This window comes from Nocardiopsis eucommiae, from assembly GCF_965344335.1.
Taxonomy (GTDB): Bacteria; Actinomycetota; Actinomycetes; order Streptosporangiales; family Streptosporangiaceae; genus Nocardiopsis; species Nocardiopsis eucommiae.
This window is the reverse complement of sequence record NZ_CBDRIY010000006.1, coordinates 1-57671: the sequence shown is the minus strand read 5'-3', so window position 1 is coordinate 57671 and position 57671 is coordinate 1. Positions and strand designations below refer to the sequence as shown.

Genomic DNA, 57671 nt, shown 5'->3' with positions numbered 1-57671 from the left:
CGTGGCGGCCCAGGAACACACTGATCGCTGGGGCGGTCTGGTCGACCTCCCCGATCCGGAGGACTCCCACAGCGGGGACGCGCTGGCCTCGGTCCTGAGCGGCCAGGCCGCCTTCGGCGAGGACCAACTCGCGGTGCACGGGTCCAGGGTGCTTGCCAGGAGGCTCGCGCGTGTGACCGTCGACACTGACGGCGCGCGCGAGTGGCGGCCCGCCGGCACCGTGCTGGTCACCGGGGGGACCGGTGGTCTCGGCGCGCACACCGCACGGTGGCTCGCCGAACAGGGCGCGAAGCACCTCCTGTTGCTCAGCCGCAGGGGTCCTGACGCTCCCGGGGCCGAGGAGCTCACCGCCGAACTGCGCGCGGCCGGCGCCGAGGTCACCCTGCTCGCCTGTGACGTCGGCGACCGCGCGCGGCTCGCCGAGGCGCTGGACGCCGTACCGGCGCACCTGCCCCTGACAGCGGTCTTCCATACGGCGGCGGAACTCGACGACGCCCCCGTGGCCGATCTCGATCCGGAGGGCATCGCCCGTGTCCTGCGCGCGAAGGCGGATGGAGCCGTGCATCTGCACGAGCTCTCGCAAGGGCATGATCTGTCCGCGTTCGTCATGTTCTCCTCGGTGGGAGCGGTCTTCGGCGTGAGCGGGCAGGGCAACTACGCGCCCGCGAACGTCTTCTGTGAGTCCCTCGCCCACCACCGCAGGTCCCTGGGTCTGCCCGCGACATCGATCGCGTGGGGAGCCTGGGAAGGTGCGGGGATGGCCGGTCGGGAGGCCGTGGCCGGGCTCCTGCGCAGGCACGGACTGCCCACCATGAAGCCCTCCCCGGCGGTGGAGGGGCTGCGCCGGGTCCTGGACCACGACCTCACGGCGTTGGCCGTCGCCGACATCGACTGGCCGCGCTTCCGACCGGCCTTCACCGCGAACCGTCCCAGCGCGTTGATCACCGGCGTCGCCCCGAGTGCCTCCGGTGGCACCGTCGCACCCGCCCGCGGACCGGGCGCCGGGTCCGCGTCCGAGCCGCTCGGGGATCTGAGGGCCCGACTGGCCGGGGCCGGGCGCGCCGACCGCGTACGTGCGCTCACCGATCAGGTGTGCCACCACGTCGCGGCCGTCCTCGGGTACGGCTCCGGCGACGTGGTTCCGGTGGACCGTGGACTGAAGGACCTGGGCATGGACTCGGTCACCGCCGTGGAGCTGCGCAACCGGCTCACCGCGCTGACCGGAGCCCGCCTCTCCCCGGCCGTCGCCTTCGACCACCCCACCTGTGACGCGCTCGGCCGTCACCTCGAGGAACGAGTGTTCGGCAGCGCGGAGCAGATCGTCCTGGAGCGCCTCGACGGCCTCGCGGCCGCGCTCGACGAGTACGAGGAGACCGACGGTTCACGTGTCGCGGAACGACTCCGCGCCCTGCTGGGGCGCCTGGAACCGGGGGCGGCGGAACGGGCGGGGCGGGACGCCGACGGCTCCGCGGTGGCGGCGACCTCGCGAGAGGAGCTCTTCGCGCTCATCGACGAGACCCTGGCCGACTGAGCCCGCCAGTTCCCGGCCACAGAGGACGGCCGATGACGGACCCCACCCACCACAGACCATTCCGGCACCAGCGCCGCGACGCGAATCGGCAAGGCCCCACCATGACTGACGACGCACAGGTTCTCGACTACCTCAAACGAGTCACGGCGGACCTTCGCCGCACCCGAGCGGAACTCGACCGACGCCGTGAGCGCGACTCCGAGCCCATCGCCGTGGTGGGCATGGGGTGCCGCCTGCCCGGAGGGGTGGACGGACCCGAGGGGCTCTGGGACCTGTTGGACCGGGAAGCCGACGCCATCGGCGATCTGCCCGAGGACCGGGGCTGGGACATCGAGGATCTGCGGGGGCGCCCCGGTATGTCCTCGGGAGGCGGATTCATCCGGGACGTGGCCGGGTTCGACGCCGCCTTCTTCGGTGTCTCCCCACGTGAGGCCGAGGCGATGGATCCGCAGCAGCGGCTCATGCTGGAGGTGACGTGGGAGTCCCTGGAACGTGCGGGGATCGATCCCCACTCTCTGGCCGAGTCCAGCACGGGTGTCTTCACGGGGATCAGCACCACCGACTACGCCCGGGTCACGACCTCGGGCCGGGTCCCCACCCCCGAGGGAGCCGAGGGCTACCTGATGACCGGCACCGCCGCGAGCGTGGCCTCGGGTCGGATCGCCTACACGCTGGGTCTTCGCGGCCCGGCGTTGACGGTGGACACGGCCTGTTCCTCCTCGTTGGCCTCCGTCCTGCTCGCCGTGCGCTCCCTGCGTCAGGGCGAGTGCACGCTGGCCCTGGCCGGAGGCGCGACCGTGATGTCCGGTCCTTCCCTCTTCCTGGAGTCCGCCAAGCAGGGAGTGCTCTCCCGTGACGGGCGGTGCAGGGCCTTCGGCGACGGGGCCGACGGAACCGGGTTCGCGGAGGGGGCCGCCTCGCTCGTACTGGAACGGCTCTCGGACGCCGAACGCCACGGTCACCCCGTCCTGGCGGTCATCCGGGGCGGCGCGGTCAACCAGGACGGCGCCTCCAGCGGACTGACCGCGCCGAGCGGCCCCGCGCAGAGCCGCGTGATCCGCGCGGCGCTCTCCGACGCCGGAGTGGGGCCCGACGACATCGACGCGGTGGAGGCCCACGGCACCGGGACCGAACTGGGCGACCCGATCGAGTCCGACGCCCTCCTGGAGGTGTTCGGTGCCCGGACCGGCGGCGAGCCCCTGTGGCTGGGGTCGGTCAAGTCGAACGTGGGACACACCCAGGGGGCCGCGGGGGCGGTCGGCGTCGTCAAGATGGTGCTGGCCCTGAACCGGGAACGGCTGCCGAGGACCCTCCACGCCGACCGGCCCACGTCTCTGGTCGACTGGGCCTCCGGCGGGGTCCGGCCGCTGGCCGAGGCACGGGATTGGCCGCGTGGGGAGCGCGTGCGCCGCGCGGGGGTGTCGGCCTTCGGTATCAGTGGGACCAACGTCCACCTCGTCCTGGAGGAGGCCCCGGCCCCCGTCTCCGGGACCGACGGCGCCGCCCCCCCTGAGCCGGAGGCCGCTCGGCCTCTGGTCGAAGGGAGGACCGCGTGGCTGCTGTCCGCGCGCGACGAGTCCGCGCTCCGGGACCAGGCCGCGCGCCTCGCCGCTCGGTTCACCGGCGTCGCCGGTGACGCCCCGTCACCGGAGAGCATCGCTCGCTCCCTGGCCACGACGCGCGCGCGGTTCGCCGAACGCGCGGTCGTCGTCGGCGGACCGGAGTCCCTCGAGCGGGGGCTGCGCGCCCTGGCCGACGGAGAGGTCGTGGAGGGCACGGTCACCGGTGTGGCTCGGCGGTCCGGTCGCGCGGCGCGACCGGTCTTCGTGTTTCCCGGCCAGGGAGGTCAGTGGGCGGGCATGGGCCGGGACCTCATGGCCGACTCACCGGTCTTCGCGGCCTCCGTGGCCGAGTGCGAGCGCGCCCTGGCCCCCCTGGTCGACTGGTCGTTGTCCGCCGTCCTGCGCGAGGAGCCCGGGGCGCCGACGTTCACGGGGAAGGGCGCCGCCGCCGACGTCCTGCAACCCGCCGTCTGGGCGTTCCTGGTCTCCCTGGCCCGGATGTGGCGCGCCGCCGGGGTCGAACCCGCCGCCGTGGTCGGCCACTCCCAGGGCGAGGTGGCGGCCGCGTGCGTGGCCGGGATCCTGTCGATCGAGGACGGCGCCCGGGTGGTCGTCGCTCGCAGCCGTGCGCTGGCGAAGGTCGCGGGTGAGGGCGGCATCGCGGTGGTGGGGCTGGCCCCGGACGTCGTCGCGAGCCTCTTCGACGGAAGGCAGGACCGACTGGTCCTCTCCGGGATCAACGGCCCCACGACGTGCACGGTCGCCGGTACCGCCGAGGCGGTGGACGCCTTCGTCGCGGCCCGGGAGGCGGAGGGGACCTTCGTCCGTCGGCTTCCGATCGACTACGCGTCCCATTCCTTCGCCATCGACCGTGTCGAGGAGGAGGTGCGGTCCGCACTGGCCGAGATCACGCCTCGGCGGGGTACCGTGCCCTTCCACTCCACCGTCGCCCCCGGACCGCTGTGGAGGGCGGGGGACGAGCCCCCGGCGTCACCCCTGGACGGAACCTCGCTCGACGCCGACTACTGGTACCGGAACCTTCGCCACGGAGTGCTCCTGGAACCGGTGGTGCGTCGTCTGGCCGAGGCCAGCGGGGCGTTCGTCGAGGTGGGGCCGCATCCGGTGCTGTCCGTGCCGATGCGCGAGACCCTGGAGGCCGTCGGAGCCGGAGTCCGCCCCCTCGTCCACACCCTGCAGAGGGACCAGGACCCCGGAGACCGGTTCCTCGCCGCCCTCGCCGAGGCCCACTGCCAGGGGGTGGAGGTCGACTGGGGGCGCGTTCTGGGCGGGGGCGGCGGCCACGTCGACCTGCCCACCTACCCCTTCCAGCGTCGCGGGTACTGGTTGAGGGAGTCCGCGCTCTCGGACGACCCCGCGGCGATGGGCCTCAGCTCCGTCGACCACCCCCTGATCGGTGCCTGGACCACGATCGGTACGACCGGACAGACCCTCTTCACCGGTCGGTTGGACAGCGGGCGCGTCCCCTGGCTGTCCGAGCACACGGTCTCCGGCCGAGCGATCCTGCCCGGAACCGCCACGGTGGAGCTGCTCCTCCGGGTCGGGCGGCTGTGCGACCGGCCCGAGATCGTCGAACTCACCCTCACCCATCCACTGGAACTGGACCCCGACGGGCCTGGTCTCCCGATCCAGGTCGTCGTCGAGCCGTCCGAACTGCGCGGCACCCGGGCGTTCCAACTCCTGTCCTCGGCTGACGGTCGGACGTGGACCTCGCACGCCGAGGGTCTCCTGGGCCCCGCGACCAGGACGCCCGCCCCCGTGCTGGTCCCCCCGGGCGCCGAGGCGAGCGAACTCGCGCTCTCCGCCGTCTACCCGCTCTTCGAAGCCCTGGGCCTCCAGTACGGCCCCTCCTTCCGGGGCCTGCGCGAGGTTCGAACCCTCGGTTCCCGTACCTGGGCGGAGGTCGGCCCGGACGCCCTGCCCGCCGACGCCGCCGCCCTGACCGGACCGCACCCGGTTCTGTTGGACTCCGGGCTCCAGTCACTGCTCCTGCAAGAGACGGGCTCGGACGCGTCCCGGCTGCTCATGCCCTTCGAGTGGGGCGGGGTCCGGCGCTACGGGGACCGCGCCCCCGAACGGGTGCGGGTACAGCTCACCCGGACCGGTGACGACACCTACGAGGTCCTGGTCGTCGACCCCGAGGGCGCCCCCGTCCTCAGCGTCGATTCCCTCACGGTCCGGGAAGCGGCGTCGGCGGTTCGCGCGGACCGGGACGCCCTCTTCCACCTGGAGTGGGAGGAGGTCAGCGCACCTGATGCGGCCGTGACCGCCGACCCCGGAACCTGGGCCGTGTCCGGCGGTGCCGCTCTGGGCATCGACCGTGGCCCCGAAGACGGGGACGAGGCGCCCGCCGTGGTGGTCGTCGACGAGGGGCGCACAGGGGGCGCCGCCCCCGAGAGGACACACGAGCGGTTGCTCGGGACGGCCTCCCTGCGCGGCTGGGTCGAGGACGAGCGCTACACGACCACGAGGTTCGTCGTGCTCACCCGCGGCGCCGTGCGCCTGCCCGGGGACACCGAGCCGTCGATGGATCCGTCCGGAGCGGCGCTGTGGGGACTCGTCGCCACCGCGGAGACCGAGAACCCGGGGCGTTTCCTGTTGTTGGACGCCGATCGGGCCGACGTCGATCTGGTCCGGGCCGCCCTGGCCACGGGAGAACCTCGTCTGGCGGCCCGGGACGGCCGCCTCCACGCACCGCGCCTGGCGCGTAGCCTCACCAAGGCCGACGAGGGTTCCCACCCGCCCGCCCGTAGTCCCGGCTGGCGTCTGGACGCCGACGGGCGGGGCGTCGTTGACGGGCTCACCTACGTTCCCGTGCCCGACCGCCCTCTGGCCCCTCACGAGGTGCGGGTGTCGGTCCGCGCCGCCGGACTGAACTTCCGTGACGTCCTGATGACCGTGGGCATGACCCCGGAGCCGGGTGACATCGGCAACGAGGGGTCCGGTGTGGTGCTGGAGACCGGATCCGGGGTCAGGGACCTGAGGCCGGGTGACCGCGTGATGGGGCTCTTCCCCGGGGCCTTCGGTCCCCTGGCGGTGGCCGACCACCGTTACCTGGCCAGGGTTCCGGAGAGTTGGGACCACGCGGAGGCGGCCGCCGTCCCCGCCGTCTACCTGACCGCCTACCTCGTGCTCGTCGACGAGGTGAAGCTCCGGGCGGGGGAGACCGTGCTCGTCCACTCCGCCGCCGGGGGCGTCGGCCAGGCGGCACTCGGCCTGGCCCGGCACCTGGGAGCTCGCGTGCTCGCGACGGCCAGCCCCGGGAAGTGGGACCTGCTCAGATCCTCGGGGCTGACCGACGACGAGATCGCCCACTCGCGCGAACCCGGTTTCGAGGAGCGCTTCCGCGCGGCCGCCGGAGGCGTGGACGTGGTCCTGAACTCGCTCACGGGTGACGCGATCACCGCCTCCCTCCGCCTGCTCTCGGAGGGCGGCCGGTTCGTGGAACTGGGGCACAACGAGCTGCTGGGCAGGGACGACGTTCCCGAGGACGTCACCTACCTGCACTTCAACGTCATGGAGGTGGGGCCGGAGCGCATCCAGCGGGCCTTCGCGGCACTCCTTCCCCTGTTGGTGGACGGCACCCTGACCCGTGGGCCCCTCACCCGGTACCCGATCGAGGAGGCACCGGAGGCGTTCCAGGTCATGCAACGCGGCCACAACGTCGGCAAGGCGGTATTGGAGCTGTCGACCCGCTTCCGGCCCGGGGGGACCGTCCTGGTCACCGGCGCCATGGGACGTCTCGGCGCCTTGGTCGCCCGGCACCTGGTGCTCCGGCACGGTGTCGAGAACCTGCTCCTCGTCAGCCGCCGGGGCCGGGAGGCCCCGGGCGCCGACGAACTCGTCGCCGAGCTCACCGGTCTCGGGGCGAACGTGCGGGTCGAGGCCTGTGACGTCACCGACGAGCAGCAACTGCGGCTGCTTCTCGACGACGCTCCGATCACCGCCGTCGTGCACACGGCGGCCGTGCTCGACGACTCCACCTTCACTGGTCTGACCGAGCAGGCCCTCGACCGGGTGCTGGCTCCCAAGGTCGCGGGCGCCTGGAACCTGCACCGTCTCACCGCCGACCTCGACCTGGACGCCTTCGTCCTGTTCTCCTCGGCGGCCGGAGTGCTGGGCAGCGCGGGCCAGGCCGCCTACTCGGCCGCCAACGCGTATCTGGACGCGCTCGCCGAGTACCGGAGGGAGCGGGGCCTGCCCGCGCAGTCCCTGGCGTGGGGGCGCTGGCTGGTGGAGACGCGGGAGTTCGCGGAGATGAACGAGGTCAGCGCGAACCGGATGGCCCGCACCTGGGGTGTCGAGGGGATCGGTGACCGGGAGGGGTGTGCCCTCCTCGACGCCGCCATGGCGACGAACCGTCCCCACCTGGTGCCCTCACCCCTCGACCTGGTCGGACTCCGTGCCCGGGCGGTCACCCAGGGGCCCGTTCCGGCCCTGATGCGCGGGCTGGTCCGCACACCCGACCGAACGGGGCCGGACACCGCACCGTTGGCCGCGGCGTCGCCCGGACCCGAGCGCCGGGCACTGATCACGCGCAGGATCAGGGAACGGGCAGCGGAGATCCTGGGCTACCGCGAGTACGGCGCGCGGCAGGAGTTCCCGGAGTCCGGTTTCGACTCGCTGACCTCGGTGGAGCTGCGCAACCACCTCCAGGACCTGACCGGTCTGCCCCTGCCGGTCACCCTCGTGTTCCAGCACAGCAACCCGGAGGTCCTGGCACGGTACCTGGACCAGGAGATGGGCGAACCGGTCGACGGGGGGGACCTCGTCCCGGATCGGGAGAGGCTGGGTCACACGCCCCGGGACACGAGTGCCAGGGACAGTCTGGTGGGTCTGTTCACGGACGCCTGTGTGCGACACCGACCGAAGGAAGCCGTCGGACTCGCCCTGGCCGCCTCGCGCACCCGGACGGTCTTCACCGGTGACTCTCCCCCCGCCACCACCACCCTGGCCACCGGCCCCGAGGAACCCGTCCTGATCTGCCACCCGTCTCTGGTGATGACCTCGGGCCCGCACGAGTTCGCGCGGTTCGCCAGTCGCTGGCAGGGACGCCGCCGCGTCCACGTGGTCTCCGCTCCGGGCTACCTGGAGGGCGAGGACCTCCCCGCCGACCTGGACACCTTCGTGCGGACCCAGGCCGACCAGGTGCTCACCGTCGCCGAGGGGCGCCCGTTCGTCCTGGTCGGACGGTCCTCCGGCGGATGGACGGCGCACGCCGTGGCGGAACGTCTCGCGAGCCGGGGGAGGGCTCCGGAGAAGGTAGTCCTGCTCGACTCGGTGGTGCCCGGGGACGACGAACTCCTGCCCATGGTGTCGGAGTTCGTGACCGATCGGGCCCACCAGTTCGAGCTCCTGGACACCCCCCGGCTCACCGCGATGGGGGCCTACCTCGACCTGTTCTCCGGGTGGCGCCCCTCGGAGTGGCGGGGTACGACGGTTCAGGTGCGGCCCACGGAGGCGGTGGTCACCGCCTCCGGTGCCAAGCTCGGACTGGGCTGGGGCTGGCCGACCGGGCACGTCCGGGTCGAGGTGCCGGGCGACCACTTCACCATGATGGAGGAGTGGGCGCCCCACACCGCGGAGGCCGTCGGACGAGTCGTCTCGGAGGGCGGTGCCACGGACTGACCCGGAGCCGCGGACCCCGGGTGGCCGCACGTCCGGTGTGGGCACCCGCTCCGGAACAACTCCGACATCCCGGGCGTTGCCCCTGAGGCGCGCCCGGGACGTCCGCTTCGGCACGGGCACGTGCCGTCCCGATCCGTGCCCGCCGGGAAAACCGGTTGCCAGCCCTCCTAACCTTGAGTACTGATGAGCACCACCACGCCCGCGCCCGCCACGGACCAGCTCCGTTCCCGGTTGCGCGACCTCATGCCCGCCGACCGGCACCGGCTGCGTCGCCGTATCGACGGTCTGGCCAGAATCCGTGACGAGCGCCGTCGCGCCTCGGTGACCGCCCAGATCTCGGGCGACATCGACCGCGCCGAACTCCGGGTGGGGCTGCGCCGCGAGGCCGTCCCCGAGCTCAGCTACCCCGAGGACCTGCCGGTCAGCGCCCGGCGCGAGGACATCGCGGAGGCCATCCGCGACAACCAGGTCGTGATCGTCGCCGGGGAGACCGGCTCCGGGAAGACCACCCAGCTCCCGAAGATCTGCCTGGAGCTGGGACGCGGCGTCATGGGCACCGTGGGCCACACCCAGCCCCGCCGCCTGGCCGCCCGCACCGTCGCGGAGCGCATCGCGGACGAGATCGGCACACCCCTGGGCGAGACGGTCGGCTACAAGGTCCGGTTCACCGACTCCTCCAACGACAGCACGCTGGTCAAGCTGATGACCGACGGCATCCTGCTCGCGGAGATCCAGCACGACCGCATGCTGCGGCAGTACGACACGCTCATCATCGACGAGGCGCACGAGCGCAGCCTCAACATCGACTTCCTGCTCGGCTACCTCAAACAGCTCCTGCCCAAGCGGCCGGACCTGAAGGTCGTCATCACCTCCGCGACCATCGACCCCGAACGGTTCTCCCGCCACTTCGACGACGCGCCCATCGTCGAGGTCTCCGGGCGCACCTACCCGGTCGAGGTCCGCTACCGGCCCATCTCCGAGGACATCCTCGACCCCGAGGAGAGGAACCCCGGGCCGGGCACCGACAAGGACCAGACCCAGGCCATCCTGGACGCCGTCGACGAACTCTCCAACGAGGACCCCGGGGACGTCCTGGTCTTCCTCAGCGGCGAACGCGAGATCCGCGACACCGCCGAGGCCCTGGAGAAGAAGAAAATCCGCGGCCTGGAGGTCCTGCCCCTCTACGCCCGGCTCTCGGTCGGCGAACAGAAACGCGTCTGGTCCCGGCACGGCGGCCGCCGCGTCGTGCTGGCCACCAACGTCGCCGAGACCTCGCTGACGGTCCCCGGCATCAAGTACGTCATCGACCCCGGCACCGCGCGGATCTCCCGGTACTCCCACCGCACCAAGGTGCAGCGCCTGCCCATCGAGGCGGTCTCGCAGGCCTCCGCCAACCAGCGCAAGGGCCGCTGCGGCCGTGTCTCCGACGGCATCTGCATCCGGCTCTACTCCGAAGAGGACTTCCTCTCCCGCCCGGAGTACACCGACCCCGAGATCCTGCGCACCAACCTCGCCTCCGTCATCCTGCAGATGGCCGCGCTGGGCCTGGGCGACGTCGCCGCCTTCCCGTTCGTGGACGGCCCCGACCACCGGCAGATCAAGGACGGCGTCAACCTGCTGGCCGAGCTGGGCGCCCTCCAGCCCGAGTCCAGGGACGAACCGAACCGCCAGCGCCGCCTGACCGCGATCGGCCGCCGCCTCGCCCAGCTCCCCATCGACCCCCGTCTGGGCCGCATGGTCCTGGAGGCCGAGAAGCGCGACTGCCTGGCCGAGGTCATGGTCATCACCTCGGCCCTGTCGATCCAGGACCCCCGCGAGCGCCCCACCGAGAAGCAGCAGCAGGCCCAGCAGGCGCACGCCCGGTTCACCGACAAGGAATCGGACTTCCTCGCCTTCCTGAACCTGTGGAACCACCTGCGCGACAAGCAGCAGGAGCTGTCCGGCAACCAGTTCCGCCGCATGTGCCGCGAGGAGTTCCTCAACTACCTGCGCGTGCGCGAGTGGCAGGACATCCACGGGCAGCTCAAGCAGGTCCTGCGCACGATGGACATCGAGGTCCCACCGCTGCGCGAGGAGGCCGCCGACCCGCGCTCCGTGCACATGTCACTGCTGGCCGGCCTGCTCTCGCACGTCGGTCTCAAGGACCCCGACAAGCACGAGTACCTGGGCGGCAGGGGGGCGCGGTTCGCGATCTTCCCCGGCTCCGCGCTGTTCAAGAAGCAGCCCCGCTTCGTGATGGTCGGCGAACTGGTGGAGACCTCCAAGCTGTGGGGGCGCATGGTCGCCAGGATCGAGCCGGAGTGGGCCGAGGAGCTCGGCGTCGACATCGTCAAGCGCGGCTACAGCGAACCGCACTGGGAGCGCAAGCGCGGCGCCGTCATGGCCTACGAGCGGGTCACCCTCTACGGGGTGCCCATCGTCGTCCAGCGCAAGGTCTCCTACGGGAGGATCGACCCCGAGCTCTCCCGTGAGCTGTTCATCCGCCGTGCCCTCGTCGAGGGCGACTGGGAGACCCGGCACCAGTTCTTCCACGACAACCGCAGGCTGCTCGACGAGGTCGAGGACCTGGAGCACCGGGCCCGTCGCCGCGACATCGTGGTGGACGACGACACGCTGTTCGACTTCTACGACCGCCGCGTGGCCGACTCCGCCGTCTCCGCCGCCCACTTCGACTCGTGGTGGAAGAAGGCCCGGCGCACCGAGCCCGCGCTCCTCGACTTCACCCGCGAGGAGCTCATCAACGACGGGGTGGAGGGCGTCAGCGAGGACGACTACCCGGACGTGTGGCGCCAGGGCGCGTTCGTCTTCCCGCTCACCTACCAGTTCGAGCCCGGGAGCGACTCGGACGGCGTCACCGCGCACGTCCCGGTGAAGTTCCTCAACCAGGTGGAGAACACCGGCTTCGACTGGCAGATCCCCGGCCTGCGCGACGAGCTCATCACCGCGATGATCCGTTCGCTGCCCAAGCCCCTGCGCCGCAACTTCGTGCCCGTCCCGGACCACGCGGCCCGGGCCCGGGCCGGGGTCACCCCCTACGAGGGTTCCCTCACCGAGGCGCTGGCCGCCGAGCTCACCGTGATGGCGCACGGAGAGCGGGTCCGCCCGGAGGACTTCCAGCTGGACCGGGTCCCGGACCACCTGCGGATCACCTTCCGCGCCGTGGACGACCGGAAACGCACCCTGGCCGAGTCCAAGGACCTCGAACAGCTCCGCGCCAAGCTCAAGCCGCGTCTGCGCGAGGCGATCGCCACCGAGGCCAAGGGCGTGGAGAAGAAGGGGATCACCTCCTGGGACTTCGGGCCGCTGGAACAGACCCTGGAACGCAAGGCCCTGGGCCCCAAGGTGAAGGGGTATCCCGCGCTGGTCGACGAGGGCGAGAGCGTCGCGATCCGCATCTTCGACACGCGCCCCGAGCAGCGCGCGGCCATGCGCGCGGGCACCCGGCGCCTGCTCATGCTCACCATCCCGTCCCCGGCGACGGCGGTCAGCAAGGGCCTGAACAACCCGGACAAGCTCGCTCTGGCAGACAACCCGCACGGGTCGATCCGCAGGATGCTGGAGGACGCCGAGGCCGCCGCCGTCGACCACCTGCTCACCCGCGAGGGCGGGCCGGTGTGGAACGCCGACGACTTCGCCCGGCTCTCCGACCGGGTGCGCGCGGACCTGGGTGACACCCTCGCGGAGATCCTGGACCGGACCGCCCGCGTCCTCGTCCTGTGGCGCAAGGTCAGCAAGAAGGTGAAGGGCACCACGTCCCTGGCGGTCCTGCCCTCGCTCAACGACGTCCAGGGACAGCTGGGCGACCTCGTGGGCGACGGGTTCGTCACCCGTGCGGGGCTGGGCCGCCTGGACGACGTGCACCGGTACCTGCGCGGCGTCGAGTACCGGCTGGGCAAGCTCCCCGAGAACCCGCGCCGTGACCAGGTCAACATGTCCAAGGTCGAACAGATGCGCCAGGCCGTGGCGAAGGTCCGCGGGGCGCTTCCCGCGGGCCGGGCCGACGACCCGGACGTGGAGGAGCTGCGCTGGATGCTGGAGGAGTACCGCGTCAGCCTCTTCGCCCAGGAGCTGCGGACCGCCTACCCGGTCTCGGACAAACGCATCATGAAGGCGATCGAGGCCGTCAAGGAAGCGTCGAAGCGGCCCTAGGCCAGGGGGCGGCCCGCACGGGCCGCCCCCGATCCCTACCGGGGGCCGGGTCCGGCGGCGGCGTGCCTTCCGGCCTTCGCCTCGAAGAAGTCGCCGCCCTTGCGCAGGGCGTCGTCGGTGCCCCAGGACTCCTCCGCGCCGACCCGCCGCAGGTGCGGGATGTGCTTGCGGCAGTGGATGTAGGCCTCCTCGACCTGCACCATCATCCACATCTGCGCGCGCTGCCCCGGCACCCGTGCCAGGGGCAGGCCCGGGACGTGCGGGCGCAGGGTCTCGTCCTCCATGATCTTCACCCGGCCGTTCACGTGCAGGCCGATCCGCTCCCGCTCGAAGTCGAGGAACATCAGCCCGATGTGCGGGTTCTCCAGGATGTTGCCCGCGCTGGCGAACACGCCGTTACCCCGGTACTCGGGGTAGGCCAGGGTCCGGTCGTCGATGACGTGGACGAACCCGGGGGGCCCGGCCCGGAAGCTGGAGTCGCACTCGCCCCGGGCGTCCGCCGTGGCGATGAACAGCATCTCCTGGCGGGAGATGAACTCCTTCATGAGCGGGTTCAGGTGGTCCAGCATCTGGTCGTTGTAGAAGCGTTCGGCCCGTTCGGCGGTGCCCATGACCGCCTGCACGTGGCGCTCTCCGTCGGTCCCGGGCGTACGGTCCTGCTGGCTCTGAGTCATGAACGAGGCTTTCGACGGGGGTGAGAGGAGGAGGGGAACGGTGCCCGCGTCAGCGTCGCCGGTGGGACGCGTGCGCGGGCTGGGAGGCCTGTTCGGCCCCGGCGATCATGTTCGCGGTGATCCACTGGTAGACGAGCACCCAGGCCGAACTCATCGAGGACGACCAGGTGGGGGAGACCTCGCTGACGGCGCGGACCAGGGCGCGTCCGACGTGCGGGTAGTGCTCGGGCAGCACCCCCAGCTCGTCGCGGTGCTGACGCCCCAGACGTTGCAGGTAGCGGGCCACGTCGTCCGGGCTGTCCAGGTACCGCACCACGGACAGCAGGGCGTCCGCCATGCGCTGCTGTTGGGGCTTGATGTCCTCCGAGAACATGCTCCGCACCTCGGGGACCATCATGAACAGGTTCTCGTAGAAGGACCTGGCCAGGCGCGTGGAGCCCTCGGGGATGTCCACACAGGACTGACGTACCAGTTCGATGATCTCCTGGTCGGGCAACGGAACTTCGGACAGTGAGCGATGGGTCAAGACGAATCCAGACGTCGGGTGAGCGGGGAACCACGGAACGCGATGGGGGACCCGTGAACCGAGGGCCGGGTTCCTCTGGCGGTGGTCTTCGTCCGCGGGGAATCACTCGATCCCGCGGGTGCAGCGCCGATACGGTATCCGTTCGCGGCCTCGTCGATCCGAGGCCCGGAACCCGGAGATGAACGGGACAGGTCGGTGTGAGGGGGACCTGACCACCGTTAATCGGGCTGTTGTGGAGGAACTGTAACAGAAGGGCTACGTGAGTCAGAGGTTTCTCTTGGTAACCAGTGGGCGGGCCTGGCCGGAGCCCACCTCACGCGTCCTTCCCCACCGGCGAAGGGGGCGGTAGCATTCCGGCCGTGGTCTGGACCACGATCCTGCCCGAGGCGACGGAAACGAGGCACCCTGTGGACACACCACGACGGCTCCTGTTCGTGGGGACCTACACCCCCGACTCCGACCCGCCCGGAAAGGGCGAGGGCATCCAACGGGTCTGGTTCGACCCCGAGACCGGCGAGCTGACCCCGGACGGCGTCGCCGCCCGCACCACGGGACCCTCCTTCCTCGCGTTCCGCCCGGACCCGCCCACGGTGTACGCGGTCAACGAGAGGGCCGAGGGTGCGCTCACCGCGTTCCGGGTGCACGGGGACGCCACCCTCACCGAGCTCGGCTCCGTGCCCACCGGCGGCGGCTCGCCCTGCCACGTCCGCTACCTGGGCCCCGAACGGGTCGCGGTGGCCAACTACGCCAACGGCGTGGTGACCCTCCAGCCCACCGGTGAGGACGGCGCACCCACCGAACCCCGCCGCGAACTCGCGCACCGGGGGCGCGGCCCGGTCACCGACCGCCAGGACGGGCCCCACGCGCACAGCACCGCCGTGGTCCTCGACGCGCACGACCCCCGGCTGCGCTACCTGCTCGCCGCCGACCTCGGCACGGACGAGCTGCGCGTGTACCACTACGCGACCCCGCTCAACGAGGAGAACCAGGGACCGGCGCCCGACATCGACGAAGGCCTGCTGGGCACCGTCCGGCTGCCCTCCGGCACGGGTCCCCGGCACATGGCCGTCAACGGCCGCCACGTGTACGTCACCGGGGAACTGGACTCGCGCGTACACGTCGTGCGCTGGAACCCCCGCAACGGCACGGGGGAGCACCTGGGGTCCGTCCCCGCCGTGGGCGACCCCCTTCCGGACAACTTCCCGGCAGAGATCGCGCTCCACCGCCTCAAGGTCGAGGGCCGCGAGATCGCGGACGGCGACGCCCTCCCGATGACCACCACCTACGAGGGGCGCGTCTACGTCTCCAACCGTGGCGCGGACGCGGTCTCGACCTTCGCCGTCCGTGACGAGGGCGCCCGCCTGGAGCACCTGGCAGACACCCCCGTGGGCGCCTGGCCCCGCCACTTCACCGTGGTCCGGGGACACAACGGGCAGCCCGACCACCTGGTCGTTGCCGCCCAGAACGGGGACTCCCTGATGTCGCTGCGCATCGACCCGGACACGGGCGTCCCCGTCGACACCGGCCACCGCCTGGACGTCCCGGTCCCCGTCTGCGTGCTGCCCGTCCCCATCAAACGCATCCGCAGGGCCGAGGCCCAGGGCTGACCGGGGGGCGTCGAACCACCGCGACCTCCCGGCCACCGGCGCCCCGGCGCCTCCGGTGTGATCCCGGTCCTAGGCGAACCCCTACAACAGGTGTGCCCGGGTTCTGTGTGCCCCGCCTCCTGCCGCACGTCCCCGCATAACGGACAATGGACGGTGATCCGCTCCCGACACCTCCCCGAAGGGGACCACGCATGCCCACCACCGTGACGGCCCACGTCCGCTACCGGGGCCTCACCGCGCGCGACCTCGCACTCGTCGCCGTGTTCGCCGCGCTGATCGCCGCGCTCAGCGTCACCGTCGCCATCCCCATCGGGCCGGTGCCGATCACCCTCCAGACCCTGGGCATCATGCTCGCCCCCAGCCTCCTCGGGTGGAAGCGCGGCAGTCTGGCGATCGCCGCCTTCCTGGCCCTCGGCCTGGCCGGGCTTCCCCTCTTCGCGGGCGGGCGCGGCGGCCTCGCCGTCCTGGCCGGGCCCTCGGCCGGGTTCATCGTGAGCTGGATCTTCGCCGCCCTCGTCATCGGCCTCCTCACGGACCTCATGGTGGCGCGCGGGAAGTACGGCTTCTGGCGGGGGCTGCTCATCAACCTGCTGGGCGGGGTCGTCGTCATCTACGCCATCGGCGTCCCCTGGATGGCGGTGGTCCTCGGGGACGGCGTCCTCGCCGGGGCCCTGTCCATGACGGCCTTCCTCCCGGGCGACGTCGTCAAGGCCGTCGTCACCGCCGCGATCGCCAGCGCCGTCTTCCGCGCCTACCCCATCCCCCCGGCGGGCCGACCGGTCATCGACGACCGGGTCGCCCAGGAGAACGACTGATGCTCCGCCTCGCAGGGGTCTCCCACGCCTACGACGGCCGCACGGTGCTGCGGGACGTCACCCTCGACCTCGCCGAGCACCGGATCGGCGTGATCGGGGCCAACGGCTCGGGCAAGTCCACCCTGGCCCGCACGCTGAACGGTCTGGTACTGCCGGACACGGGCCGGGTCTCGCTCGGGGAGTGGGACACCCGACGGCACGCGAAGCAGGTCCGGCGCAGGGTCGGCTTCGTCTTCTCCGACGCCGCCAACCAGATCATCATGCCGACGGTGGCCGAGGACGTGGAGATCGGGCTGCGCTCCCTGAGACTGGGTCGCGAGGAGACCGCCCGCCGTGTGGACGAGGTCCTGGAGCGCTACGGGCTCAGCGACCACCGCGACCACCCCGGACACCTGCTCTCCGGCGGCCAGAAGCAGCTCCTCGCGCTGGCCTCGGTGCTGGTGACCGGTCCCGAGATCCTCGTCTGCGACGAACCCACCACCCTGCTCGACCTGCGCAACACCCGCATGGTGCACCGCACGCTGGCCGGGCTCGACCAGCGGGTCGTCCTGTTCACCCACGACCTGGACCTGCTCCCCGACTTCGACCGCGTCCTGGTCATGGCCGAGGGCCGGGTGGCCTTCGACGGCGCACCCGACGACGCCGTGTCCTTCTACACCAAGCTCATGGACCAGGCGGACGGCGCGTGAGTGCCATCGGGCTGTACGTGGCGGGCACCGGGCCCCTGCACCGGGTCTCCGCCGGACCCAAACTCCTGGGTCTGCTGGTGGTCGGCGTCGCCCTCGTGGCCGCCGCCGACCCGTGGGTGTCCCTGGGCGCGCTCGTCGCGAGCCTGCTCGCGTACCCGCTGGTCGGGCTGCACCCGCGCCGGGCCCTGGGGGTCCTGCGGGCACTGTGGCCGTTCCTGCTGGCCATCGGGGCGTTCCAGGCACTGTTCGGGGCCTGGGAGGAGGGGCTGCGGCTGTGTGCCCAGCTCGCGTCGCTCGTGCTGCTGGCCAACGCCGTCACCCTCACGACCCGGGTCCGCGAGATGCTGGACCTCTTCGAACGCCTCGCCCGTCCGCTGCGCCACGTGGGGGTCAACCCCGACCGCGTCGCGCTGGTGCTCGCCCTGACCGTTCGGTCCATCCCGATGGTCGCCTCCGCCTGGCGCGCCGCCCGGGAGGGCTACCGGGCGCGGGGCCTGTCCGGGCGGCCCCATCTGCTGGTCGTGCCGGTGATCGTCCAGCTGCTCCGGATGGCCGACGCCACCGGTGAGGCGCTGGTGGCCCGGGGGATCGACGAGGACACCCGCGTGCGCGTGGACTGATCCGTACCGATTCGGTATCCGACGGGTGATTCGTGCCGGTCGTCCGGGGATAATGTCCGGCACCAGTTCCCACGGCGCAGAGCCGGTGATCGCGTGACCAGGCGTTCCCCCACCGAGTGGCGGCCCACGGCCGTCCTCGTCGCCCTGCTGGTGGCCGTGTCCCTGCTCGGGGCGTACCCCGCGCTCGACACGGTCCCCGAGGCCGCGCGGGCCGTCCACACGCCCGCCCCTCCCGTGGCCACCGCACGGGGCGGCACGGCCCTGCCCCCGGGGGAACGGGCCGCCCTGACCGCTCGTGTGGAGGCCCTCGACGCCGAGCACACGGCGGAGTTCGGGATCGCGGTCCAGGATCTGCGGACCGGCACGACCTTCAGCCACGGGGCGGAGCGGCCGTTCCCCACGGCGAGCGTGGCCAAGCTGACCGTCCTCACCATGCTCCTCATGAGTGCCGAGGAGGAGGACCGCGCGCTCACCGCCAGCGAACGCGAGCGGGCCGAACGCATGATCAGGTACAGCGACAACACCGTCGTCGACGACCTCTACGCCCGGCTGGGCTTCACCGACGGGTTCCGCCGCCACGCGGACCGACTGGGGTTCACCGCCACCGAACCCCACCCCGGGGGGAGCTGGGGCGCCACGACGACCACCGCCGCCGACCAGATCCGCCTGCTGCGCGCCCTGTACACGGACGAGGGGCCGCTCTCCGAGGACGACCGCGCCCTCGTCCGCGCGCTCATGGCCGAGGTCGCTCCGGAGCAGGCCTGGGGCGTGTCCGCTGCCGCCGCCCCCGGGGACACCGTGGGGGTCAAGAACGGCTGGACGCCGCGCGAGCCCGACGGACCGTGGATCATCAACAGCGTCGGGCACGTCGGCGGCCCCGACCGCGAGTACCTCGTGGCGGTCCTGTCCGAGGGCCACCCCGACCACGCCTCGGGTGTCGACCTCGTGGAGAAGCTGGTCACCGAGGTCACCGGTGCCATCGAGGGGCGCCCCGCACCGCACGACCACCACGTCCTGGCGGCACGCGCCCTCCCGCCGTCCTGAGCAAAGCGGGGGTGCCCCGGTGCGTGGCGGAGTGCCGATCAGCACGTTGTGCGAGGCTGAGGGGACGAAGGGTCACGATCCACGGGTCCACCACTGGGGAGACGGCGGAACATGGACAGCTACGGGGCGCAGCTCGGGGTGGTTCTGGCCCTCGTCCTGGTCAACGCACTGTTCGCGGGCAGCGAGATCGCCCTGATCACCCTGCGCGAGGGACAGGTCAAGCAGTTGGCCGAGCGCGGGGCGGGCGGCAGGGCCGTGGCCCGCCTGGCCGGGGACCCCAACCGCTACCTCGCCACCATCCAGATCGGCATCACCCTCGCCGGGTTCCTCGCGTCCGCGACCGCCGCCGTGTCCCTGGCACGTCCGCTCGTGGAACCCCTGGGCTTCCTCGGCGCGGCCGCGGCCCCGGTGTCGGTGGTCCTCGTCACGGTCGTCCTCACGTTCGTGACGCTCGTACTGGGAGAGCTCGCCCCCAAACGCGTCGCGATGCAGCGCGCCGAGACCTGGGCGCTCGTCGTCTCCCGCCCCCTGGACCTGATGGCGACGCTGTCCCGTCCGGTCGTGTGGCTGCTGAGCGCGTCCACCGACCTGTTGGTGAGGCTGACCGGCGGTGACCCGTCGGCGTCCCGGGAGGAGATCTCGGAGGAGGAGCTGCGGGACATGCTCGCCTCCCAGCGCGACATCACCCAGGAGCAGCGCACCATCATCGCGGGCGCCTTCGAGATCGACGACCGGCGGCTGCGCCAGGTGGTGGTGCCGCGCGGGGAGGTGTTCGTCATCCCGGCCGGGACACCGCCCGACGAGGCACTGCGGATGCTCGCGGAGCACGGTCACTCCAGGGCGCCGGTGGTGGCCGAGGGAGACCTGGACGAGGTCCTCGGCGTGGTGCACTGGTCCGACCTCGTGCGGGGGTCCGGAACCGTTCGGGAGGTCGCGCGGGAGCCGATGCTGCTCCCCGACTCGCTGGTGGTGTCCCTGGCCCTGGAGCGCATGACGGAGCAACGCGCGCAGCTCGCCGTGGTGGTCAACGAGATGGGCTGGATCGAGGGGATCGTCAGCCTGGAGGACCTGTTGGAGGAGATCGTCGGGGAGATCTACGACGAGACCGACACCGACGTCCGTGTGGTCCGGCGGCACGAGGACGGGTCGATGTCGCTGCCGGGCACCTACCCGGTCCACGACCTGTCCGACCTCGACCTGGACCTGCCGGACCCGCCGGAGGGCGACTACGTCACCGTGGCCGGGCTGATCCTGTCCGTGTTGGAGCACATCCCGCGGACGCCGGGGGAGCGGGTCGACTTCGGCGGCTGGACGGCCGAGGTGGCGGAGACCAACGGGCGCACGATCACCGAGGTGCTGGTGCGGCCGAAGCCGGACGGCACGTCCTCCTGAGCTCCCGCGCCCCGTGATCCGGTGGCCGGAACCGGCCACCGGATCACGGAGCCCTTCGGCGCTCGACGGCACCGTCCGGGGCCCGGTCAGTCGAGGGGGCCGCCCGCCACGTAGAGGACCTGACCGGACACGAAACCGGCGTCCTCTCCGGTGAAGAAGGCGACGGCGTTGGCGATGTCCTCCGGGTAGCCGACCCGCTGGACCGGGATCTCGGCCGACTTGAAGGCCTTCATGTCGTCGTAGTCGATACCGATCCGCTCGGCGGTGGCCCGGGTCATCGCGGTCTCGACGAAGCCGGGGGCGACCGCGTTGCAGGTGACGCCGAACTTGCCCAGCTCGATGGCGAGGGTCTTGGTGAATCCCTGGAGCCCGGCCTTGGCCGCCGAGTAGTTGGCCTGGCCCCGGTTGCCCAGGGCGGACGAGCTGGACAGGTTGACGATCCGGCCCCACCCGGCCGAGGTCATGTGCGCCTGGGCGGCCCGGCTCATCAGGAATGATCCGCGCAGGTGGACGCCGAGCACGGTGTCCCAGTCGTCGGCCGACATCCTGAACAGCAGGTTGTCGCGGAGCACGCCCGCGTTGTTGACCAGGATCGCGGGCGGGCCGAGCCGTTCGGCGACGGTGTCCACCGCCGTGGAGACCTGGTCCTCGTCGGAGACGTCGCAGCCCACCGCGACGGCCGTGCCTCCGGCCTCCGTGATCCGGTCCGCGACCTGCTGGGCGTCGGCCTCCCCGAGGTCCAGGACGGCCACGGCGCGGCCCTCACGGGCCAGACGCTCGGCGGTCGCGGCGCCGATGCCGCGGGCCGCGCCGGTCACGATCGCCACACGAGGCGTTGGGGACATGGTGTTACCTCCGTAATTCGTGTGCTGGGCGCGGAGGAATCCTATCCGCATGCCTACCGGTCGGTACGTGCCCGGGTGGTGGTTACGCCGCACTTGCGAAACGCTCAGGTAACGCTTCCGCGACAGCTGTTCCATACCTCCCACCTGCGTGCCGGTAATCCTTTCGGGTTCGTGTCCGCGTTTGCCTGCACTTTGTCGGGGCGTGGCCTACGATTGCCTGCAACACCGAGATGCACGTGCATTCGGGTCGTGCACCGGCACGGGCCCTCCCTTTCGTCGGCGGCCCGGCGCGCGAAGCGTCAGTGAGGAGTTGAGGGGCATGGAGTGTGCGGAGGCGGTGGCGAAGCCGACCGGCGCCTGGTGGCTCAGGGTCCTGACCCACGGCTCGCGCCGTTGGAACACCCCGGTCTGCGGTGACCGGCACGACGCCGTCACGTGGACCTTCGAGCCCCGTCCCCGGGCGGTCGCGGCCGCCCGGGAGATTTCCGCGGCTCTGCTCCTCGAATGGCGGATGGAGTACTTGTCCGGTGATGTGGCGGTGGTTGTTTCCGAATTGGTCACCAATGCGGTACGCCACGGTGGTCCCCTGGCCTTGACCAGGCAGGGCGAAGCCGGTATTCAGCTGTCCCTCATGCGCAGCGGCGGAGAATTCATCTGTGCCGTTCGTGACGGCGGAGATCGCTTGCCCCGCAGAAGGGAAGCGGAGCCGAGCATGGAGGGGGGCAGAGGGCTTGCCCTGGTGAGCGCTTTCGCGCGAGAGTGGGGAGTGATTCCCACGCCGCCCGGCGGAAAGTTCGTTTGGGCGCAATTCGTGTGAGTCGATGACATGGGCCCCCTTCCCGGGCACCGGCCGCTTGGCTGGCCCCGGAGGGGGCCCACCCAGCGGTCCGTCGTCTCGGAGGGGTCGACGGGACCGGATCCGTGGGTGCCGCGGGGTACGGGCTATATCGTGTACGTGTAGTGTCCGGACCGCGCGGCAAAGGGGTTCGGTCGACCCGATACCCTTGTTCGGAGAATGACAGAGAGGCGGCGAAGGTGGATATCGCTCAATTGCGTCAGGGGAGTGGACCCACCGTGCGTCGCATGCTCCTCGGGCACCAGCTGAGGAAGCATCGGGAGCGCAGCGGTCTCACGCGAGAGGCCGCTGGCGAGAAGATTCGCGCCTCCGCCTCCAAGATCAGCCGCATGGAACTCGGCCGGGTCGGATTCAAGACCCGTGATATCGAGGACCTCCTGAAGTTGTACGGCGTCACGGACCGGAAGCTGCTCAAGCAATTCCGCGAACTGGCCGCCGAATCCAACAAGCCCGGTTGGTGGAAGGAGTACGGCGACGCCCTCCACAAGTGGTTCATCCGCTACGTGGGCTTCGAGGAGGCCGCCGACCAGATCAGGATCTACGAGTCACAGTTCGTTCCCGGCCTGCTCCAGACCGAGGAGTACGCCCGCGAGATCATCTCGGGCGGCGTGGACACGGACATGGTGACCGAGCAGCGCATCCAGGCCAGACTCACCAGACAGAAGCACCTGGAAGCCGGGAAGAAGATGTGGATCATCCTCGACGAGGCGGCCGTGCGCCGTCCCATCGGGGGCAGGGAGCGCGGGCCGGAGATCATGGCCGGCCAGCTCCGTCACCTGATCCACCTCTGTGAGAACCACGAGAACGTCACCCTCCAGATCATCCCCTTCGAGGTGGGCGCGCACGCCGCGGAGGCCGGTTCCTTCACGCTGCTGCGCTACTCCGAGTTCGAGCTCTCCGACATCGTCTACCTCGAACAGCTCACCGACGGCGAGGTCATCGACAAGCCCGCCACGGTGGAGGCCTACACCAAGGCCATGACCCGGCTCAGCGTCTCCGCGGCCACTCCCGACGAGACCCTCTCCCTGCTCAAGGACATGTTGAAGGACCTCGAAGGCAACTGACCCCGGGACCACAGCCGTCCCCCGACCGGAGGCGCCCCGCCTGACCGGTCCGCACACGTGTGAAGGGCTCCGTCCACGCCGGACGGAGCCCTTCGGTGTTCATGGAGCCCCTGCGGCCTGGGAGAGAGCAAGGGTGAGGCGAACCAGGCCGTGGTTGACGCACCGCCCCGGGGCGCGCCGATCAGGTGCGGCGGAACACGTCCTAGCTGAGCAGGTTGTCGAAGTCGCCGTCCTTGGCGCCCAGGATGAGGCAGTCGATCTCCTCCTGGGTGTAGACCAGGGCCGGTCCGGTCGGGAAGCGCGAGTTGCGCATGGCGATCGAACCGTCGGTGAGGCGGGCCATCTCCACGCAGGCGCCCTGTGAGTTGCTGCGCTTGGCCTTCTGCCAGGAGGCCTCGATCAGCTCGGTCGCGCGGATGCCGTTGTGTGCGGTCATGTTCGTCTAGCTCCTTGGTCTCTCTGAGGGGGAGTGCGTGCGGATGCACTGCCAGATGCACGTGCAAAAGCACTGACACTCTTCCGAGCATAGCGTGACCATCGCCACTTGTCCGCGCGTTTGTGAGGATGTAAGCGCCATGTAATCGAGATGCGTTTCGGAAACCCCTCCAACCCCCTTCCGTCCCAGGTCAGAGTAGTTTTACTGGCAGATCTGGCCTGTTTTGTGACGATCGGGGAACCGTTGTTGGAAAGGACCCTCCGGCTGGAATGCCCTGTGGTAGCAAAAGGCCCCGTCGGTCATCCGACGGGGCCTGGTTCGGGGGTGTGCTCACCCTCCGGAACTCACTCGCAGGAGAGCGCAGCGGTCAGCGCGTCCAGGTTGCCGAGCATGATCGACGGGTAGTCGTCGCCGGGCGACCGGTCGGTCACGCCCTCCAGCGGATCGAGCACCTCCACCCGGGCGCCGGTCTCGGCCGCGATGGTGTCGGCGGTGGCGGCGGGCATCAGCGGCTCGGTGAAGATGGTCGTGATGTCCCGCTCCCGGACGACGTCGGTGATCGCCGCGATCTGTGCGGGGGAGGGCTCGTTGTCGGGGTCCACGCCGCTGACCCCGATCTGCTCCAGGTCGTACTGCTCGGTCAGGTACGTGAAGGCGGTGTGGCCGACCACCACCTCGCGGTGCTCGCAGGTGGCGAGGCCGGTCTGGTAGGCCTCACCGAGGGTGGAGAGCTCACTGACGACGCGCTCGGCGCCCTCCTGGTAGCGGTCGGCGCCCTCGGGGTCGACCTCGCCCATGCGCTGGGCCAGGGCCTCGGCGGTCTCCTTCATGAGCTCCACGTCCAGCCAGAAGTGCGGGTCGAGGTCACCGTGGTCGTGGCCGTCGTCCTCGGTGTGCCCGTCCTCCTCGTCGTGGTCGTGCCCGTGGTCGTGGCCGTGGTCGTCCTCCGCGTGCTCCTCCTCGCCGCCGGCGGGGCGGAGCTCGACGACGTCGGCCACGTTGAGCGCGGACTCCTCCGCCTCCTGCCCGATCGCCTCGTCCACGGCGGGCTGGAGGCCCTCGACGTAGAAGGCGATGTCGGCCTCGCTGACCTCGCCGATCTGCCGACCGGTCAGCTCCAGGTCGTGGGGTTCGGTGCCCGGTTCGGTGAGCTGGACGACGGCGACGCCGTCACCGCCGATCTCCTGCGCCAGCCACTCCAGGGGGTACACCCCGGTGACGACGGTCAGGTCCGCGTCGGCGGGGGAGGTCTCGTCCCCTCCGCTCCCGCCTCCGTCGGTTCCGCACCCGGTGGCGATCAGGAGTGTGGTGGCGCCGAGGGCGGCGGCTCGCGCGATGGGAGTTCTCATGGACCCATCATCGGGAAAATGAAAACGGTTGTCAATTTGTCTGCAATGTCGAGACCCTCCCGACCTGCCCGAACCCGGCTCAGGTGGACTCCGCGAACCGCTCCACGTCGTCGGTGCGCCCCGCCACCACGATCACGTCGCCCTTGTGCAGGACGGTCTCCTGGGTCGCGTAGGTGAAGGAGGCGCCCACTCGTTTCACCGAGACCACGGTGATCCCGTACTGCTGGCGCACCCGCGTCTCACGCAGGGTCCGACCCAGGAGCGACCTCGGCGCCCGGGTCTTGCCCAGCGCGAAGCCCGCGTCCAGCACCACGTAGTCCAGCATCCGCCCGGACAGGAGGTGGGCCACACGCTCGCCCATGTCGTGCTCGGGCAGCACCACGTGGTCGGCACCGACCTGCTCCAGGATGCGCCCGTGCCTGCGGTTGGTCGCCTTCGCCCAGATCGAGGGCACGCCCATGTCCACCAGGAGCGAGGTGGCCAGGATGCTCTCCTCCAGGTGGCTGCCGATCGCCACCACGGCCCGCGCGTACTGCGCCGCGCCGATCTGCTTCAACGCCTCCTCGTCCGTGACGTCGGCGACCACCGTGTGGGTGAGCGCGTCGGCGTAGGTCTGCACCAGACGGGGGTTGGAGTCCAGACCGAGTACTTCCCAGCCGCGGTTGACCAGTTCCAGCGCGAGCGAGCTCCCGAACCGGCCGAGGCCGATCACGAGCACGCGTTTGTCGTCGGGTCTGTCTCGATGTGGCATGTGCCCTCTCCTCCGAGGAAGTGCTGTGTGCGGCCGCCGCTCAACCGATGATCGGCCGGGCCTCGGCGAGCTCGTAGCGGCGGTGCCGGTCCCGGAAGGCCAGGGCCGTCACGAAGGTGACGGGCCCGATCCGCCCGGCGACCATGAGCACCGCCATCAGGTACTGGTTCCACGGCGCGAGCTCGGGTGTGATCCCGGTGGACAGCCCCACCACGCCGAAGGCGGACACCACCTCGAACAGGACCTGCATGAGGGTGAACCGGGTGGCGTACAGCATGAGCACGGTACTGACGGCGACCACGGTCGCGGACAGGAACACCAGGCTCAGGGCCTGGCGGATCACGTCGTAGGGAAGCTGGCGGCCGAAGACGTGCACGCGGTCGTGCGCGCGGACCTCCGCCAGCACCACCAGGAAGATGACGGCGAGGGTGGCGACCTTGATGCCGCCCGCCGTCCCCGCGCTCCCGTTGCCGACGAACATCAGCATGACGGTCAGCAGCAGCGTGGAGTCCTGCATCTCGCCGGTGGGCACGGAGTTGAGGCCGCCGCTGCGCGGCATCACCCCGGCGAAGAAGCCGTCGGTGAGTCTGGCCCACCAGTGCAGCTGGCCGAGGGTGGCGGGGTTGTTCCACTCCATGATGGTGACCAGCACCGCTCCCGCGACGAACAGCAGGCTGGTGGCGGTGACGGTGAGCTTGGTGTGCAGGGTCCAGCGGCGCGGGGTGCGCAGCTGGCGGCGCAGTTCCAGCAGCACGGGGAAGCCGATGCCGCCGAGCATCGAGGAGAGCGCGATGGGGAGGAGCACGAACGCGTCTCCGGAGAACCGGATGAAGCTGTCGGGGTAGAGGGACAGCCCGGCGTTGTTGAACGACGAGATGGCGTGGAAGAACCCGGAGTAGACCGCCTGGCCGAAGGTGAGGTCGTAGCCGAGCCACATGCGCGGGGTGATCAGGAGGAAGGTGATCCCCTGGCAGACCAGGAAGATGGTCAGGACCCGACTCACCAGGCCGCGCACGTCACCGACCCACAGCGTGCGCACCTCGGCCTGCACGTTCAGCTGCATGCGCAGCCCGAACCGGTGGATCACGGCGGTGCCCAGCAGCGAGGCCAGGGTCATGATGCCCATGCCGCCCGCCTGCATCAGCGCCAGCACCACGCCCTGGCCGAACCCGCTCAGGTCGTCACCGATCGAGACGACGCTGAGGCCGCACACCGAGAGCGCGGAGGTCGCGGTGAACAGGGCCTGCTCGAAGGGGAGTCCCCGGCCGTCCGTGGTGGCCCACGGGGTGCTGAGGAAGGCGGCGCCGACGAGGTCGACGGTCACGAACATCAGCAGGAAGACGCGGGCGGGCTTGAGCCAGACGCGGGACTCGCGTGGGGCACGCCACTCCGACGCGGGGGTCCGGTTCCGCGCCGCCCCCCACATCGAGAACACGCCGCGTACGAACTGACGCAGCGCCCTGGGAGGGCGGTGCGCGGGCGGTGGGTTCACCGCCGCCGTGCCTGGCGATCGGCGCTGAGTGACACGGGCACTCCTTGCTCGGGGACCCGAACAATACTGCCAAAGCCCCCCGCTCCGGGCACGTCGCCCCACCGTGTGCCGCGGGAGACCTCAGGGGTGCCGGGCGCCCTCGTGGTCGGCGTGGCCCGGCGGCTCCAGCTGGAGGGTGGAGTGCTCGACGTCGAAGTGTCCGGTCAGGCACTCGTGCAGCTCGTCGAGCATCCTGCCGGAGTCCCGCAGGTCGTCCTCCGCGACCACCACGTGCGCGGACATCACGGGGACCCCGGAGGTGATGGTCCACGCGTGCAGGTCGTGGACGTCGATGACGGCCGGGTGGTTCATGAGGTGCTCGCGGACCTCGCTCAGGTCCATGCCCTTGGGGGTGGCCTCCAGCAGGACGTGGACGGCCTCCTTGAGCAGGGCCCACGCTCGGGGCACGATGATCGCCGCGATGCCGAGCGAGACCAGGGTGTCCGCCTGCTGCCAGCCGGTGAGCCACACGATGAGGCCGCCCACGATCACGCCGACCGAGGCCAGGGCGTCGCTCATGACCTCCAGGTAGGCGCCCTTGACGTTGAGGCTCTCCTTGGCCCCCGAGCGCAGGACGAGCATCGCGACGATGTTCATGACCAGGCCGAAGGCGGCGACCACCACCATGCCGAGCCCGGACACCTCGGCGGGGTCGCGGAGCCGGTCGACCGCCTCCACCACGATGAACGCGCACAGGGCGAACAGCACGATCGCGTTGACGGCGGCGGCGAGGATCTCGGCGCGTTGGAACCCGAAGGTCCGTTTGCTCGTCGCGGGGCGCGCGGCGATCCACACGGCGGCCAGGGCCAGGGCGACCCCGAAGGAGTCGGTGACGGTGTGTCCGGCGTCCGCGAGCAGGGCGAGGCTGCCACTGAAGGTGGCGCCGGTGACCTGGACGACGGCGACGACGAGCATCAGCCCGAGGACCAGTGCCAGTCTCCTGCTGTTGGCGGCTCCGGCGGTGATCGGCCCGTGGTCGTGTCCCGCGCCCATGGGTTGCCTCCTCGGTTCGGCGAGCGGTGGCGTCGCCACGCCTCGCGGTGGTCCGCTGCGGTGGGGCCGCCTGCTGGGGCGGTCCCGGGTGTCCCGGCCAAACAGTTCAGCCTTCACTGTTTATACAGCGAGGGCTGTCTATACAGCAAACGATGTACAATGATTTTCATGTTGACCTCCGAGCAGCGCCTCTCCGCGATCCAGCGTCTCGGCCGCGCCCTGTCCGACCCCACCCGCTGCCGCCTCCTCCTGGCGCTGCTGGAGGGCGCCGACTACCCCGCCGGACTGGCGGACCGGTTGGGCCTCACCAGGCAGAACGTCTCCAACCACCTCGCCTGCCTCCGGGACTGCGGACTCGTGCGGACCCAGGCGCGCGGTCGCCAGGTCAGCTACGAGCTCGTCGACGCGTCCCTGGCTCACGCGCTGGAGGACCTCCTCGGCGTCGTCTGGGGCACCACGCAGCCCCACGCGGCCCTGGACTCCCAGGGAGAACCAGGGGAACAGGCGCCGGTCGTCTGAGTCACCGCGCCGCGCCGTCGGGTGCCGGGCACGAGTCGCCTCCGGGGGGTTTCGGAGGGCCAGAACGTCCCGTGTGATGTCCGTTACAGGGGTGCGTGAGTTCGGAGTGCGCGAAGACCCACTTCGGGGCGGGGGACCTCCGACTTTCCGATGATGTCCCTAACTTTGGTCGGGTGGGACCCTGACAGAAGGCTGACATGTCCCTGAGAGATCCCTGAACCTCCCTCGTTCCGCCCAACTTCCGATATAACGCGACGTATGGTGAGTGGTGCGCCCGGCGGATGCGCAGCCCCTCGCGGGCCTCGTACCAGGCGGACGAACACCCCGCATCCCCCACACCCACGTCCTCGCGGATCGGCACCGAGACCGCACCGGTGAGCGCGCGCTCGACGAGCGAACGCGGCACACCCGGGTCCGGCCGTCCCACACACGGCGAGCTAGGAGCGAGCACCTCTCATGTCCAGACAGGCCCCAACGGCCCTCGGCGCGGAGCACCCCCACACCCGGGGCACCGCCCACCCGGTGGAAGGGACGAACCCGTGAACCGGCTTTCGGTCATGTCGCTCGGCAACCGGGCGCTGGTCCTCCTCATCACCCTGGCCGTCCTGCTCTTCGGCGTCCTCGCCGCGATGTCGGCCAAGCGTGAGCTCTTCCCCGAGATGTCACTGCCGATGGTGATGGTCTCCGCCCAGTACCAGGGCGCCACCCCGCAGGTGGTCGAGGGACAGCTCACCGAACCCCTCGAACAGGCCCTCCAGGGAGTGGAGGGGGTCGACACCATCACCTCGACCTCCACCACCGGGTCCGCGCAGATCATGGCGGAGTTCGACTACGGCCGTGACCAGGACGCCCTGGTCCGCGAGACCCAGGTCGCCGTCGACCAGATCTCCGGCATGCTCCCCGACGACGCCTCCACCTCCGTCATGGCCCTGAGCATGGACATGATGCCGGTGATGATGCTGGCCGCCAGCACCGAGAACGGCGACGAGCAGTCGATGGCCTCCTCCATCGAGAACGTGCTCATCCCCGAGCTGGAGTCGGTCCCCGGCGTCCGCTCGGCCAGCCTCTCCGGCGTTCCCGACCAGCGCGTCGAGGTCACCCCGGACGAGGACGAGCTCTCCGACGCCGGGATCACCACCCAGGACCTGGCCGACGGGCTGGAGGCCAGCGGCCTGCTCATGGCGGGCGGCAGCATCGACGAGGACGGCCGCAGCCTGAGCGTCACCACCGGTGACCAGCTCACCAGCCTCGACGACATCGAGGACGTGTGGATCCGGCCCTCCCAGGGCGCGGACCCGTCGAGCGCCATGCCCGGCGCCCCGCCCGCCCCCGCGCCCTCCCCGGTGCAGCTCTCCGAGGTGGCCGACGTCGAGATGGTGACGGAGGAGTCCTCCTCCATCGCCCGTCTGGACGGCAACCCCAGCGTCGCGCTCATGGTCATGGCGACGCCGGACGGCAACACCGTCGAGATCTCCGACGGGGTCCAGAAGGTCCTCGACGAGCAGTCCGACCTGCTTGGTGACGACATCTCCCTGAGCGTCGTCTTCGACCAGGCGCCCTTCATCAACGACTCGATCACCGACATGTTCGAGGCCGGGGCCTACGGCCTGGTCGCCTCGGTCATCGTGATCCTGGTCTTCATGCTGTCCATCCGCTCCACGCTCGTGGTGGCGGTGTCCATCCCGGTGTCGGTCCTGGCGGCCTTCGTCGGCATGCAGGCGTTCGGGTTCACCCTGAACATGCTCACCCTCGCCGCGATCACCATCGCGATCGGCCGGGTGGTGGACGACTCCATCGTGGTGCTGGAGAACATCCGCAGACACATGGACTACGGCAAGGAACGGATGACCGCCGTCAAGGACGGTGTCCGTGAGGTCGCCACCGCCGTGGCCTCCTCGTCCTTCGCCACCATCGCCGTGTTCCTCCCGCTGGCGTTCGTCGGCGGCATGGTCGGCGAGATCTTCATGCCCTTCGCGGTCACCAGCAGCCTGGCCCTGGCCGGCTCCCTGCTCGTGGCCCTGACCATCACACCGGTCCTGTGCTACTGGTTCCTGCGGCCCGCCGAGATCGGGGACGCCACCCGCGAGGAGATCCAGCGCGCGGCCCACGAGCGTGAGAGGCGCACCCCGCTCCAGCGCGCCTACCTGCCGCTCATCCGGTGGATCACCACCAAGCGCAGGACCGCCACGGTGGTCACGCTCGCCGCCTCGGTGGCGATCTTCGCCGGTACCGCCGTGCTGGCCGCCAACTCCGAGACGGACTGGCTGGGCGAGGCCGAGGAGAACACCTACACGGTCATCCAGGAGCTCGAACCGGGCATGTCCCTGGAGGCCGCCGACGCCGAGGCCGTCAAGGTCGAGCAAGCCCTGGCCGGGATGGCCTGGATCGAGACCTACCAGGTCAACGTCGGAGGCAACCCGATGATGGGCGGCGGTGCCGCCGACCAGATCGACTACACGATCACCGCCGACCCCGACACCGACCAGATCCGCAACCGCGACGTCCTGCGGGACACCTTCGCCGGACTCGACACCGAGTACGAGCCGCGCCTGGACTCCACGGGCGGTATGGGCGGCTCCGGTATCGAGGTCCGCGTGACCGCCGAGGACCAGGACACCCTGGTCGAGGCGGCCGGGATGATCGAGGACGAACTGCGCGGCATCGACGGCGCGGACGACGTCACCAGCGGCATCTCCGAGTCGCAGCCCGCGCTGGAGGTGCACGTCGACGGCGAGGAGGCCGCCGAGTACGGTCTCGACGAGACCATGGTCGGCCAGACCGTCTCCGCTGCCTTCAACGGCCGCGACGTCGGTGACGCCACCATCGAGCACATCCGCCGGGACGTCGTCGTCCTGGTCCAGGACGCGCCGGGCACCGTGGCCGAGCTCAGGGAGCTGCCGATCGTCACGCCCACCGGGCAGGAGATCGAGCTCGCCGACGTGGCCGAGGTCTCCGAGGTCGAGCAGCCGCCGGAGCTCACCCGCATCGACGGCGTCACCAGCACCACGGTGTCGGCCAACCCCACCGCCTCCGACCTCGGCGGGGTCAGCCTCGCGATCACTGAGGCGCTGGACGGCATGGACCTGCCCTCGGGCGCCACCGCCAGCCTCGGCGGTGTCAGCCAGGACCAGACGGAGGGCTTCGCCCAGCTGGGTCTGGCGCTGCTCGCCGCGATCATCATCTGCTACCTGATCATGGTCGCGACGTTCAAGAGCCTGATGCAGCCGCTCATGCTGCTGGTCTCGGTCCCGTTCGCCGCCACCGGTTCGCTGGGTCTGCTGATGCTGACCGGCACCCCGATCGGCGCGGCGGCCCTGATCGGCATGCTGATGCTGATCGGCATCGTGATCACCAACGCCATCGTGCTGATGGACCTGATCAACCAGAACCGGAAGAAGGGGATGGACCTCAGCGAGGCCATCGTCGAGGGCTCCCGGCACCGCCTGCGCCCCATCCTGATGACCGCGGTCGGCACCATCGCCGCGCTCGTCCCGATGGCCACGGGGCTGGCGGGCGGCGGCGCCTTCGTGTCCGCCCCGGTCGCCCTCGTGGTGATCGGCGGCCTGGTCACCTCGACCCTGCTCACCCTGATCCTGGTCCCGGTCCTCTACCAGCTGGTGGAGGTGCGCCGTCAGCGCCGTGAGGACAGGGCGGCGGCCCGCCGGGAGCGGCGCCGTGCCAAGCGCCGGGCCCGGGCCGAGTCCCCGACCGCCGACGACGGCTCGACGACCGAGGGCGACGCGGGCGAGGTCCCGGAGAAGCGGGACACGGTCACCGGAGGCTAGCTCCGGCGCCCGAACCACGGGAGGGTGTCCCGCACGAGCCGTGTGCGGGGCACCCTCCTCCGTGTCCCCGGAGGCACCGGGGGCGGGTGGGGCCCGAAGTCGTCCACGGACCGGGAAGCCCTGTGAATCAGGGGATCCAGGGCCCTTCCTCTGTGTCACCGGTATGTCGATTTGTGCTATCCGCGCAGTCCAGGCAGGCTTCCTCACATGGATGATTCGAAGAAGAGCCTGGACGACCTCGTCCGCGACGAACTCGGTGACGAGCCCTCCCAGGAGGCCAAGGACTACGCGCGCGAACTCTACGAGCGCTACCGGCTGCCCGCCACGGACACCGGTGCGACCACCGCGGACCCCAAGGGTGCCGCTCCGACCACGGCCGAGGAGTAGGACCGCACACGTCCCCGGCACGGCGACGCACGGACCTCACGACCGGAAACGCCCCGCTCCGGACCGCGTCGGCCCCTCTACCGGGGCTGGTCTGATCCCCGGTCGTCGCCGTCCCACACCAACTCGAACCACACCTGGCGGCCCCGGCCGTCGTGGCGTGGTTCGGTCCCCCACTTACTGGCGAGCGCCTCCACCAGATCCAGACCCCGGCCGTGTTCGGCCGTGTCGTAGGGGTCCCGGTGCTGGGGCGCGGGCGCCTCCGTCGTGCTGCCGAGGTCGCGGACCTCCACCCGGGCCCATCCGGGCGCGTGCCGCACGCACACCTCGAACTTCCCGGTGGCACGCCCCGAGTCGCTGTGCGTGATGGCGTTGGTGGCGAGTTCGCTGGTCAACAGCGTCGCGGTGGTGACCTCCGGCGAGACCGCCAACTGACGTGCGACGAACCTGCGCGCGTAGGCGATCTGACTGGGCAGGCCGGGGAAGCGCCGCCGTACGTGTCGGCACTCGGTGGTGGGCGGGGCGCTGCTGGACTCTTCCATGGGACTGGCCGGGCGTTGGGGACGGTGGAGGGGGGCCGACGCCGTAGGGAGCGGTGGCGTCGGCGCGGAACGAGGGGCTGCGGTCTCACACAAGTGGGTTCACTCCCCGAGGACGTGTGTTCGCGGGCAGGGCCGAAACGGCGCCTGGCCCTGGACGCGTCCATGCCCGGAACGGGTCACGGCGCTGGGTGCAGACACGGGGCGAAGAAGCCCCCGGGGGCAGGGAGGGACACGGCTCGGTGCCGTTGGGGACACGGCACGAGGGCGGCGCGCGGTGGGGGAGAAGCCGCGGGGCTTCACACGGGACGGTGGCGTGGCCGGGGGTCGGCCGTGGCGGATGGTCATGTGTGCGGTGGGGTGTGCCCTACGACACTGAAGGGCCTACTCGCGCTCAGCATACGCTCCGTGCCTCCTTGACGACCCAGCCGACCTGGTCCGGACAGGGTAACCCCCTCTGAGCTGCCCAAAGAGGGTTCCGGTCGAGTGGGAGGGCTCGACGGGGACCGAATATCGACGGGGATGCGTACCCCTGCGCGGGTTCAAGAGTGAATAACGATTTGGTGAAGACCTCCCGAATTTTGCTACTTGCTTCGGTCTTGCGCGTGCCGTGGATCACCCGAGAGGGTGGGAGTCATGGCCTCGCCCATCCCCGATCCCCTGCCCGTGGGCCTCGGCGTCGAGATCGACCGCGCCGTCCGGCTCACGGACGAGGGCCACGTCCTCGTCGGCGGTTCACCGCCCAGTGCCCTGCGCCTTCCCCCCGAGGGCGTCAGCTCGGTCATCCGCTGGCTCAGCGGGGCCGCGCCCGACCGCCACGGTGAGCGTCGGCTCGCCCGGGCGCTGCTGGAGGCCGGACTGGCCCACCCCCGACCCGCCTCCGGCACCCCGGTCCCCGGTGTGCAGGTCGCCGTGGTCGGCGCCGGGGACCACCTCGGACTGGAGGCGACCCTGGACCGGCTCCGGTACGAGCACCCGGACCTGAGGCCGGTGGTCGTCGGAGCGACCTGCCTGGGGGCGCGGGTGGCCCGGGCCCGGGGCCTGCACGTGGTGCCCGGCCCCCTGACCGGGGCCCGGGCCCGGGCGATCGCGCTCAGGGTCTGCGACGCCCCGGTCGTCGCCCTGCTCGACGCCGGTGCCCGACCCGCTCCCGGCTGGCTCGCCACGGCACTCGCCCACTTCGCGGACCCCCGAGTCGCCGCGGTGGTGCCCCGGGTCCTGTCCGAACGCGTACGGAGCGGTCCCCCGGGGATGCTCGTCGCCTCCCTCAACACCCTCCACAGCGATCGGGGGCCGGACCCCGCGCCGATCCCGCCCTGGGGCCACGGCCGTCATGCTCCGGCTCCGACCCACGGCCCGGGGGCGTCCCCGGAACCCGTCCCCGCACTGTTCGTGCGTCGGGGCCTGCTCGACCCCGACCCCTCCCTGGGAGCCGCGGCCGACGTCGACCTGCTGTGGCTTCTGGCCGCGCGGGGGTGGTCGGTGCGGTACGAGCCCCGGTCGCGGGTGCGCGCCACACCGGGCACGGACCTGCGTTCCTACCTGCGCTCCCGGTTCGAGGTCGGTGCCGTGGCCGGGCCGATGGCACGGAGGCACGGGCGGAGGGCCGCCGGTCCCGAACTGACCCTGTCCGGCGCGGTCGGCCTGGGCCTGGCCCTGTCCGGTCGTCCCCTGGCGGGCCTGGCCGTGAGCGCCCTCGGGGGAGTGGTGACCGCGCGGGGGCTCGCGCGGGGCTCCGGCGTCCCGGTGGAGGACACGGTGCGGCCGGTGGTCGTGGACCTCGCCCACACGGCGCGGACCGGGGCACGGTTCGCGCGGACCGCCCACTGGCCGCTGGTGGCGGCGGTGGCGGTCGGCGGGGCGGTGCTCTGGTCGCGGGAGCGGTCGGCCGGCGGGCCCGCCCGGGGCCCACGCGGGGCCGGTTCCCCGAGACGCGGACGTCCGGGGCGTCGAGCGCTGGTGGCCGCCGCGGCGCTGACCCTTCCGCACCTGCTCTCCTGGCGGCGTCACCACGGTGTGGCCCCGGTGGGCCCCCTGGCGTGGACCGGCCTGGCCGTCGCTGGTGACGCGGCGCGCTCACTGGGCACGTGGTGGGGTGTCGTCCGTTCCGGTTCCCCGGCTCCGTTGGTACCGCGTTTCCGTCCGCCGGTGTCGGCCTCATCACTTGAATCGTTGCAGGTGGAAGAGGGTCCGGAGGGCTCGGTTCGTAAGCCCGGACCGGGTGCGGTGCTTAGTCCGTGTTAACGCGTGTTACGTACGGTGACGCGTTCCGCGCCTCCGGGGGGATCTCCGGTTGCCGGAAATCACGATTTTCGTGACTCACGGTAATATGCGGACCTGGCGGTCCGGTCTCGTCCAGGGTGGGAGGGGAAGGTCTTTCTCGGGATCCGGCAAACGCCGTCCGTCACCGTGGTGAATCGTCGAGGAGGGGCGATTTTCTGTAAACGACGTTTACGCATGCGGCGCTCCAGCCTTCCATAGTCCCAGCTCAAGGGGTTTTCATGGCACTCTGGAGTTGAGCCGCTACTTTGCGTGTCAGACTTGACAATTGCATGCGAACTTGCTGCCCACATTGCCACCGTTGTCCTTTCTTGATGCGGTGGTTACCAGCAAGTGTCTCGTGGTCCCCCACAATCTTGACATTCCGGTCACTGACCGTGAACCGGATGCCAGTGTGTTTCGGCAGTCACTGGGGGTGACCCCCGCGGTGTCGGCAGAGCTTGCGCGCTTACCCGGGCTAACCGGCCGGAGCGCACGAACCTTGCCCGACCCGTGTCACTCCCCGTGCCGGCGACTCGCAACAGATCAAGACAGGTCAAGCGCCGGGCTCGGCTGTGAGGTTCGGAGATAGTTTTGGGCAAGTTCCTGGCCAGGCGGCTGCTGAACTACGTCGTGCTGATTTTCATCGCGACGAGTTTCGCGTACCTGCTCGCGGCCACCAATCTTCAACCGCGCGTCTACTTCGAGCAGATGCAGCCACCGCCGCCGCCCGAGGTCGTCAACACCCAGCTGGACTCACTGAACCTCAACGACCAGACGCCGCTCGCCGAGCGCTACGTCACCTGGATCAGCGGGGTTCTCACCGGTGACTTCGGAAAGAACATCCAGGGCGGTGACGTCACCGCCCAGATGTGGCTGAAGGCCGGGGTCACGCTGAGGCTCATCACCGTCGCCACCCTCCTCGGAAGCGCCCTGGGAATCGCGATCGGCGCCTACGCGGCCGTGCGCCAGTACCGGGCCTTCGACAAGGCGGCCACCGGAGCCTCCTTCTTCGTGCTCTCGATCCCCACCGTCGTGATCGCGATCGTCATCCAGGTCCTCGCGGTGGCGATCAACGACGGCCTCGGGTTCACCTTCCTCAAGTACGTCGGCGAGTACTCGGCGGGCTTCCAGGGGAATCTCTGGGAGACCCTCCTCAACCGCGTGCACCACGCGATCCTGCCGACCCTCGTTCTCGCCCTCGCCCTGTTCGCCGCCTTCGCCCGCTACCAGCGCAACATGATGCTGGACGTGCTCGGCTCGGACTTCGTGCGCACGGCGATGGCCAAGGGGCTCACACGAAGGAAGGCGCTGTTCAAGCACGCCCTCCGGACCGCGCTGATCCCCACCATCACCTACTTCACCTTCACCTTCGGCGCCCTCGTCTCCGGGTCGACCTTCACCGAGAAGATCTACGGATGGCACGGCATGGGCGCCTGGCTGATCGACTCCATCGCGCGCCAGGACGTGCACGTGGTCGCGGCGGTCTCCTGGTTCATGGCCGTCACCATCATGGCGGCGTCGTTCCTCTCGGACATCCTCTACGCCTGGCTCGACCCGAGGGTCCGGGTGTGACGATGCCGAACAGCCCCGCCACCAGCACCAGCGAGCCCTTCCCGGACGCCACCGCAGCAGCCATGTTGGAGACCACGCCATGACCACCGCCACAGAGACGCCCCAGGACGTCCCCACCTCGCCGCCCGCGCCCAGCCGGCTCAAGGACATCGTCCGGCAGCTGATCTCCACCCGGCGCGTCATCGTCGGCATCGTGATCCTCGTGCTGCTGGTCCTGCTGTCCCTCATCGGACCGATGATCAGCCCGTGGAACGTCGGAGAGCGCGATTACGGGGCCCTGCTCAAGGGCATCTCACCCGACCACTGGTTCGGCACCAACCGGACCGGACTGGACATCTTCACCCAGACCACGGCCGGTCTCCAGAAGTCGCTCCTCATCGGCCTCCTCGTGGCCGCGATCTCCACGGTGATGGCGGCGCTCATCGGTGCCTTCGCCGGCTACTTCGGCGGGATCACCGACCGCACCCTCACCTGGATCGCCAACCTGGCCCTGGTCCTGCCCAGCTTCGTCATCCTCGCCATCCTGTCCCGCCACTTCGTCGGTCAGGGCGGATGGCTCATCCTGGTCGTCCTGCTGGCCGCGTTCAGCTGGATGGTCACCTCCAAGATGGTCCGTGGTCTGACCATCTCCCTGCGCGAACGCGAGTACATCCACGCCGCCCGCTTCATGGGCGTGCCCCCCTACAAGATCATCCTCCGCCACATCCTGCCGAACATGTCGTCGCTGCTCATCGCCGACGCCACGATCACGGTCAGCACCGCGATCATCGGTGAGACCGCGCTGAGCTACTTCGGTCTGGGTGTGCAGTCTCCCGACGTCAGCCTCGGTGTCGTCATCGCTGACGGAGCCTCCTTCGCCACCACCGCGCCGTGGGTCTTCGTGTTCCCCACCGCTCTGCTGGTGCTGCTGGTCCTGGCCGTCAACATGATCGGGGACGGGCTGCGCGACGCCCTCGACCCCACCGCCAAGTCGCGTCGGTCCTAGTAGGGGAAGGCCCACCAATGAGTACCGAGACCATCGCGGACACGGAGTCCGAGAACACCGCCACCACGGGACCGACCCCCGTCCTGGAGGTCACCGACCTCACGGTCACCTTCCGTGGCTTCAACAACAATCCCGACGTCAAGGCCGTGCGGGGCGTCAGCTACGCGGTGAACCGGGGCGAGGTCCTCGGCATCGTCGGTGAGTCCGGTTCCGGCAAGTCGGTCTCGTCGATGGCCGCCATGGGGCTGCTCCCCGAACACGCCGAGATCACCGGCTCCGTGCGCCTGCACGGCCAGGAGCTCCTCGGGAAGCCGGACCGGGAGATGGCCCGCATCCGCGGCAAGGTCATCTCCATGGTCTTCCAGGACCCGCTCTCCGGTCTGACCCCCGTGTACACGGTGGGGGACCAGCTGGCCGAGGCGGTCATGGTCCACAGCCCCAGGGGCAGCAGGGACAAGGCGCGGCGGCGCGCGGTCGAGCTCCTCGAACTGGTCGGCATCCCCAACGCCGAGGACCGCTACCGCTCCTTCCCGCACGAGTTCTCCGGCGGTATGCGCCAGCGCGTCATGATCGCCATGGCGATGGCCAACGACCCCGACGTGATCATCTGCGACGAGCCCACCACGGCCCTCGACGTCACCATCCAGGCGCAGATCCTCGACCTGCTGCGTACCGCGCAGCGGGAGACCGGTGCGGCGATCGTCATGATCACGCACGACCTCGGTGTCGTCGCCGGATTCGTCGACCGCCTCCTGGTCATGTACGCGGGACGGCCGGTGGAGATCGGCACGGTCGACGAGATCTACTACAACAGCCGGATGCCCTACACGATGGGTCTGCTCGGTGCCGTCCCCCGGATGGACCTGGAGGACCAGGGCGCCCTCGTCCCGATCAAGGGCACCCCGCCCTCGCTGACCGACCTGCCCCCCGGGTGCCCCTTCGCTCCCCGGTGCCCCATCGCGCAGGAGGAGTGCGAGGCCGCCGAACCGGACCTGCTCGTGATCGGCTCCCGGCACGACCTCGACGAGGACCCCGTCCGCGTCGAGGACACCGGGGTCCAGCGCGCGGCGTGCATCCGTTCCGGAGAGATCGACGCCAACGACTGGACCGCCAGGGACATCTACCCGGTACCCGAGATCCCCGAGGTCGAGGTCGCCTCGGCGCGCCGAGAGGACCTTCCCGAGGTCCTCCGTGTCCGGGACCTGATCAAGCACCACCCCCTGATGAAGGGGGCGGTCCTCAAACGCCGTGTCGGCACGGTGTACGCGGTGGACGGCCTCGACTTCGACATCCGGGAGGGGGAGACCCTCGCGCTGGTCGGGGAGTCCGGCTGCGGGAAGTCCTCCACCCTCATGGAGATCCTGGGCCTGGAGAAGCCGCAGCGGGGCAGCGTCGAGGTCATGGGCCGAGACGTCTCCACCCTGTCCCGCTCGGAGCGGTTCGCGCTCCGCCGCGACATGCAGATCGTGTTCCAGGACCCGATGAGCTCACTGGATCCGCGCATGCCGGTGTTCGACATCATCGCGGAACCGCTGCGCACGCACAGGGTCCCGACACGGGAGGTCACCGAGCGCGTCTACGAGCTCCTCCAGCTCGTCGGCCTGAACACCGAGCACGCCACACGGTTCCCGGCGGAGTTCTCCGGCGGTCAGCGCCAGCGCATCGGCATCGCCCGTGCCCTGGCCCTCGAACCCAAGCTCCTGGTCCTCGACGAGCCGGTCTCCGCCCTGGACGTGTCCATCCAGGCGGGCGTGATCAACCTGCTGGAGGAACTCCAGGCCAAGCTCGGTCTCGCCTACCTGTTCGTGGCGCACGACCTGTCCGTGGTCCGGCACATCGCCGACCGGGTGGCGGTCATGTACCTCGGGAAGATCGTCGAGGTGGGTGACACCCAGTCGATCTACGGCCACCCGAGCCACCCGTACACCCAAGCCCTGCTGTCCGCCATCCCCGTTCCCGACCCGGAACGCGAGCGGGCACGCACCCACATCGTTCTGGAAGGCGACCTGCCGAGCCCCGCCAACCCGCCCACGGGTTGCAGCTTCCGGACGAGGTGCCAGAAGTTCATCACCCTCTCGGAGTCCGATCAGGAGAGGTGCATGAGCGAAGAACCGGCGATCCTGCCGACCAACGGAGGAGACCAGGCCTCGGCCTGCCACTTCTCGGAGCGGCAGGCGGGTCTTGCCTGACCCACGGTTCACCCAAGGCAAGGCCGACGCCGCCCCGCGCGCCGGTCAGACCACCCCTAGGAGGAAGATCCCCATGCGTATCGGGAAAGCGCGTTATCTCGCGCCCGTGGCCGCACTGGTGCTGATGGCCAGCGCCTGCGCGAGCGATGAAGGTCAGAGCGAGGACGACGCCCGCGAGGAGCAGGCCTCCCTCGCCGCCGAGGACCTCAACCCGGCGGACCGCGACGACCTCCAGGACGGGGGTGACTTCGTCTGGGCTCTGAGTGAGTACGAAGAGCAGCACAACATGAACCACGTGCAGGGCAACAAGGGCGACGTCCGTCGCGTCATCGCCGCCGTCATGCCGTCGGCGAGCCGCTACGACGCCGAGGGCGGGTTCGCTCCGAACGAGGACTACGTCCTCGAGTACGGCGTGAGCGACGACGGCCTCGAGGTCGACTACACGCTCAACCCCGACGCCGTCTGGTCCGACGGTGAGCCCATCACCTGGGAGGACTACGAGGCCACCGTCATCACCCGCAAGGGCGAGCGCGACGGTGACTTCGAGATCCTCTCGACGACCGGCTACGAGTGGATCGACGAGATCGTCCAGGGCGACGACGAGTACTCCTTCACCCTGAAGATGAAGGAGCCGTACGGCGAGTGGCCGACCCTCTTCTCCCCCCTGTACCCGAAGGAGTACATGGAGGACGAGGAGCTCTTCGCGGACGGCTACAACAAGGACATCCCCGTCACCGCCGGTCCGTTCGGTGACGTGGAGTTCGACGACGTCGCCTCCCGTATCACCGTGCACAAGAACGAGGACTGGTGGGGTGACGAGGCCAAGCTCGACCGCATCATCTTCGCGGGCCTCGACACCAGCGCCCAGGCCGGCGCCTTCGCCAACGGTGAGGTCGACGGCTTCTACCTCGGCTACGACGCCGCCGGCTACGAGCGCGTCAAGGACATGGAGGGCGACGGGGCGTACTTCACCCGCGCCGTCAACCACGGTCACCGCTTCACCGCGCTGAACGGCTCCAGCCCGCGACTGGAGGACAAGCGCGTCCGCCAGGCCATCGCCATGACCCTGGACCGCGACACCATGGCCGAGGTCGCCCTCGGCGCCGTCGACTGGCCCATCACGGGCGAGGTCAACCGCCTCCTCCGTTCCAGCCAGAACGGCTACCAGGACAACAGCGGTGACCTGGGCGACCGCGACCTCGACCGGGCCGCCGAGCTGCTCGACGAGGCCGGCTGGACCCTGGAGGAGGGCGAGGAGATCCGGACCAACGAGGACGGCGAGACCCTGACCCTGGCCTACGTGGCCTCCGAGGGCATGGACCTGGCCGTCGACGAGGGCGAGATGGCGCAGCAGATGCTGGCCGAGGTCGGCATCGAGGTCGACGTCCAGCAGGTGCCCGCGAACGCGCTGTTCTCCGAGTACGTCACCCCCGGCAACTTCGAGATGGTGACCTACGTCCTCGTCGGGACCTCGCCCTTCTCCGCCGGTTCCAAGGGCAACTACGGTATGCCGCTGGACGAGGACGGCGAGGACTGGGGCGCCAACAACAGCAAGCACTCCACCCCGGAGATCGAGGAGCTCTTCGACGACCTCTCGATCGAGACCGACCCCGAGCGGTACGCCGAGATCGCCAACGAGATCGACGCGCTCCTCTGGGACGAGGTGCTCACCATCCCGCTGTTCGAGCGTCCGGGCCTCTACGTCGTCAACGAGGACCTGCACAACTGGGGCGAGTACGGTCTCGCCGCCGACTACGTGTACGAGGACATCGGCTGGGCCAAGGAGTAGTCACCCCAGTGTGAACCTCCGGAGTTCCCCGGTGTCCGTGCGGACACCGGGGAACCCATCCGGGTGAGCGTTCGCGAAACGTGACAGTCAGGGCGTCGGCCCCCATCGGACGGGGTCGGCGCCCTGCGCCGTGTCCGGAGCCCCTCGGGATCGCACGGGCGGTGTGTCCGGTGTCTCGCGCCTCCTGAGAGAATCGTCGGAGTCCGACATCTCCCCCCGCCCCGCTCGTTGGAAAGTTCCCGATGCGACTCCGCCCTCTTCCCGCCGCGTGCCTGGCGGTCCTGTTGTGTGTGGCCCTCAGTTCCTGCTCCCGCCAGGAGGAGGACGCGGACGGCACCCCCGAACCCCCCGTCGGTGCCGCCGTGGACCCGGACCCCGGGGAGGCGGACGAGTCCAGTCCGCCCCCGGAGACCGCTGAGGAGGAGCGGCCCTTCGGCACGCCCGTCGGGTGGGCGAGCCAGCCCCTGGCCCTGCCCGCTCCGGAGGACGAGGAGACCGAGGACGGCGCGGACGAGGACGCGGTGGACGAGGACACGGACACGGAGGACGCACCCGTCGAACACCCCGGAGTGACCGGAGGGGAGGCGGGGGAGACCGTGACCGCGACCGACGTCGAGCAGCTCACCGCGTACCTGGAGGCCGAGGAGCCCCTGGTGGTGGAGGTGGAGGGCGACTTCGACCTCGACGGCACCGTGCGGGTCGCCTCGGACAAGACCCTCGTGGGCATGGGGGAGGGCACCGAGTTCACCGGCGGTGGCCTGCTCGTGGACGGCGCGGAGAACGTCGTCCTCGCCAACCTGGGCATGGTCTCCGAGGGTCCCGCCGTCGAGATCCGGGGCGGCGCCCACCACGTGTGGGTGGACGGCTCGACCTTCTCCGGTGGTGAGGACGACTCGCTCATCACCGTGGCCGACGGTGCCGACCACGTCACCCTCTCCTGGAACCACTTCACCGACGCGGAGTCGGCGGTCACGATCGGCGGAGGTGACGAGGAGCCCGGCGCGCTGCGGGTGACCGTGCACCACAACTTCTTCGACGGCACCTCCGAGCGCCATCCGCGTGCCCACAACGCCGAGCACGTCCACGTGTTCAACAACTACTTCCGCGCCAACCCGGAGTACGGGGTCCGGTCCGCCCACGGTTCGCAGGTGCTGGTGGAGGGCAACTACTTCGAGAACACCCCGGTCTCGGTGTCCACCGAGTCCGAGGAGCCGGGGAACGTGGTCACCCGCGACAACCTGTTGGTCGACTCCGACCAGCCCGAACCGCGCGGTACCGTGCCCGACCCTCCCTACGCCTACGAACTCGACGACACCGTCAACGTCCCCGAACTCGTGATGGGCCGCGCCGGAAGCGACTGAGCCGCCGGAACCCTAGGTGGCCACGGGGTGGTAGTCGTAGGTCTCACCGAACCCGTTCGGGGTGGTGTAGCCGAGTCTTCGGGGGTGACCGGCCTCGTCCACCCAGAGGTCGAACCGGGCCTCGGGTATCCGGACCAGGTCGTTGCGGCCGACGTCGGAGAGGTAGTCGCCCGCCTCCGTCGCGAAGGTGCCCGTGTACCGGTAGGCGGTGTGGGTGCTGGCCGGAACCCCGCGTGTGCTCTCGGGGAGGTCGATCTCCTCCGATCCCACGAGCTCCAGGTCGGTCGCGGTCTCCTCCAGGTCCTCCAGGACCGCGAGCACGAACTCCTCGGAGCACAGGCGGCGGTCGGCCTCCGTGGGCCGGTCCAGCACGGTCATGCCGGGCAGGCCCTTCTCCGCGGTCATCATGAATCCGGTGCCGGGCAGGTCGTAGCGGTGGACCCGCACCCCTTCGGAGGTCTCGAAGTAGTGCTCGAAGACGGTGTCGGAGCCGGGTTCGTGGCGGGCCCATCCCCGGGCGGGTGCCGCACCCTCGACGGTCCGCGTGTAGCTCACGTGGAAGGAGGGGGCGTCCCGGACGGCCTGGACGGCGGACTCCAGGAACACCTCCGGGTCCGAGGGATCGGCGTCCACGGCCCGCACCATCGGGGACTCCACCCCGCCGGGGTCCACCACCGGCGGGGCGGCGCTGCCTCCGTCCAGCGTCAGCCGGGCCACGGTCCAACCACTGGCGACCACGGCCAGGCTCGCCAGGGCCACCAACAGGCTGAGCAACCAGTGGGGTCCTGGGGCGGCGTCCTCCAGCTCCTGCTCCATGGACGGCATCGACGTCGACACGGACAACGCCTCGATTCTGCGGTTCGGTGTTCGGGGGGTACCGCTTACACGGAGTACGACGCGGTAACTCACCGCTCCGTTCGGGGGTCGGGTGAACATCATCGTCGCGGCCACCGACGAACGGCCGACCCCGGGCCTCCCGGGCCCAGGCGCGGCCGTCCCTGACCACGGGATCTCCCTCCGGCCCCGAACACGTTCGACCAGGGTGCGGCACGCGCCCGGGGACGTCGCGGGGCTCCCGGGCGCGCGCCACGGGAGGGACCCGCACGGTGCGCGTCCGTGCCGTGGCCGCATGTGGCCGCCCGGGCGCCACAGGGACGGAGCTGTCGAGACGGTGGCACCCCTGTCTCCCCTCCCGGGTCGGAGGGTCGACGGTGGCGGCCGTGGACCCGGGGCCGTCACCTGGGCCCCCGACCCCCCTGGCGCCCGGCCACGAGCAGGCGGGGCGGGGGCGGACGTGACGGCGGAACCGACGCACGGCACGGCCTAACCCAACGTCGGGGGACGGCGCTCGACGCGGTGGATGGACCGCCAGACCCTCACCGTCCGTTCCGGCGACCCCGACCAGCCCCGGTCGGTGAGCGCCGCCAGCACCTGCCGCAGGAAACCGGCTGGACGTGAGCACAGGTCGTACACCCCGATCGAGATCACGATCCACTCCGCCTCCGCCATGGCCCGGTACCGCAGTCGGTCGCGGGCGCGGTCGATCGGGAGGGAGTGGTGCTCGGCGCTGTCGTACTCCACCGCCACCCGGTACGCGGGCCAGCCCAGATCGACCCTGAACTCCCCCTCCACGGTGGAGACGGGGCACTGCGGCAGCGGCCGGGGCAGACCCACCTGGTGTAACAGGACCCGGGTCCAGCTCTCGGCGGGGGACTGGCTGCGCCCGTCAGCGAGGCCCAGCGCACCCCTCAGATGCCCCCGCGCCCGCAGGGGGTGGGTCAGGGCGGCCGCGCGCAACCTCTCCCGGGAGGTGAGGCGGAGCGCGAGGAAGCGGTCCAGGGCGGCGGTCGCCGCGTACAGGGTGCCCGACTGAGCGGCGGCGTCCAGCGCGGTCCGCGCGCTCGTCGTCACCCGCACCCCGCTCATCCGCGTGCGTTCGGACTCCGGAACGCACTCGCGGTGCGCGATCACCCCCGAGCGGGCGGCTCCCTCGACGCCGGGAGGCACCGCCACGTGCAGCCGACGACGGGTGACGGAGGTCCCCCGGGGGTACAGGTCGACCCCCCACACGTAGGCCGCAGTCCGACCGAACGCCACCGCCCGCGGGGACAGCTGGGCCAGCACCGGCCGCAGCGTCCGGAGCAGGAGGTCGTGGTCGGGGGGTGGGCCGCCGAGCGGGGACGGCTGGCCGGAGCGGGCTTCGGTACGGGCTTCGGTACGGGCCGCCCGGGTCGAGGGTGCGGGGCGGGGGAGCGGGAAGAGCGGGGAACAACCAGGGGGAACACGGTGGTCTCGCGTCATGCTTCCAGGTTCGGCCGACGGACCACCCGGGACAAGCCCCGACGTGGATCTGTGGACAACGCGCGGCAGTCCAGCGGAGTGGGGGCACATGGCCGGGGAACCGGCCGCGCGCCCTCGGCCGAGCCCGACCGACGCTCCCCGGGCACGGGGAGCCACGGGTGGGCGGCTACCGGAAGGGCGGTGGACCGGCGGACAGATGGATGTGGTCCACGTGGTCCAGGGTCGGGTTGCCGTACACCCGGTTCGCGGGTCGCCTGACCTCCATCCAGGGCCCCGTGCTATCCCGGCTGGGACTCCAGATGTGGTAGTTGTAGATGATTCCCTTGACATTGAGGTCCTGGGCGTTCGCGATGAGGAAGTCGATCACCTCGATGGCGGTCGCGTCCATCTCCGGGGTCGGCGTCGCGCCCAGGTCGGCCATCATGTAGTCCACCGCCTGGCCGAAGCCGTGGTCACTGCCCGCCTCGTCGCGGTAGCCGCCGGCGCTCAGGTAGAAGCCGGGGAACTCCTGGTTGAGAGCCTCGTGCGCCGCGCACATCTGCGGGTGCAGCCCGCCCAGGGATCCGCAGTCGGTGATCGCTCCTCCACCGAAGACCGAGTTCGGGTCGAACTTGAACCGGCCCTCCTGGTCGATGAGGTGCACGTCGAAGAACTCCCTCGCCTGGTCCTGGTCGGTGACGTCCTGTCCGCCGCACACCAGTCCGTCGGACTCCCGGCCGCACTCCGCCGAGAGGTCGATGATCGCGATCGCGGCGGCGGTGCCCTCGAAGGACCCGGAGGCGTCCTCCTCGCCGTCGCACACCACGTCGTTCCAGGCCCGGGACCCGTCCTCCGTCAGCTCCTTCTGACAGAGGGCGCCGCGCACCTCCACCCGGACGATGTTGCCGAAGCGCCCCATGGCGTTGTCGCTGGCCCGGATGTCCGTGAGCACGCCACCGTTGTTGCGCGCGTACGTCTCGGCGCGGGATCGCGCGATCTCCTCGTCGTACCGGGGCATGGGGTGCACACCGTCGGAGAGCTGTCGTGCCGCGTGGTCCCGCAGCCCCGCCACGGCCGCCAGCACCGAGGCGTCGGCGGCCGTCTGCGCCTGCGAACGCATGTCGTTGGCCGCGCCGACGCGTACGAACAGCACGGTGAGCGCGAGCAGGCTCAGGGTCAGGCCGAACAGGAGGAGGACGTTGGCCTGTCCGTCGTCGCGGCGTCCCTGGAGACGACGTCTGCGTACCGAGGAGGAGGGGGGCCTTCGCATGGCGGTCCGGGGGTTCGGTCCCCGCGCTCGGGGCGGGGAGACGGGAGCGGAAGCGGTCGGTGGGGCGGGAAGGGACGGACCGGGGCGCGTGGACACCGCGAAACCCCTGTCCGGCGCAGCTTAACCCGGCCGGGCTCGGGAGGGAAAGGGAACGCCGACGGCCCTGTGGACGACCACCCGGTCACCCCAGGTGACGACGGTGACACGCCGGGGACGCGGTCACCGCCCCCCACCCGGTCCTCGGGGCGGGCGACCGGGAACCGGCCGCCCGCCCCGAGGACCGATCACCTAGAGCAGGGTCGTCCAGTAGCTCCAGAAGGCCTCCGCCACCGCGCCCACGATCACCACGCCCCACACGGTGAGCACCACCGTGTGGTTGCGGACCAGCACACCGGTCGGCCCCCGCAGAACCCCCGGAACCGGAAGGTGCCCTGTGCGGAGGTTGTGCAGCGTGACGTACCAGAAGATCGGGATCGTCACGGCCCACACCACCATGCAGTAGGGGCACAACGCCCCGATCCGGTACAGGCTCTGGAAGATCAGCCAGTGCACGAGGAGCACACCGAACAGGCACCCCGTCTGGAGGCCCAGCCAGAACCAGCGCCGGAAGCCCAGGCCCGCCCCGGTACCCGACCCGTCGCCCGGACCGGTCCGCGCGAGCAGGGCAGCTCCCACCGCCGCCACCACCGCGAAGCAGGCCACCCCCACGAGCGGGTTGGGCACCCCGAACACCTCGGCCTGCGGGGTCACCATCACCGTCCCGCAGGACAGCACGGGATTGATGCTGCACGCGGGCACGTGGTCCGGGTCGGCCAGGACCCGGATCCTCTCCACGAGGAGGGCGGAGGCCGCGACCAGGCCGATCAGTCCACCCAGCACCAGCAGCCACGGCAGGGCCCGGCTGACGATCGGGACGTCCTCGCCGGGGAACGGGTCCGGGGCGTGGGCGGTGTCGTGCCGCACGGGGGCCGCCATCACTCCAGCTCCGAGTCGATCATGGCGGACAGGACCTCGTGACTCGGCATGCTCGGCGCGGGACGGCCGTTGACGAAGATGGTCGGGGTGCCCTGCACGCCCAGCAGGAGCCCGTCGTCGAAGTCCGCCTGGACCCGCGCCTCGGTCTCCTCGGACTCCATGGTCTCCACGAACTCGTCCATGTCCAGACCGAGGTCCTCCGCGAAGCCCACGAACACCTCGCTCTGGTCCTCCCGGGACTCGCCCCACTCGCCCTGGGTCTCGAACATCCGCTGGTACATCTCGTCCAGGGCGTCCTGCCGCGCGGCGGCCTCCACCGCGGCAGCGGACGGCCCGGAGTTGAGGTGACCGGGGAGCGGGAAGTAGCGGATCACCATGTTGATCCGACCGTCGTAGTCCTCGCGGAGCCGCTCCATGACGGGGTACTGGGCACGGCAGGCCTCGCACTCGAAGTCGAGGAACTCCACCACCGTGACCTGGGCGTCCTCCACCTGGTCGAGGTAGCGGCTGTTCTCCCGTACGAGCACGTCGGCGGGGGCGGTGGGCTGCTCCTCGGGGCCGTCCCCGGGGGCGGTCGGTCTGGCGGCGCCCTGCGCCGTCGTGGCCTCGTCGTCCCCGTCCAGGTAGACGAGCAGGCCGATCCCCAAGGCGGCGACGACGAGGAGACAGAGGGTGATGATCAGGTTCTTGCTCATGTGAGGGTTCCAAGGGTCCGTGGCGAACGAGGGCACGCGTGCGAGCCCCGCGCGTGGGGGCGGGGCTCCTGAGTGCTCCTAGACCCGCTGGACGCAGAGGAGGGTGAGCAGGCGGTGGCCGTGGGGACCGGCGGGGTCGCCGCGCGTACGGCGGGGAGAGCGGCCGACCCGAGGCGGCACGGGCACACACAGCACCAGGGCCGCCCCGAGGGCGAGCATCGGCTGCGCGGTCAACAGCCCGCGCTCGTCCGGCGTGGGGCAGGCGTGCGAGAACCCGGGGTCCTCAGCGGAGTCGGAGGCCGCCGACCACTCCGCGGCGACACGGGAACCGGCCTCACCCGAGGCGCCCGCGCCGGGATAACAGAGCGCGCAGAGGAAGCACAGCACGACGACGGCGACCAGGGGCACCACCAGGGTGCCCCACCGCCAGGTCGAGGTGTGACCGCTCATGAGGGGAACTGTAGCGGTGTGTTCACGATTGTCGAGGCCGGGGTGGCTGACCTGCCCCGACCTCGGAGCCTCCCCGCGTGCCTCAGTGGATGCGGCGGTTGATGGCCGCCACCACGTGGACGTCGGCCACGGTGACCCGGAGGTCCCCCGACCCCGTCGGGGAGACCGTCGCGGAGCGCACGTAGGCGCCGTGGCTCCACCTCCGCGCCGTCTGGTCCGGCACGGCCCCCGCCCCCAGCTTGGCCAGCGCCCCCGCGGGCCCCGCCTTCAACCTGAGCTGCCACGAGGTGCGCGACAGCGACCTCCCCCGGACGTCCTCGTGATCGAGCAACGGCAGGGTCCCCACCAGCCGTCCCCCCTGGCTGCCGGGTTGGGCCGGCATCACCTCCAACGGGTACCGCTGCCCCGCCCCGGCGCCCCGCACCACCTCCAGCGCGAAGCTCGTGTCCTCGGGCAGCGGCGTCCCCAGCACCACCTCGACGTACAACAGGTCGCCGTGGCGGCCCATCGGCCGCGCCCGGACCCGGTCCACCGGCAGCGACGGCGCGAGCGGCGCGGTCAGCAGCCCCAGCCGGTCGTTGACCGTGTAGTACGGGCGCACCCTGGTGCCCAGACCACGCTCGGGCCGCACCTTCAGGGGCGCGTACCGGATGATCTTCTTGTACCCGACCACCCCGGACAGGTGCCGCCCCACCGTGTGCTCGGTGCCGTCCGACAGGATCACGCGCATCTCCCACTTCTCGGAGTCGCCCTCCCGCCCCCGCACCACCAGCTCGGGGTCGATCACGGCGGTGAACTCGCCTCCGGCCGCGACCGCCGAGGGGAACTCGCGTCGGGTCTGGGGCGAGGTCCGCAGACGCACCACCAGCCGGGCACGCGCGTCCGGGCGGTGCCGACCGAGCAGCCGTCCCTGCACGGTGACCAGTCCGTCCGCGACCTCCACGTGCGAGATCTCCGCGTGGTGCTCCGCACGCCGTACGTGCAGCACCAGGCGTCCCTTCGCGGACCGGGTGGGGATGACCAGGGAGAGCTCCCGGGTCCGCGCGGGCGACAACGGGAAGCCGTGCTGGTGGATCTCCACGTCGCGCACCGGCGCCTCCATGCCCTCGTCCACCCGGAGCACCTGCCACACTCCGGTGACCAGCCCTCTCGGCCGGTCCTCGCGGGGCCCCTCCGTCCCCGTGCGGGCGGCGTCCACCAGGAACCGACCGTCGGACTCGGGGAGCACCTCGACCCTCCTGCCCGGCTTGGTCAGCACCACCCGCTCCGGGATCCGCCCGACCACGTGTCCCTCGGGTGAACCGAAGGACAGCACCGTGACCCCGTCGGGACCGGCCTCCACCCGGCACGAGGCGGCCTGCTCCGGACGCGGCACGGGCAGGACGGGCGCCGGTGAGGGCGGCGCCCCCACCCCGGCGAGGTCGAAGAACAGCTCCTCGTGCAGCCGCACCACGTTGGCCGGATCGAAGCGCTCGGAGTCGGTGAGCGCGGCCGCTGACATACGCCGCCGCAGCTCGTCGTCTCCCATGAGCTGGGCCAGACCCTCAGCGATCCCCGAGACGGACCTGTTCGGAACCAGCAGACCGTCCTCCCGGTCCCGGATGATGGACGCGGGTCCGTGGGGGCAGTCGGTGCTCACCACCGGCAGGCCGGAGCGCATGGCCTCCACGATGGTCATCCCGAAGGGCTCCTCGCTGGAGGTCACCGCGGCGAAAGCCCCCTGGGCCCACGCCTCCTCGACCCTGGGATGCGGCCCCATCAGCCACACCTGGTCCTGGAGCCCCAGGGAACCCACCAGCCTCCCCAGCGCACCGCGTCGGCTGCCCCGGCCGTAGATCCGCAGCGTCCAGTCCGGGAACTCCTCGCTGACCATGGAGAACGCCTGGACGAGCAGGTCGTGCCGCTTGCTGGGGGCGAGCCTGCCCGCGGAGACGATCGTGCGCGTGTCGTGCCCGTTCACGGTGAAGGGAGGCGCGGGTACCGAGTTGGGAATGGAGAGCAGCCGTACCCCCGGCAGCGGCATCCGCGCCGCGTAGGTGCGCGCGTCCGCCTCGGTGACGGTGACGAAGGCGTCGAGGTTGGGGTACTCGGCCGCCATGACCCGGCGCAGCTCCTCGGAGTGCTGCTCGTAGGTGAGGTGCTCCTGGCCGACCTTGAGGACCCGGCCGGGCGCGGCCCGCGCGATCACCACGTTCAGACCGGGCCGTGTACCCACGACCACGTCGGCGTCGGTGGTGGCCAGGTACTCCTCCAACCGGTCGTCGGTGAGGCGGCTGTGGGTGTCCCCCCGGCCGTCCTCCACGGGGAAGAGCAGCGGCGGCAGCCCGGCCCGTTCCGACCCCTCGTACAGCGGGCGCCCGTCCACGCCGGTCGGACGGTCGTCCTGCTGACGGATGTCGACCAGCGGACGCAGGCTGACCTGCGCGGGGACGGGGAGGACGGGTTCGGCGCGGTGCCGGAACACCGAGACGATCTCCACCTCGTGCCGGGCGGACAGGGCCGCCGCCTGGTTGGCGACCGTGCGCACGGTGCCACCGATGCCGTACATGTCGTTGATCAGATAGGCGATCCTCATCGAGCCCCCATGTCCTCGGTACCGCCCGCGCGGTGTGCGTGCGGGGGCGGCCCCGGCCCCGTCCCCCTCACCGAACCGGGCCCACGGCCAGGGACTCGGTGGGGATTGAGGCATCAGGCTATGGGCGAAATAGCCTTAAAAGTCCTAATCTGACCCGAGCTGTCCAAAGGTTTGCCGCCATCTGTGGGTGTTTTGCGGCGGTTCCACACGAACGTGGGAGATCCGCTCCCCCGCCCCCGGCAAGGGGAGCCGTTGGCGGGGCGGAGGAGCGGTGGTGGGAGACGGCACGGGTCGGTTCCGGGGAACTCGTCGGGCGGGTGTTCGGAGACCCTCCAGGCCCGAGCACCACCCCGACCGACCCAAACCGGGCGGGGCCCGCCCCCCGCGTCGGTGCCGTCTCCTGGTCCGTGGGTGCCGGAGGGGGCGCACCACCCTCGGCGCCGAACGTGGGATTCGACGACCACCGCTCGGTGGTCGGCCCACCCACGACGTCGCGTCAGGAGCAACGCGACGTTGGTTGTGAAGGACACTCTGCCGGAAGATCGCGGGGCTCCGGCGGGCTTCCGGTGGCCGAATCCGGCCACCGTGAGGAAACGGCAGGTCGCGCAGGGTGAGAAATCCCAGGGAAGCACGCCCGGTCCACGGGCGTGCGTTCGTCTAGTACGTGCCGGTGCTCTGCCAGTACCGCCAGGCCGTGCACGGGGATCCGTACTGCTCCTGGATGTGCCCCAGGCCCCAACTGATCTGCGCGGACGCGCTCTGGTCGAACCCCGAGGGCAGGGAGCCGTGCTGCGCGGCGTTGAAGCCGACGATCCCGCGCGCCCCCGTCGTCGGGTCGACCAGTCCCGGGTCCCAGTTGGACATCGATCCCCAGAGGCTGTCCAGGCAGGTCCACTCCTGGTCGGTCCAGTTGTACGGCTCGGCGGCGGCCGCCTGCATGCCGAGGTTCTTGTTGTCACTGGCGTTGGAGTTGCCCGAGCCCCACTCGAACTGCTCCGGCTCCTCGGGGCGGTCCTCGTCCACCCACGTCCGGTCGCCGCAGCCGGGACCGTTCACGACGCACACCATCTGCCGGACGCCCTCGTTGAAGGTGGAGCTCATCCCGGAGGCGTAGACCGTGGTGATGATCAGCGCGGCCAGGACGATCGTCGCCCCCATCTCCACGAAGGCCGCTCCCTGGTCCCTGCGGCCCTCCCGGGCGGGCCTGGCCCAGCGCGGGAGCCCCGATCGCCGAGCGGACATCCGAGGCGGGCGGTCACGCCCGTCCGAACGGTTGGGGGGCCGGCTGGAGGAGGGACGGCGCGTGTCCCCGAGCTCGGGACGGTGAGGGGTGGTCAACTCCGCCTCCAGAAGAGTCCAGGAGCGAACGTGGGGGCAGTTCTCAGGATAGGGGAGTCCCTGTGACCCGACGCGAAATCGATTCCCCGCTTCCGGGAACGGGAAGGTCGCGCTGATCAGGAGACGGGGATTCCCTCGATGGCGTCGAAGCCCGGTATCTCCAGGTCGATCTCGTCCACGTCGACGGGAACGGAGTACATCGACCAGTAGGCGACCTTCTCACCCGGATCAATGGTGGCCTTGAAATCCAGTGAGACGTTCCCCGAACAGAGGCAGTCACCCTCACTGTCCATGAGCGGGTGGAATCTCCGGCGCTCGTCGGTCGAGGTGATGGTCACACCGGAGAACGAGCTCGGGTCGTCGTACATGTAGGACGTTCCGGAGGGCCAACTGAACGTGGTGGGAGCGTCCCCTTCGTTCTCGATGCTCCAGGTGACGGAGAGAAGGTTCCCGGACTCGTTCCTCTCGACGGTGTGCGCCTCAGCCGAGAGGCCAGCGCTGATCGCCTCGTTGGAATCCGCCGTTCCATGGGAGTCCAGGCTTTCGGTCAGCGGGGCCGGAGAAGCGAGGACGCTCGAAGCAGTGGTGAGGGGAAGGGTCAGTACCAGTGCGGAGATCGCTGTGGTTCGAAGTTGCCGGTTCATCGGTCCCCCTACTTCTCGAACGTGACACTGACTCGGCGGTTGCGTTCGCGGCCCTCTTCAGTGGTGTTGTCGGCGATGGGGTCGGCGGAACCGTGCCCCTCAACCGCGAAAGTGACACCCTGTCGAGTGACCAGGTCGTTCAGCGCGGACTCCACACTTTCCGCCCGTTCCTTGGAAAGCGGCAGATTGACCGAGTCGTCTCCGGTGTTGTCGGCGAAACCGTCGACCGAGACCTCCGCGGAATCCGCGTCGTCGATCTCCTGGGCCACCTGCTCCAGGATCTCCTGTGCCTCGTCGCTGAGATCGGCGCTTCCAGTTCCGAACAGGACGTCCGAGGAGAGAATGATGCTGACTTCGTCCCCGCTTTCCGTACGTCCGGTCTGGTCCTCTTCGAGACTGTCGGAGATCAGGGTGAGATCAAGGATGCGAGGTTCACCCAGATTGCTCTGCTCGACTGACTCCGAGACATCGCTGATGGGGATGTCGAAGAACGGGGACGTCAGGGGTGTGGTGACGGTCATGCTGTCCAGTTCGCCCTGGTCACTGGGGAACATCACCCAGAGAGTCTCCGTGGATCCGCTCTCGATGGGTCCGGACAGGGTGTCGCAGAAACAGCTTCCGTCGCTTTGATCATGACTGAGGTAGCGCTGCTGGTTCGCGGAGTCCAGGAGGCTGATCTTGCTGCCGGTGCGCCGGTCGAGGTCCTCAGCCAGGCCGAACCCGACGTCGAAGCTCTCCTCGGACTTGTTGGTGATGCTGAGCCGTAGGCGCAGGAGCTCGTTGTCCAGTCTCTCCAGCGCGTTGACGTCGATCTGGAGATCCGAACCGATCCCGGTTGACGTCGTCACGGAACTCGCGAGAATCTCGGGTTGACCGTTCTCGCCTTCCGGCTGCGAGGGTGGACCTCCGCCCGCCTCAGCGGGATCCCCTTCGCCGCCATTCGGTGACTCCTCCGACGAGACGACACAACCCGAGGAGACGAGCAGGAGCAGAGCCGTGCCCAAGGCTGCCCAGGCGGGAGTCCTCGCCTTGGGCGACTGGCTGCTGGGGGACAAGGTCTTCCCGTCTCTCTCTCGCCTGCGTCGCGTCGTGCTCGTGGTGTCGACTGCTGTTGAGTCTGCAAGCCCTGTCTACGGCGGCCCCGCGAAGATTCCGTCGATGGTGGTGATCACACCCTGCGCGATGCGGTTGCCGATCCCGGCGTTCATGATGACCACGGCCACGAGTGCGACGAACACCAGGATCGCCCCGTACTCGACGAAGCCAGCGCCTCGGTCGCTGCTCCGCTCGGCCCTGGGCAGGGCGAGGGAGCTGAGCTTGACCCAGACCTGGTGCGTGAGGTTCACGGGGTGACTCCTTGGGGAACAGGGGCTGCGACTTCGGTGCTGCCGACGCGTTCGCCTGGTTCGTGGGGCGGGGGAGGGGTGGCGTTGACGGCCCGCTCGTGCACGACTGCTTCGAATGTGGTCATCGCGAACACCTCCTCACGGGTCTGACGGATCCGGGTCCGCGCATGGCGGTGCCCTGAACCTGTGCCCCTCCACTATCGGACATCACGCGGTGTCCTACCCCAGAGTCTGGCCGGATGTGGCCAGATCGTTTCCGGGTGCGTTTCGGGCGCTGAGCTCTGCCCACAACCCCTTCACGGAGGAACGCACAGGTGAGGGGTGATCCCCAGGGGTTCCCTCGCATCACTGGGGGCATCGGTTGCCACCCGTCGCTCGCCTTGCGCCCCTTGACAGGGGGTCGGACAGTGTGCGTCTGCGGCCGAACTCCCCCTGAGGAAGGAAGGCCCAGGCCAGGGGCCGTGTCGGCGCCATGGTGTTGAATTGTCCAGTTCTCGAATGCCCTACCCCCGGATTCGCCCCTGCCCCCCAGTGACCCCTCACCGCCGCACCCCCCGCTCCAGCTGATCCTCCCGGCCGGTTCCCTCGGCCGACCTGTCAGAAAGGCCCGAATCTTGGACGCCACGGTGCTCATCCCCATCCTCGGGGCCCTGCTCGGCCTGGCCATCGGTGTGTTCCCCCTCGTCAAGGTGTTCCAGGCGTACCGTTCGATCGGCGCCGCGATCGCGTCCGTTCCCGTTCCGACTCGACGGCCGCGACCAGAGGAGCTCACCCCGAACGAGCTCGCCCACCTCGTGGGTGGTGCCACCCGAGTCGGCGAGGTCGTCCTCATGGACCTCTTCCTCTCGGGTCGCGTCCGGCGTCAGACCAGGGGCGGGTTCTTCACTCTGGTGGGTCCCTCCAACGCCTACGTCACCGAGAAGGACCAGGTCCGCCGGGACATCGTCAAGGCCTTCAAGGACCGCACCGGCCTGACCGCGCGGGGAATGATCCGGACCGCCACCTTCAGCCGGGGCATCGACCGGGTCCGGGAACGGCTCGCGGAACGGCGTCTGATCGCCCACTCCGGCGAGCTCACCAAGGCTCTCGCGGACTTCCACGACGGCGGCTGGATCGCCCAGAAGCTCTCCCTCGTGAGCGCCGGGCTGCTGATCGGCGGGGTGGTGCTGGTGACCGCCTACGAACAGAACGGGTGGACGGTCGCGATGATCGTGCTCGGCGGGGTCCTCTCGGTGCTGAACGGGCTCACCTCCGGGCTGTACCTGGCGCGCGGCGGTCGGAACGTCACCACCAGGACCCCCGCCGGTACGGAAGTGCTCGTGGAAGCGGAGCGGACCTACTCCGTCGGCCGGGTCGAGGAGCGTTCGATGGTGCGTGAGGTCGCGCTGCGGCACGTCGCGGTGATCGGACTCGGCCGGATGGGCCGCGAGGGCGGGCAGCGCGGGCGCGGAGTGGACGGCTCCGGCGGCGACGCGGTGCGGGTCGTGACGGACTCTGGTTCGGCGCGGCTGGTCGAGGAGTCCGCGGGGAGGGTCGGGGAGCGGACCCCGGAGCCCAGGGAGGGGTTCGAACTGGACTGGGGCAGCCTGTGCGAGTTCGCCGGACTCTGCTCGGTGGGTGGTCACTCCGTCAGCTCGGACGGTTCCGGCTCCCACGGTGGTTCCCCGAGCGGCGGCCTCTTCGACGGGGGTTCCGGTGACGCCTCCGGCGGTGGTGACTCCGGGGGCGGTGACGGAGGCGGTGGTGGCGGCGGGGACTGACGTCCGGACAGGCCCCTACACCGCCGACGGTCGCTCCGCATCCGCTTCCCAGGAAAGGGGTGAACCGCCGGAGTGGGGGTCCGGCGTAAGAGAATGCAGGGGGAAGCGAGGTGTGTGGGGTGCCACGACGGTGTGCCTGGCTCGGGGGCCCGAGGGGACGGTCCCGGCGCCCCGATTCCCGAGTCCGCCCCGGCCCTGTTCCCGCCTGGATGATCCCTACCGATGGCCTCCGAACCGACCCGGCTCACCCCAGTAAGGAGTTCCATGACTCCGGCACCAGCGGAACCAGAGGCGGGAGAGTGGTTTCGCCGCTACTTCGCCCCCGAGGAGCTGGACCGGCTCGAGCAGTTCCCGGTCCGCATCCCCACAGGCCACGAGTTCGGACTGCTGGGCCTGCTCGGCGCCTGGCACACCCACGTCCGAAGACTGCGGGAGGATCTGCCCCTCCCGGACGCGGCCCCCTCCGCGTGCGGTGTCCACGACCTCGTCACCGCGCTCGTCCTGCGTGACTTCGTGGACCGGGGGGTCGCCACCCTGGGCTCGGAACGTACCGCCAGCGTGGACGCCGCCCTGGCCGACATCGACGCGCGTTTCCGTTCCCTCACGGAGGAGGACGACGCCGGTCTGCTGGCCCTGGCCGAACCCGAGGTGGAGGTCCGGACCGACGAGCAGTGGTGGTGGAGGCGCATCCCGTTGAGCGGCCCCGCGCGCAGGGAGCTGGACCGCGCGGCCGCCCGTGAACAGGACGGCCGTGGACAGGACGGCCGTGAACGCGCCGAGAGGGGTTGACCGAACGTGTGGGCGGCCCGGGCACCGATGCCCGGGCGTGATGTGGGGGGGGGGGTGGGCCACCCCCCCCCCCCCCCCCCCCCC

General features: G+C 70.6%; 42 protein-coding genes (1 of these 42 running past the window's edge). 22 read left to right on the top strand and 20 right to left on the bottom strand.

The window, feature by feature from the left end:
* From ACRWK8_RS05360 to hrpA, 3 genes are all read left to right on the top strand, one after another.
* On the top strand, positions 1-1531 hold the 3' portion of the coding sequence (locus tag ACRWK8_RS05360) for a type I polyketide synthase (protein WP_431868690.1). The gene continues 3257 nt to the left of window position 1, outside the view; the window shows 1531 of its 4788 coding nt (coding positions 3258-4788); its start codon lies beyond the left edge, outside the window; the stop codon is at positions 1529-1531.
* A 101-nt stretch (positions 1532-1632) separates the two neighbouring features.
* On the top strand, positions 1633-8739 hold the full coding sequence (locus tag ACRWK8_RS05355; RefSeq protein WP_431868688.1) for an SDR family NAD(P)-dependent oxidoreductase: 7107 nt from the start codon (positions 1633-1635) through the stop codon (positions 8737-8739).
* A gap of 183 nt (positions 8740-8922) precedes the next feature.
* Complete coding sequence (gene hrpA, locus ACRWK8_RS05350) at positions 8923-12888, top strand: ATP-dependent RNA helicase HrpA (protein WP_431868686.1); 3966 nt, start codon at positions 8923-8925, stop codon at positions 12886-12888.
* A 35-nt stretch (positions 12889-12923) separates the two neighbouring features.
* Here hrpA and ACRWK8_RS05345 read toward each other — a convergent pair whose 3' ends face one another.
* Positions 12924-13562 (bottom strand): pyridoxamine 5'-phosphate oxidase family protein, encoded by a 639-nt coding sequence (locus ACRWK8_RS05345; protein WP_378737414.1) that lies wholly within the window; start codon positions 13560-13562, stop codon positions 12924-12926.
* A 49-nt stretch (positions 13563-13611) separates the two neighbouring features.
* A complete protein-coding gene (locus tag ACRWK8_RS05340) occupies positions 13612-14088 on the bottom strand; it encodes a globin domain-containing protein (RefSeq protein ID WP_378737412.1) in 477 nt (158 codons plus the stop codon).
* A gap of 407 nt (positions 14089-14495) precedes the next feature.
* Between ACRWK8_RS05340 and ACRWK8_RS05335 the strand changes: the two genes are divergently transcribed.
* The 6 genes from ACRWK8_RS05335 to ACRWK8_RS05310 all read left to right on the top strand — a co-directional run bounded on the left by ACRWK8_RS05335 (position 14496) and on the right by ACRWK8_RS05310 (position 20255).
* Positions 14496-15695 carry a lactonase family protein gene (locus tag ACRWK8_RS05335; protein WP_431868795.1) on the top strand — a complete coding sequence of 400 codons (1200 nt, stop codon included), beginning with the start codon at positions 14496-14498 and terminating at the stop codon, positions 15693-15695.
* Positions 15696-15886: 191 nt separating this feature from the next.
* The gene (locus tag ACRWK8_RS05330; RefSeq protein ID WP_378737410.1) at positions 15887-16510 is read left to right on the top strand and encodes a biotin transporter BioY; all 624 of its coding nucleotides are present in this window, start codon (positions 15887-15889) and stop codon (positions 16508-16510) included.
* Positions 16510-17199, top strand: coding sequence for an energy-coupling factor ABC transporter ATP-binding protein (locus ACRWK8_RS05325; RefSeq protein WP_378737408.1), 690 nt, complete (start codon positions 16510-16512; stop codon positions 17197-17199). Before ACRWK8_RS05330 ends, ACRWK8_RS05325 begins: the two co-directional genes overlap by 1 nt.
* On the top strand, positions 17196-17819 hold the full coding sequence (locus tag ACRWK8_RS05320) for an energy-coupling factor transporter transmembrane component T family protein (RefSeq protein WP_378737406.1): 624 nt from the start codon (positions 17196-17198) through the stop codon (positions 17817-17819). Before ACRWK8_RS05325 ends, ACRWK8_RS05320 begins: the two co-directional genes overlap by 4 nt.
* Before the next feature lie 93 nt (positions 17820-17912).
* A complete protein-coding gene (locus ACRWK8_RS05315; RefSeq protein ID WP_431868682.1) occupies positions 17913-18863 on the top strand; it encodes a serine hydrolase in 951 nt (316 codons plus the stop codon).
* Between the two features lie 111 nt (positions 18864-18974).
* On the top strand, positions 18975-20255 hold the full coding sequence (locus tag ACRWK8_RS05310) for a hemolysin family protein (RefSeq protein ID WP_378737402.1): 1281 nt from the start codon (positions 18975-18977) through the stop codon (positions 20253-20255).
* A gap of 86 nt (positions 20256-20341) precedes the next feature.
* On the opposite strand, the gene ACRWK8_RS05305 is transcribed toward ACRWK8_RS05310, so the two are convergent.
* A complete protein-coding gene (locus ACRWK8_RS05305) occupies positions 20342-21100 on the bottom strand; it encodes an SDR family oxidoreductase (protein WP_431868680.1) in 759 nt (252 codons plus the stop codon).
* Positions 21101-21419: 319 nt separating this feature from the next.
* On the opposite strand from ACRWK8_RS05305, the gene ACRWK8_RS05300 reads away from it, so the two are divergent.
* Positions 21420-21917: an ATP-binding protein gene (locus ACRWK8_RS05300; RefSeq protein WP_378737398.1), complete on the top strand. Its 498-nt coding sequence runs from the start codon at positions 21420-21422 to the stop codon at positions 21915-21917.
* Positions 21918-22183: 266 nt separating this feature from the next.
* A complete protein-coding gene (locus ACRWK8_RS05295; protein WP_378737632.1) occupies positions 22184-23020 on the top strand; it encodes a helix-turn-helix domain-containing protein in 837 nt (278 codons plus the stop codon).
* A 202-nt stretch (positions 23021-23222) separates the two neighbouring features.
* Here ACRWK8_RS05295 and ACRWK8_RS05290 read toward each other — a convergent pair whose 3' ends face one another.
* From ACRWK8_RS05290 to ACRWK8_RS05270, 5 genes are all read right to left on the bottom strand, one after another.
* The gene (locus tag ACRWK8_RS05290; protein ID WP_378737396.1) at positions 23223-23456 is read right to left on the bottom strand and encodes a DUF397 domain-containing protein; all 234 of its coding nucleotides are present in this window, start codon (positions 23454-23456) and stop codon (positions 23223-23225) included.
* Between the two features lie 344 nt (positions 23457-23800).
* Positions 23801-24805, bottom strand: coding sequence for a metal ABC transporter substrate-binding protein (locus ACRWK8_RS05285; protein ID WP_431868677.1), 1005 nt, complete (start codon positions 24803-24805; stop codon positions 23801-23803).
* A gap of 79 nt (positions 24806-24884) precedes the next feature.
* A complete protein-coding gene (locus tag ACRWK8_RS05280; RefSeq protein ID WP_378737392.1) occupies positions 24885-25556 on the bottom strand; it encodes a potassium channel family protein in 672 nt (223 codons plus the stop codon).
* Between the two features lie 40 nt (positions 25557-25596).
* Complete coding sequence (locus tag ACRWK8_RS05275; protein WP_378737630.1) at positions 25597-26886, bottom strand: TrkH family potassium uptake protein; 1290 nt, start codon at positions 26884-26886, stop codon at positions 25597-25599.
* A 282-nt stretch (positions 26887-27168) separates the two neighbouring features.
* The gene (locus ACRWK8_RS05270) at positions 27169-28080 is read right to left on the bottom strand and encodes a cation diffusion facilitator family transporter (RefSeq protein WP_378737390.1); all 912 of its coding nucleotides are present in this window, start codon (positions 28078-28080) and stop codon (positions 27169-27171) included.
* A gap of 168 nt (positions 28081-28248) precedes the next feature.
* Here ACRWK8_RS05270 and cmtR point away from each other — a divergent pair, with 168 nt between their 5' ends.
* The 3 genes from cmtR (at position 28249) to ACRWK8_RS05255 (ending at position 32771) form a co-directional block, all read left to right on the top strand.
* Entirely contained in the window at positions 28249-28599 is a 351-nt protein-coding gene (cmtR, locus tag ACRWK8_RS05265) for a Cd(II)/Pb(II)-sensing metalloregulatory transcriptional regulator CmtR (protein WP_378737388.1), read from the top strand.
* 557 nt (positions 28600-29156) lie between these two features.
* Positions 29157-32384: an efflux RND transporter permease subunit gene (locus ACRWK8_RS05260; protein ID WP_431868792.1), complete on the top strand. Its 3228-nt coding sequence runs from the start codon at positions 29157-29159 to the stop codon at positions 32382-32384.
* Positions 32385-32591: 207 nt separating this feature from the next.
* A complete protein-coding gene (locus ACRWK8_RS05255; protein ID WP_378737386.1) occupies positions 32592-32771 on the top strand; it encodes a hypothetical protein in 180 nt (59 codons plus the stop codon).
* Positions 32772-32848: 77 nt separating this feature from the next.
* Here ACRWK8_RS05255 and ACRWK8_RS05250 read toward each other — a convergent pair whose 3' ends face one another.
* On the bottom strand, positions 32849-33403 hold the full coding sequence (locus ACRWK8_RS05250; RefSeq protein ID WP_431868673.1) for an ATP-binding protein: 555 nt from the start codon (positions 33401-33403) through the stop codon (positions 32849-32851).
* Positions 33404-33943: 540 nt separating this feature from the next.
* Here ACRWK8_RS05250 and ACRWK8_RS05245 point away from each other — a divergent pair.
* The 6 genes from ACRWK8_RS05245 to ACRWK8_RS05220 all read left to right on the top strand — a co-directional run bounded on the left by ACRWK8_RS05245 (position 33944) and on the right by ACRWK8_RS05220 (position 43465).
* A complete protein-coding gene (locus ACRWK8_RS05245) occupies positions 33944-35551 on the top strand; it encodes a family 2 glycosyl transferase (RefSeq protein ID WP_431868671.1) in 1608 nt (535 codons plus the stop codon).
* 609 nt (positions 35552-36160) lie between these two features.
* Positions 36161-37141: an ABC transporter permease gene (locus tag ACRWK8_RS05240; RefSeq protein ID WP_378737380.1), complete on the top strand. Its 981-nt coding sequence runs from the start codon at positions 36161-36163 to the stop codon at positions 37139-37141.
* A 79-nt stretch (positions 37142-37220) separates the two neighbouring features.
* Positions 37221-38126 carry an ABC transporter permease gene (locus ACRWK8_RS05235; protein ID WP_378737378.1) on the top strand — a complete coding sequence of 302 codons (906 nt, stop codon included), beginning with the start codon at positions 37221-37223 and terminating at the stop codon, positions 38124-38126.
* 17 nt (positions 38127-38143) lie between these two features.
* Positions 38144-40315 carry an ABC transporter ATP-binding protein gene (locus tag ACRWK8_RS05230; RefSeq protein ID WP_378737376.1) on the top strand — a complete coding sequence of 724 codons (2172 nt, stop codon included), beginning with the start codon at positions 38144-38146 and terminating at the stop codon, positions 40313-40315.
* Positions 40316-40388: 73 nt separating this feature from the next.
* Positions 40389-42104: an ABC transporter family substrate-binding protein gene (locus ACRWK8_RS05225; RefSeq protein ID WP_378737374.1), complete on the top strand. Its 1716-nt coding sequence runs from the start codon at positions 40389-40391 to the stop codon at positions 42102-42104.
* A gap of 242 nt (positions 42105-42346) precedes the next feature.
* Positions 42347-43465 carry a pectate lyase family protein gene (locus tag ACRWK8_RS05220; protein WP_431868667.1) on the top strand — a complete coding sequence of 373 codons (1119 nt, stop codon included), beginning with the start codon at positions 42347-42349 and terminating at the stop codon, positions 43463-43465.
* Between the two features lie 12 nt (positions 43466-43477).
* Here the strand turns inward: ACRWK8_RS05220 and ACRWK8_RS05215 are convergent, their stop codons facing one another.
* The 11 genes from ACRWK8_RS05215 to ACRWK8_RS05165 form a co-directional block, all read right to left on the bottom strand.
* Positions 43478-44302: a hypothetical protein gene (locus ACRWK8_RS05215; protein ID WP_378737626.1), complete on the bottom strand. Its 825-nt coding sequence runs from the start codon at positions 44300-44302 to the stop codon at positions 43478-43480.
* 486 nt (positions 44303-44788) lie between these two features.
* Positions 44789-45766, bottom strand: coding sequence for an endonuclease domain-containing protein (locus tag ACRWK8_RS05210; RefSeq protein ID WP_431868665.1), 978 nt, complete (start codon positions 45764-45766; stop codon positions 44789-44791).
* Between the two features lie 166 nt (positions 45767-45932).
* Entirely contained in the window at positions 45933-47015 is a 1083-nt protein-coding gene (locus ACRWK8_RS05205) for a VldE C-terminal domain-containing protein (RefSeq protein WP_431868663.1), read from the bottom strand.
* A gap of 288 nt (positions 47016-47303) precedes the next feature.
* A complete protein-coding gene (locus ACRWK8_RS05200; RefSeq protein WP_431868661.1) occupies positions 47304-47990 on the bottom strand; it encodes a vitamin K epoxide reductase family protein in 687 nt (228 codons plus the stop codon).
* Positions 47990-48685 (bottom strand): DsbA family protein, encoded by a 696-nt coding sequence (locus ACRWK8_RS05195; protein ID WP_431868659.1) that lies wholly within the window; start codon positions 48683-48685, stop codon positions 47990-47992. Before ACRWK8_RS05195 ends, ACRWK8_RS05200 begins: the two co-directional genes overlap by 1 nt.
* A gap of 78 nt (positions 48686-48763) precedes the next feature.
* Complete coding sequence (locus tag ACRWK8_RS05190) at positions 48764-49135, bottom strand: hypothetical protein (protein WP_431868657.1); 372 nt, start codon at positions 49133-49135, stop codon at positions 48764-48766.
* 82 nt (positions 49136-49217) lie between these two features.
* Entirely contained in the window at positions 49218-51710 is a 2493-nt protein-coding gene (locus tag ACRWK8_RS05185) for a glycosyltransferase family 4 protein (RefSeq protein WP_431868655.1), read from the bottom strand.
* 657 nt (positions 51711-52367) lie between these two features.
* Positions 52368-52952 (bottom strand): aggregation-promoting factor C-terminal-like domain-containing protein, encoded by a 585-nt coding sequence (locus tag ACRWK8_RS05180; RefSeq protein WP_431868653.1) that lies wholly within the window; start codon positions 52950-52952, stop codon positions 52368-52370.
* A 212-nt stretch (positions 52953-53164) separates the two neighbouring features.
* A complete protein-coding gene (locus ACRWK8_RS05175; protein WP_378737356.1) occupies positions 53165-53692 on the bottom strand; it encodes a hypothetical protein in 528 nt (175 codons plus the stop codon).
* Between the two features lie 8 nt (positions 53693-53700).
* On the bottom strand, positions 53701-54540 hold the full coding sequence (locus ACRWK8_RS05170) for an OmpA family protein (protein WP_378737354.1): 840 nt from the start codon (positions 54538-54540) through the stop codon (positions 53701-53703).
* A 282-nt stretch (positions 54541-54822) separates the two neighbouring features.
* On the bottom strand, positions 54823-55038 hold the full coding sequence (locus ACRWK8_RS05165) for a hypothetical protein (RefSeq protein WP_431868651.1): 216 nt from the start codon (positions 55036-55038) through the stop codon (positions 54823-54825).
* A 614-nt stretch (positions 55039-55652) separates the two neighbouring features.
* Between ACRWK8_RS05165 and ACRWK8_RS05160 the strand changes: the two genes are divergently transcribed.
* Together ACRWK8_RS05160 and ACRWK8_RS05155 are read left to right on the top strand one after the other, a co-directional pair.
* The gene (locus ACRWK8_RS05160) at positions 55653-56798 is read left to right on the top strand and encodes a TIGR04222 domain-containing membrane protein (protein ID WP_431868649.1); all 1146 of its coding nucleotides are present in this window, start codon (positions 55653-55655) and stop codon (positions 56796-56798) included.
* A gap of 264 nt (positions 56799-57062) precedes the next feature.
* Positions 57063-57587 carry a hypothetical protein gene (locus ACRWK8_RS05155; RefSeq protein WP_431868647.1) on the top strand — a complete coding sequence of 175 codons (525 nt, stop codon included), beginning with the start codon at positions 57063-57065 and terminating at the stop codon, positions 57585-57587.
* The last annotated feature ends 84 nt before the right edge of the window (positions 57588-57671 follow it).

Excerpts from the sequence above, each read along its gene's own strand:
- ACRWK8_RS05300 (WP_378737398.1), top strand. The coding sequence starts at position 21,420 with ATGGAGTGTGCGGAGGCGGTGGCGAAGCCGACCGGCGCCTGGTGGCTC.
- ACRWK8_RS05185 (WP_431868655.1), bottom strand. The coding sequence starts at position 51,710 with ATGAGGATCGCCTATCTGATCAACGACATGTACGGCATCGGTGGCACC.
- ACRWK8_RS05230 (WP_378737376.1), top strand. The coding sequence starts at position 38,144 with ATGAGTACCGAGACCATCGCGGACACGGAGTCCGAGAACACCGCCACC.
- ACRWK8_RS05235 (WP_378737378.1), top strand. The coding sequence starts at position 37,221 with ATGACCACCGCCACAGAGACGCCCCAGGACGTCCCCACCTCGCCGCCC.
- ACRWK8_RS05210 (WP_431868665.1), bottom strand. The coding sequence starts at position 45,766 with ATGACGCGAGACCACCGTGTTCCCCCTGGTTGTTCCCCGCTCTTCCCG.
- ACRWK8_RS05295 (WP_378737632.1), top strand. The coding sequence starts at position 22,184 with ATGCTCCTCGGGCACCAGCTGAGGAAGCATCGGGAGCGCAGCGGTCTC.
- ACRWK8_RS05245 (WP_431868671.1), top strand. The coding sequence starts at position 33,944 with ATGGCCTCGCCCATCCCCGATCCCCTGCCCGTGGGCCTCGGCGTCGAG.
- ACRWK8_RS05255 (WP_378737386.1), top strand. The coding sequence starts at position 32,592 with ATGGATGATTCGAAGAAGAGCCTGGACGACCTCGTCCGCGACGAACTC.
- ACRWK8_RS05190 (WP_431868657.1), bottom strand. The coding sequence starts at position 49,135 with ATGAGCGGTCACACCTCGACCTGGCGGTGGGGCACCCTGGTGGTGCCC.
- ACRWK8_RS05345 (WP_378737414.1), bottom strand. The coding sequence starts at position 13,562 with ATGACTCAGAGCCAGCAGGACCGTACGCCCGGGACCGACGGAGAGCGC.
- ACRWK8_RS05180 (WP_431868653.1), bottom strand. The coding sequence starts at position 52,952 with ATGTCCGCTCGGCGATCGGGGCTCCCGCGCTGGGCCAGGCCCGCCCGG.
- ACRWK8_RS05325 (WP_378737408.1), top strand. The coding sequence starts at position 16,510 with ATGCTCCGCCTCGCAGGGGTCTCCCACGCCTACGACGGCCGCACGGTG.
- hrpA (WP_431868686.1), top strand. The coding sequence starts at position 8,923 with ATGAGCACCACCACGCCCGCGCCCGCCACGGACCAGCTCCGTTCCCGG.
- ACRWK8_RS05285 (WP_431868677.1), bottom strand. The coding sequence starts at position 24,805 with ATGAGAACTCCCATCGCGCGAGCCGCCGCCCTCGGCGCCACCACACTC.
- ACRWK8_RS05220 (WP_431868667.1), top strand. The coding sequence starts at position 42,347 with ATGCGACTCCGCCCTCTTCCCGCCGCGTGCCTGGCGGTCCTGTTGTGT.
- ACRWK8_RS05200 (WP_431868661.1), bottom strand. The coding sequence starts at position 47,990 with ATGGCGGCCCCCGTGCGGCACGACACCGCCCACGCCCCGGACCCGTTC.
- ACRWK8_RS05290 (WP_378737396.1), bottom strand. The coding sequence starts at position 23,456 with ATGACCGCACACAACGGCATCCGCGCGACCGAGCTGATCGAGGCCTCC.
- ACRWK8_RS05330 (WP_378737410.1), top strand. The coding sequence starts at position 15,887 with ATGCCCACCACCGTGACGGCCCACGTCCGCTACCGGGGCCTCACCGCG.
- ACRWK8_RS05225 (WP_378737374.1), top strand. The coding sequence starts at position 40,389 with ATGCGTATCGGGAAAGCGCGTTATCTCGCGCCCGTGGCCGCACTGGTG.
- ACRWK8_RS05195 (WP_431868659.1), bottom strand. The coding sequence starts at position 48,685 with ATGAGCAAGAACCTGATCATCACCCTCTGTCTCCTCGTCGTCGCCGCC.
- ACRWK8_RS05305 (WP_431868680.1), bottom strand. The coding sequence starts at position 21,100 with ATGTCCCCAACGCCTCGTGTGGCGATCGTGACCGGCGCGGCCCGCGGC.
- ACRWK8_RS05205 (WP_431868663.1), bottom strand. The coding sequence starts at position 47,015 with ATGCGAAGGCCCCCCTCCTCCTCGGTACGCAGACGTCGTCTCCAGGGA.
- ACRWK8_RS05310 (WP_378737402.1), top strand. The coding sequence starts at position 18,975 with ATGGACAGCTACGGGGCGCAGCTCGGGGTGGTTCTGGCCCTCGTCCTG.
- ACRWK8_RS05175 (WP_378737356.1), bottom strand. The coding sequence starts at position 53,692 with ATGAACCGGCAACTTCGAACCACAGCGATCTCCGCACTGGTACTGACC.
- ACRWK8_RS05275 (WP_378737630.1), bottom strand. The coding sequence starts at position 26,886 with ATGTTCGTGACCGTCGACCTCGTCGGCGCCGCCTTCCTCAGCACCCCG.
- ACRWK8_RS05260 (WP_431868792.1), top strand. The coding sequence starts at position 29,157 with ATGTCGCTCGGCAACCGGGCGCTGGTCCTCCTCATCACCCTGGCCGTC.
- ACRWK8_RS05270 (WP_378737390.1), bottom strand. The coding sequence starts at position 28,080 with ATGGGCGCGGGACACGACCACGGGCCGATCACCGCCGGAGCCGCCAAC.
- cmtR (WP_378737388.1), top strand. The coding sequence starts at position 28,249 with ATGTTGACCTCCGAGCAGCGCCTCTCCGCGATCCAGCGTCTCGGCCGC.
- ACRWK8_RS05155 (WP_431868647.1), top strand. The coding sequence starts at position 57,063 with ATGACTCCGGCACCAGCGGAACCAGAGGCGGGAGAGTGGTTTCGCCGC.
- ACRWK8_RS05355 (WP_431868688.1), top strand. The coding sequence starts at position 1,633 with ATGACTGACGACGCACAGGTTCTCGACTACCTCAAACGAGTCACGGCG.
- ACRWK8_RS05280 (WP_378737392.1), bottom strand. The coding sequence starts at position 25,556 with ATGCCACATCGAGACAGACCCGACGACAAACGCGTGCTCGTGATCGGC.